Genomic DNA, 56625 nt, shown 5'->3' on the forward strand with positions numbered 1-56625 from the left:
CACCCGAACCCAACCAAGGAGCAGCCATGGTCTTCCGGAACGTGATCGTCTGCCACATGGTCCCCGGCAGCGACAAGATCGTCGGGGACGTCTTCGGCCACTACGACCAGGCCACCCGACCCCAGGACCTCGGGGTCATCGGGCGCATCCTGCTGTCCCACCACGACCTCTACATCCACGTCATCGAGCGCGAGCAGGACCCGCGGATCTCCGGCCAGACCCGGGGGCTGCCCGCGTTCCAGAAGATCGCCGAGGCCATCGGCCCGTACGTGACGCCGTACCCGCGCTACTGGAAGAACCCGTCCGACTCGGTGGCCAAGGAGTTCTACCACTGGGCCCCGGAGGGGGAGCCGCCCGCCGACACCACGCTGACCGTGATCGTCGGGCGGATCAAGCCCGGCGCCGAACCGGACGTGGCCCGGGTCTTCGCCGAGTCCGACGCCGGTTCGCTGCCGACCGAGCTGGGCGTCACCGGGCGCTGGCTCTACTCGATCGACGACGTCTACGTGCACCTGCTCGAACAGGAGACGTCGGCGGCCGAGGCGACCCGGAACAACCACGACGCGAAGCCGGTCTTCGCGAAGGTGATGCAGGACCTGGCGCCCTACGTGAGCCCGTACCGGCCGGAGGAGTGGCACGGTCCGCAGGACTCGGTGGCCACCGTGTTCTACCGCTGGCAGGCCGAGGACTGAGCGGCGCGGCGGGGGCGTTCGAGGGCGCCCCCGCCGCCCGCTATCGTCGGCCTCTCCGGACGGCGTCGGGCCGCGCCGGGTGAGGCGTGAACAGGCGGTGGCCGGTGTCCCGAGCACGCGGATTCGTCCCACCGGCGCTGCTGGTCCTGGTCCTCGGCGCCCTGGTGGCCTCCGGCATCCGGCCGTACGACCGGCTGACCTGGCTGCTGGAGACGGTCTGGGTGCTCGTCGGCGTGCCCCTGGTGCTGGTCACCTGGCGCCGGTTCCCACTGACCACGCTGCTCTGCTGCCTGCTCGCCGCGCACGCGCTGATCCTCGTGGTCGGCGGCCACTACAGCTACGCGCGCACGCCGGTCGGCGACTGGGCGCGGGAGGCGTTCCACCTGTCCCGCAACCCGTACGACCGGCTGGGCCACTTCGCCCAGGGCTTCGTGCCGGCGATCCTGGTGCGCGAGATCCTGGTCCGCCGGTCGCCGCTGCGCGGCAGCCGCTGGCTCGCCCCGCTGGTGGTCTGCGCCTGCCTGGCGTTCAGCGCCCTCTTCGAGATGATCGAGTGGTGGGCGGCGCTGGCCGGCGGGTCGGCGGCCGACGACTTCCTCGCCACCCAGGGCGACGTCTGGGACACCCAGTGGGACATGTTCCTGGCGCTGCTCGGCGCGATCACCTCGCTGGCGCTGCTCAGCCGCCTGCACGACCGCCAGGTGCCGGCCCCCGCGCCGGGCGCCGCCGCCGATGTCCCGGCGACCCGGACCCGCCTGTCCCCGTAACCCTGAGCGAGGGCTCACTCGTCGCCGACGGTCTCCGTCTCGCCGTCGTGCTGGAAGCGGGCGGGCAGGTGCTCGTCGGGCTGCGGGGCCTCCGCCAGGTTGTGGTGGGGGTCCCCGTCCGCGGAGTACAGGACGTCGTCGGTCTTCTTGCTCTTCTCCTGGTCCTCTTCCGGCTGCGTCACGTCCGCTCCTCGCCAGGTGCCGTCGGTGACCGCCCGCCGGCGGCGGGACGGTCCGGTCCGATTCCCACCCTAGGCGCGGCGGCGGGCGGTGGTAGGCGAATGCCGGCGCGGCCCGCCGCCCGGGCGGGCTCGGGTGAAAAGCGCCCGCCGCCAGCGGTGATGCGACAGGGTGGTGCTGCGGACGGCCCGCGCGGGGCCGCCGCGGGGTGCCGTCGGCGGTACGGGGGTGACGGGTGCCGACGAAGCAGATCATCCAGCACATCGGCACGCTCCTGGACCTGGCCGGGGTGCTGGTCATCGCGGTCGGCGTCGCGGTCGCCACGGTCGTCTTCGGGCTGCGCTCGTGGCGTAGCCGGCAGGTCGTCGTGCACTACCGGTCGTACCGGCAGGGGGTGGGGCGGGCCATCCTGCTCGGCCTGGAACTCCTCGTCGCCGGGGACATCATCCGGACCGTGGCGGTGTCGCCCACCTTCACGAGCGTCGGGGTGCTGGCGCTGATCGTGCTGGTCCGGACGTTCCTCAGCGTCTCGCTGCAGGTGGAGCTGGACGGCCGCTGGCCCTGGCAGGGCAAGGGGCCGATCGGCGGCTCCCCGGTGTCGGCCCGACCGGAGCGCTGAGGGGCGAAACGGAGGTCAGATGTTGGCGGAGTCGGCCGGCACCCCGCCGGGCAGCGACGGCGCGCCGCCTCCCGGCTGCTGGCCCCGGCCGCGCAGCCCGAGGGTGTACGCGGTCATCGACAGGGACCCGTACGCGTACCCGTCGACCAGCACCTCGGGGCGGTCCCCGGCGGCGCCGGCCAGCCCGGCCAGGTAGAGCAGCGGGATGAAGTGGTCCGGGGTCGGTACGGCGAGGTCGAAGTCCCGGTGCCCGTCCAGCCGGGCCGCCTCGGTCGGCGCGTCCTGGACCGTCTCCCGGGCGGCGTCGTCGAAGCGGCGCGCCCAGTCGAAGCCCTCATCGGTCAGCCGCGGGTCGACGCCGCCCAGGTTGTGCACCACGTTGCCGCTGGCCACCACCAGCACGCCGCGCTCGCGCAGCGGGGCGAGCCGGGCGCCGAGGTCGAGGTGGTAGTCGAACGGCTTGAACGCGTTGATGCTCAGCTGCACCACCGGGATGTCGGCGTCGGGGAACGCGTGGGTGAGCACCGACCAGGTGCCGTGGTCGATGCCCCACGAGTCCAGGTCGGCGCCGACCCAGGTGGGGTGCACCACGTCGCTGATCTCCTCGGCCAGCTCGGGCAGCCCGGGCGCCGGGTAGCGGACGTCGAAGAGTTGCCGCGGGAAGCCGTAGAAGTCGTGGATGGTGCGTGGCCGGGGCATCGCGGTGACCGCGGTGGCGCCGATGTACCAGTGCGCGGAGACCACCAGGATGGCCCGGGGCCGGGGCACCGAGCGGCCGAACTCCCGCCAGGCGGCGGTGTAGCGGTTGACCTCCAGGGCGTTCATCGGGTTGCCGTGCCCGAAGAACGCCGCCGGCAGCACCGTCTGGGTGTTCTGCTCGCTCATCTCGCTCCCGCGGCTCGGCCGTGCCCCGAGGCTAACCCGCGGGCCCCTCGCGGGTAGGGACACCGGGCCGGCCCGGACCGGGAAGTTGGTAGATACCCCCTAGGGGTATATGGTGGCGGCGGAGGTGGAGTTCGGATGGACCACGAACACGGGCATCACGGCGCGGACCACGACACGCACGGGGGCCACAACACGCACGCCGGGCACGACAAGCACGCCGGGCACGACCCCGAGCAGTTCCGCCGCAAGTTCTGGCTGAGCCTGGCGCTGACCGTGCCGATCGTGCTGACCAGCCACATGGTCATGGACTGGCTCGGCTACTCGATCGACCTCCCGGGCGTCCGCTGGGTCGGCCCGGTGCTGGGCACCGTCGTCTTCTTCTACGGCGGCTGGCCGTTCCTGGTCGGCGGCGTCCGCGAGGTGCGCGACCGGGCGCCGGGCATGATGCTGCTGATCTCGATGGCGATCACGGTCGCGTACCTGGCGTCGGTGGCCACCAGCCTCGGCCTGTTCGACCTGGACTTCTGGTGGGAGCTGGCCGCCCTGGTCACCATCATGCTGCTCGGTCACTGGCAGGAGATGAAGGCGATCGGGCAGGCCCAGGGTGCGCTCGCCGCGCTCGCCGCCCTGCTGCCCGACGACGCCGAACGCCTCGACGACTCCGGCGCCGCGCACCGGGTGCCGGTGGCCGACCTGCGGGTCGGCGACCTGGTGCTGGTGCGCTCCGGCGGCCGGGTCCCCGCCGACGGCCGGATCGTCGACGGGGCCGCCGAGCTGGACGAGTCGATGATCACCGGGGAGTCCCGCCCGGTGCCGCGCGCCGCCGGGGACCGGGTGGTCGCCGGGACCGTGGCCACCGACTCGGCCCTGCGGGTACGCGTCGACGCCGTCGGCGAGGACACCGCGCTCGCCGGCATCGGCCGTCTCGTCGCCCAGGCGCAGTCCTCCGGCGGCCGCGCCCAGGCGCTCGCCGACCGGTTCGCCGCGTTGCTGTTCTACGTCGCGGCCCTCGCCGGCCTGGCCACCTTCGCGGCCTGGCTGCTGCTCGGCGACACCGACCAGGCCGTGGTCCGGACCGTGACGGTGCTGGTGATCGCCTGCCCGCACGCCCTCGGTCTGGCCATCCCGCTGGTCGTGGCGCTCTCCACGGCGCTCTCCGCCCGGGCCGGCATCCTGGTGAAGGACCGGCTGGCCCTGGAACGGATGCGCACCGTCGACGCGGTGCTGTTCGACAAGACCGGCACCCTCACCAAGGGGCGGCACACCCTGACCGGGGTGGCCGCCACCGGCGGGCTGGACCACGACGGCGCGCTGCGCCTCGCCGGCGCGGTCGAGGCGGACAGCGAGCACCCGCTCGCCCGGGCCCTGGTCACCGCCGCACAGGACCGGGGCCTGCGGGCGTCCGCCCGGGACTTCCGCTCGCTGACCGGCCGGGGCGTACGCGCCACGGTGGACGGCGACGACTGGGCGGTGGGCGGGCCGGCCCTGCTCCGCGAGCTGGACACCGGCGCGCCCGCCGAGCTGACCCGGGCGGCGGAGGGCTGGACCCGGCGGGGCGCCGCGGTGCTGCACCTGGTCCGGCTGCCCGAGGCCGGCCGCCCGGAGGTGGTCGGCGCGTTCGCGCTGGAGGACGAGGTGCGCCCCGAGGCGCGCGCGGCCATCGCCGAACTGCGCGAGCAGGGAGTCAAGAAGATCGTGATGATCACCGGGGACGCCCGGCCGGTGGCCGAGGCGGTCGCCGCCGACCTGGGCTTCCGCCCCGGCGTGGACGAGGTCTTCGCCGAGGTCCTCCCGGCCGACAAGGACAAGGCGGTCACCGAACTCCAGTCCCGCGGGCTCACCGTGGCGATGGTCGGCGACGGGGTCAACGACGCCCCGGCCCTGGCCCGCGCCGACGTGGGCGTGGCCATCGGCGCCGGCACCGACGTGGCGATCGAGTCCGCCGGGGTGGTGCTGGCCGGCTCCGACCCGCGCGGGGTCACCGGCGTGATCCGGCTGTCCCGGGCGTCGTACCGGAAGATGCGCCAGAACCTGGCCTGGGCGGCCGGCTACAACGTGGTGGCCATCCCGCTCGCCGCCGGGGTGCTGGCCTGGGCGGGGGTGGCGCTCAGCCCGGCGGTGGCGGCGGTGCTGATGTCCGCGTCCACCATCGTGGTGGCGCTCAACGCCCAGCTGCTCCGCCGGGTCCGGCTCACCCCGACGGACGACTAGGCCCACCGCAGCTACGGCCGGTACGACCCCTCGATCCTGGCGGATGCGGGGGGTTGTGCCGCTTCACACCCGCACCTGCGAACCGTTAGGGTGGCTGCGTGACGGTGTTCCGGATCGGCGAGGCCGCCGAACTGCTCGGGGTCAGCGCGGACACGGTCCGCCGCTGGATCGACGCCGGGCGGCTGCCCGCCATCCGTGACGAGCACGGCCACCGGGTGCTCGACGGCGCCGACCTGGCCGCGTTCGTCCGCGCCCCGGGCCACCCCGAGCTCTCCTCGGCCCGCAACCGGCTGCGCGGCATCGTCACGGCCGTCGTCAAGGACACCGTGATGGCCCAGGTCGACATCCAGGCCGGGCCGTTCCGGATCGTGTCGCTGATGAGCCGCGAGGCGGTCGACGACCTCGACCTCCAGGTCGGCTCGGTGGCCGTCGCCGTGATCAAGTCGACCACCGTCGTGGTGGAGCGCGCGCCCGCGCCGAAGGGGAGAACGAACCCGTGACCACCCGGTGGATCCGCGCCGCCCTGGCCGGGCTGGCCGCGTTGACCCTGTCCGCCACCGGCTGCGGTGGCGGCGCCGACGACGAGGCGCCCGGCGGCACGGTGACCGTCTTCGCCGCCGCCTCGCTCACCGAGCCCTTCACGAAGCTCGGCAGGGACTACGAGGCGGCACACCCCGGCACCCGGGTCGTCTTCAACTTCGCCGGCAGCTCGGCGCTCGCCACGCAGGTCACCCAGGGCGCGCCGGCCGACGTGTTCGCGGCCGCCTCGCCGGCCACCATGACGACCGTCACCGACGCGGGCGACGCCGCCGGGACACCGGCCGTCCTGGCCCGCAACCAGCTCGTCATCGCCGTACCGAAGGGCAATCCGGACCGGGTCGCGGGCCTGGCCGACCTGGCCCGGCCCGGGATGAAGGTGGCGCTCTGCGCCGAGCAGGTGCCGTGCGGCGCGGCGGCGAAGGCCGCTCTCGCCGCGGCCGGCGTGCGGCTCACCCCGGCCACCCTGGAGCAGGACGTCAAGGGTGCCCTCGCGAAGATGAAGCTGGGCGAGGTCGACGCGGCGCTGGTCTACCGCACCGACGTGCGTGGCGCCGCCGAAGCGCTGGACGCCGTCGAGTTCCCCGAGTCCGCCCGGGCCGTCAACGACTACCCGATCGTGGTCCTGAAGCACGCCGGCAACCCGGCCGGGGCCCGCGCCTTCGTCGACCACGTCCGCTCCGACGCCGGCCTGGCGGTGCTCACCGCCGCCGGGTTCCAGGCCCCGCCGAGCCGGTGAGCCGACCTCCACGCCGCCGGCAGCGGGTGCCGCTGGCGCTGCTGCTCCCCGCCGGGCTCGGGTTGCTCTTCCTCGTCCTGCCGCTGGCCGGGCTGCTGGTCCGGGCGCCCTGGACCACGCTGCCCCGGCGGCTGGCCCAGCCCGGCGTGCTCACCGCGCTGCGGCTCTCCCTGGAGACCGCGACCGCCGCCACGCTGCTCTGCGTCGCGCTCGGCGTACCCCTGGCCTGGCTGCTGGCCCGGGTTCGGTTCCCCGGCCGGCGGTTGGTCCGCGCGCTGGTCACCGTGCCCCTGGTGCTGCCGCCGGTGGTCGGCGGGGTGGCGCTGCTGCTGGTCTTCGGCCGACGCGGGCTGCTCGGGTCCTGGCTGGACGCCACCTTCGGCGTCACCCTGCCGTTCACCACCGCCGGCGTGGTGCTGGCGGAGGCGTTCGTGGCCATGCCGTTCCTCGTCATCGCCGTGGAGGGCGCGCTGCGCGGCGCCGACTCCCGCTACGAGGAGGCGGCGGCCACCCTGGGCGCCGGGCGCTGGACCACCTTCACCCGGGTGACCCTGCCGCTGGTCGCGCCCGGGGTCGCGGCCGGAGCGGTGCTCTGCTGGGCCCGCGCGCTCGGCGAGTTCGGCGCCACCATCACCTTCGCCGGCAACTATCCGGGGCGGACCCAGACCATGCCGCTCGCCGTCTACCTGGCGCTGGAGACCGACGTGCAGGCCGCCATCGTGCTGAGCCTCATCCTGCTCACCGTCTCCGTGGCCATCCTGGCCGGGCTGCGGGACCGCTGGGTCGGCACGGCGTGACCGGCACGCCCCTGCTCGACGCGCACCTGGTCGCCGACCGGGGCGCGTTCCACCTCGACGTGCGGTTGTCCATCGGTGCCGGGGAGGTGGTGGCGCTGCTCGGCCCGAACGGGGCCGGCAAGACCACCGCCCTGCGGGCCCTCGCCGGGCTGCACCCCCTCAGCGCCGGGCACCTCACCCTCGGCGGCGCCGACCTCGACCGCCCCGACCGGCGGGTGTGGACCCCGCCCGAGCGACGCCCGGTCGGCGTGGTGTTCCAGGACTACCTGCTCTTCCCGCACCTCAGCGCACTGGACAACGTGGCGTTCGGGCCGCGCCGCCGGGGCGCCGACCGGCGGGCCGCCCGGGCCCGCGCGCAGGGCTGGCTCGACCGGGTCGGCCTGGGCGGGCAGGCCCGGCACCGGCCGCGCCAGCTCTCCGGCGGCCAGGCCCAGCGGGTCGCCCTGGCCCGCGCGCTCGCCGTCGAGCCCACCCTGCTGCTGCTCGACGAGCCGCTCGCCGCGCTCGACGCCCGGACCCGGCTGGACACCCGCGCCGAACTCCAGCACCACCTCGGCGCGCACCCCGGCGCCACCCTGCTGGTCACCCACGACCCGCTGGACGCCCTCGTGCTCGCCGACCGGCTGGTCATCGTCGAGCAGGGACGGGTGGTCCAGGAGGGCGACGCGGCGACCGTCACGGCCCGCCCCCGCACCGACTACGTGGCCCGCCTGGTCGGGCTCAACCTGCACCGCGGGCACGCCGACGGGCACGCCGTGACGGTCGGCGGACTCACGCTCACCACGGCGGACACCGTGCGGGGCGAGGCGTTCGTGGCCTTCCCGCCCGCCGCCGTCGCGCTGCACCCGGCGCGCCCGGACGGCAGCCCGCGCAACGTCTGGCCGGCCACCGTGACCGGTGTGCAGCGGCACGGCGACAACCTGCGCGTCCAGCTCGCCGGGCCGGTCGACGTGGCCGCCGACGTCACCCCCGCCGCGGCCGCCCACCTCGGGCTGCGCCCCGGCCAGCCGCTCTGGGCGGCGGTCAAGGCCGCGGAGACCAGGGCATACCCGGCGTGACGTACGCCGCTGGCCGGTCCACCCGGGCCGGTGGGAGGTTTGACGTCGGCCCGCCCGGTCACTGAAGAGGGGGAGCGATCACGAAGGGGGAACGTGGTGCCTGAGACGACACGGTTCCGGTCCAGTCAGGACGTCATCCTGCCGGACGACGTCACCGACCCGCTGCTGTGGCGGGCCGCGTACGACGTGGCCGCCGCGCACCAGCCCGACCCGACGGGACGCTGCACCAGCCTGCTGTGCGCCGGGCGGAGCGCGCCCTGCGAGCCGCTGGACAACGCCCGCCGGGCGATGCGGCTGGCCCGCGGCCGGGCGCGGCGCGCCGAGTTCCGCGAGACGTCCGGCCGGAGCGTCCGCGACCGGCGCCGGGCGGCCTGAGCCGGCCGGCGGCGCGGCACCACCTCAGTGCTCGGGGGAGAAGGCGGCGAGGAAGCGGTCGCGGAAGCTGTCCATCCGCCACACCGGGGCCTGCGGGCCGGGGCGCAGCCCGTCCTGCCAGCCCCAGTCGGCGACCCGGTCCAGCACGGCCGGGTCCTTCGCCACGATGGTGATCGGCACGTCGCGGCCGGCGCCCTCGCCGGTCACCGAGGCCGCCGGCTGGTGGTCACCGAGAATGACCAGCACCAGGTCGTCCCCGCCGTGGGTCAGCACGTACGACACCAGCGTGCCGATGCTGTACTCGATGGAGTGCGCGTAGTCGGCGCGGATCTGGCCGGCGTCCCGCTGCAGCACGTCCTGGCTGCCGCCGGTCCGGATGGACGCCGTGTGGAAGATGGTGCCGTCGCCGACCGCGGCCCAGGGCACCGGCTTCGGGATGGCCGACCAGGGGGAGTGGCTGGACACCAGCGGGATCTCCGCCATCAGCGGGGCGTGCGGCCGGTCCCGCTCCAGCCGCTGGAAGGTGGCCAGCGTGTACTGGTCGGGCATCGGCGCGTAGCTGAACTTCGGGCCCCGGTAGGCCAGCTTCTCGGCGTCGTAGTACCGGTCGTAGCCGAAGAACTTCCCCTCCGGCCAGGGCTGGGTGGCGGCGGGGAACACGCCGACGGTCTGCCAGCCGGCCCGGTGGAACACGCCGCCCAGGGTGAGCCGGTTCCCGGCCAGCAGGTCCCGGTGCCGCTGGTCGTTGTCGATCCACAGCCCGGAGAGCAGGGTGGCGTGGGCCAGCCAGCTGCCACCGCCGAAGGTGGGCGAGGTGAGGAAGCCGCTGCGGGCGTCGTAGCCGGCCGCCCGCAGCCGGCGGTAGCCGTCGTCGAGCACCGCGTTCACCCCCGGCGCGAGCGCCGGGTCCTCCACGGCGTCCCGGCCGTAGCTCTCCACGAACGTGACCAGCACGTCCTTGCCGCGCAGCCCGGTCAGCAGCCGGTCGCCGGGCACGTCCCGGTACGCGTCGGTCGTCATCTCCCCGGCGAACGCCGCCCGGTCGCGCAGGCCGGCCCGCACCTGGCCGACGTGCGACGCCACCAGGGTGGTGGCCGTCCGGTCGGCGACCGGCACGCCGGCGGTGAGGCGCACCCCGAACAGGGCGCAGCCCAGCCACAGCACGGCCAGCGCGGCGAGTACCCGTACCGCGCCGGTGCGGTGCCGCGCCAGGCGCCGGGCCAGCCGCCGCGCCGCGAGCGCCAGGAGCACCGGCAGGCCGGCCACCAGCAGCACCACCCCGACCGCCGCGGCGACGGCGGCGGCCCGGCCGTTCGAGTCGGCCAGGTAGCCGTAGCCGTCGTCGAACAGCCGCCAGTCGAGCAGCACGTCGAACGGCCGGTCCCGGGCCACGAAGAACCCCGTGTCCAGCAGCTTGACCACGGCCAGCAGGCCCAGCACGAGGCCGAGCGCCACGGCGACCGGCCGGCGGGCCCGGTCCGGCAGGACGAGCAGCAGCGCCACCGCGACCAGCGCCTCCACCGGGATCCGCAGCACCGCGCCCGGCCCCGACCCGGCCAGCCGGTCCGGCGCGACCAGCGCCGCCACCACGAGCAGCGCGGCCAGCCCGGTGAGGATCCCGGCCGCGACCCGACGGGTACGCGAGGCCGGCCGCCCCGGAGCGGCGGGCCGCGCCGCGCCGCCGGGTGGGGTGGCGTCCTCGTCCGGCGCCGGCGGGGACGCCGCGGAGTCCAGGGCGGGGGTGGCCGGTCCGACCGGCCGGCGGAGACGGATACGCAGTGACACGGGGGCGTCCTTCGGCGAGGGGGAGGGGAGGGTCAGGCCGGCTGGTGGGCGACGACGCGGACGGCCACCGGCACCGGACGCGCCGGCGGGTCCGCCGGCCGTGCGCCGACCGGATCACGGGCATGGACGGTCGTGCGCCGGACCGCACCGGCCGGGGCGGGGCCGGCCACCCACGCGGGAAGGTCGGCCGGCCCGGTGCCGGCGGCCCAGGACGGGACGGCGCCCGTGCCGGACCGAGCCGGCCCGATGCCCGGGAGCGCCGTCGCGGCGGGTCGGAGGCCCAGCGTGGGCAGCGCGGTCGCGACGGGTGTGGCGCCGGGCCGGGCCGCCGGGACGACCTCGACGACCGGGGTGGGCCGGGCCGCCGGGGCGAGCGGGCGGCGCCGCCACAGCCAGGTGACGTCGCGGGCGAACGACTCGACCAGCAGGACCAGCGCCCCGGCGACCAGCGCACCGGTGGCCGCCGGCGGCAACAGCCCGCTGGCCGCCACCGCCAGCACCACGCCCTGCGCCGCCGCCACCACCTTGCGCCAGAACCGGGGCGGCAGCGTGCCGCCCATCCAGGGCAGCGGCCAGCTCGCCGCCACGAAGGCGTACCGCATCCCGCCGATGACCAGGACCCACGCCCCGACGGACGGGGCCAGGTGCACGCTGAGCACCAGGAGCAGGAAGGAATCGACCTCCATGTCGAAGCGGGCGCCCAGCGCGCTCACCGTGCCGGTCCGCCGGGCCACCTGGCCGTCCACCGCGTCCAGCGCCAGCGCCACCGCGGTGAGCGGGACCAGCACGGCCACCGGCGCCGGCCCGCCGACGACCAGGGCGAGCACCCCGCCGACCAGCAGCGCGCGGGTCAGCGTCACCCGGTCGGCCGGGCCGAGCCGGTCCGCGCCGGCCGCCCGCAGGCCGCGCCGGAGCAACCCGCAGAGCACCCCGGCGTACGCCAGGCCGGCCAGCCAGCCCGCCACGCCGAGACCCACCGTGCCGGCGAGCCCGGCCAGCAGGACGAACTGCACGATCAGCCCGACCAAGGGGCCATTCCGAACCGTGGACACCCTGCCTCCGTGTCTATGATCGACAACCCATGTCAGTCATCACGGGAAATTCGGCCGTCCGGTTCGGTCCGGATGCGGAAAAGAGGAGAATTCGTGACCGGTGAGGCTCGCGCCTTCTGGCTCCGCGCCCCCGGGCAGGGTGAGCTGCGCCCGGTCGCCCTCGCCCCGCCCGGCCCCGGCGAGGTGCTGGTCCGCGCCCGCTACTCCGGCGTCAGCCGGGGCACCGAGACCCTCGTCTTCACCGGCCGGGTCCCCGCCGACCAGCACGCCGCCATGCGTGCCCCGTTCCAGGAGGGCGACTTTCCGGCCCCGGTGAAGTACGGCTACCTGAGCGTCGGCACCGTCGAGGCGGGCCCGGCGGAGCTGCGCGGGCGTACCGTCTTCTGCCTGCACCCGCACCAGACCGCGTACGTGGTGCCGGCCGACGCCGTGGTGGTCGTACCCGATCAGGTGCCGGCGCCCCGCGCGGTGCTGGCCGGCACCGTGGAAACCGCCGTGAACGCCCTCTGGGACGCCGCGCCGCTGGTCGGCGACCGGGTCACCGTGGTCGGCGGCGGCATGGTCGGCTGCTGCGTGGCCGCCGTGTTGGCCCGCTTCCCCGGGGTCCGCGTCGAGCTGGTCGACGCCGACCCGGCGCGGGCGGCGGTGGCCGCGGCGCTCGGCGTCGACTTCGCGCTGCCCGCCGACGCGGCCGGCGACCGGGACCTCGTGGTGCACGCCAGCGCCACCGCCGACGGGCTGCAACGCGCCCTGGAGCTGCTCCGCCCGGAGCGCACCGTGCTGGAGCTGAGCTGGTACGGCGACCGCCCGGTCACCCTCGCCCTGGGCGGGGCGTTCCACTCGAGGCGGCTCGGCATCCGCAGCAGCCAGGTGGGCACCGTGTCCCCCCGGCGCGCCGACCGCAGCTACGCCGACCGGCTGGCGGTGGCCCTGGACCTGCTCGCCGACCCCGCGTTCGACGCCCTGCTCACCGGCCGGTCCCGCTTCGCCGACCTGCCCGACGTGCTGGACCGGCTCGCCTCGGGCCGGCTCCCCGCGCTCTGCCACCTCATCACCTACGACGAGGAGTGACCATGTTCAGCGTCACCGTCCGGGACCACATGATGGTCGCCCACAGTTTCCGCGGCGAGGTGTTCGGCCCGGCCCAGCGGCTGCACGGCGCGACCTTCGTCGTCGACGCCACCTTCCGCCGGCCGGAGCTGGACGCCGACGGGATCGTGGTCGACATCGGCCTGGCCACCGAGCAGCTCAAGACGGTGCTCGGCGCGCTCACCTACCGCAACCTGGACGACGAGCCGGACTTCGCCGGGGTGAACACCACCACCGAGGTGCTGGCCCGGACGGTGGCCGACCGGCTGGCCGAGGCGGTGCACGCCGGGCTGCTCGGCGAGGGGGCACGCGGCCTCGCCGGGATCACCGTCACCCTGCACGAGTCGCACGTGGCCTGGGCCAGCTACGAGCGGTCACTGTGACCGGATGACGGCCGTGCACGTGGTGCTGCCGGGCGACATCGACGATCCGGCGAGCCCCAGCGGCGGCAACGGATACGACCGCCGCGCCTGCCATGAGCTGGCCGCGCTCGGCTGGACGGTGCGGGAACACCCGGTGCCGGGCGGCTGGCCGCGGCCGACGCCGGCGGATCGGGCCGTGCTGACCGGCGTGCTCGCCGCGCTGCCCGACGGCGCGGCCGTGCTGCTCGACGGGCTGGTCGCGTCGACCGTGCCCGAGGTGCTGGCCCCGCACGCCCGGCGGCTGCGCCTCGTGGTGCTGGTGCACCTGCCGCTGGAGGACGATGTCGAGGGCCGGGCCCTCGCCGCGGCGACGGCAGTGGTCACCACCAGCGAGTGGACCCGCGACCGGCTGCTCGACCGCTACCGGCTCGCCGCCGACCGGGTGTCGGTGGCCCCGCCCGGGGTGGACCCGGCGCCGGTCGCCCCCGGCTCGCCGGAGGGTGCCCGGCTGCTCTGCGTCGCGGCGGTCACCCCGCTCAAGGGGCACGACGTGCTCGCCGGCGCCCTGCACCGGGTCGCCGACCTGCCCTGGACCTGCGACTGGGTCGGCCCGCTCACCCGCGACCCGGACTTCGTGGCGCTGCTGCGCCGGCAGCTCACCGACACCGGCCTGGCCGACCGGGTCCGGCTGGCCGGCCCGCTGACCGGGGCCGACCTGGCCGCCGCGTACGCCGTCGCCGACCTGCTGGTGCTGCCGTCCCGCCGGGAGACCTACGGGATGGTGGTCACCGAGGCGCTCGCCCGGGGCGTACCGGTGCTGGCGAGCGACACCGGCGGCCTGCCCGGGACGCTCGGGCGCACCCCGGAGGGCGACCCGCCCGGCCTGCTGGTGCCCCCGGCGGACGCGGCCGCGCTGGCCGGCGCGCTGCGCCACTGGCTCACCGACCCGGACCTGCGGGACCGGCTGCGCCGCGCCGCCCGGCGGCGGCGGGACACCCTCAGCGGCTGGCCGCTCACCGCGGACCGGCTGGCCGCAGCCCTCAAGGAGGCCACGGCGGCATGACCACCTCGCTACTTCCCCCCGACTTCGCGGACTGGCTGCGGCTGCGCGAACCCGCCGACGCGGCCGCCCGCTCGACCGAACTGCTCGACGTGGTCCGCGGCCGGCTGCCCGCCGACCGGCCGCTGGTCGTGCACGACCTGGGCAGCGGCACCGGCTCGATGGCCCGCTGGCTCGCCCCGCGGCTGCCCGGCCCGCAGCGCTGGGTGCTGCACGAACGCGACGCCGACCTGCTGGCGCTGGCCGCCGCCGGGCACTCCGTCACCGCCGACGGCAGCCCGGTCACCGTGCTGGCCCGCGGCTCCGACATCACCCGGCTGGGCGCCGCCGACCTGGCCGACGCCCACCTGGTCACCGCCTCGGCGCTGCTGGACATGCTCACCGCCGGGGAGGTCGAGCGGATCGTCGCGGCCTGCGCCGGCCACCTCACCCTGTTCGCCATCACCGTGCTGGGCCGGGTGCGCTTCACCCCCGCCGACCCGCTCGACGCCGAGTTCGAGGCCGCGTTCAACGCCCACCAGCGGCGGACCGCCGCCGGCCGTGCCCTGCTCGGCCCGGACGCCGTGGACGTCACGGTGGCGGCCTTCCGCCGCCGGGGCGTACCGGTGCGGGTCCGGTCCAGCCCGTGGCGTCTCGGCCCGGAGCAGGCCGCGTTGACCGCCGAGTGGCTGGTGGGCTGGCTCGACGCGGCCGTCGAGGAGCGGCCGGAGCTGGGCGGCGCGGTCGGGGCGTACCGGGAGCGGCGGCTCGCCCAGGTGGCGGACGGCCGGCTGCGGGTGGTGCTGGACCACGCCGACCTGCTCGCCGGATGAACCGGACCGGCCGGCGGCACGTGACAACAGATGGACCGAGGGAGGACCACACTTGTCACACGCCGCCGTCGCCGGGCCCGTCCCGGCCGCCGCGTCCGTGCCCGCCCGGTCGTTCTGGGTCTGGGCCCGGCCGGTCGCCGGGATCGCCGTGCTCGCCGCGCTGGTCTGGTCGGTGGGCACCGGCCCGTTCCTGGCCGGACTGCGGCTGATCGACGCGCCGGCGCTCGCCGCCGCACTCGGCATCGGCGCGATCACCACGGTCTGCTGCGCCTGGCGCTGGTCGCTGGTCGCCGGCGGGCTGGGCGTACGGCTGCCGCTGCGGGCCGCCGTCGCGCACTGCTACCGGGCCGTCTTCCTCAACTCCACCCTGCCCGGCGGGGTGCTCGGCGACGTGCACCGGGCGGTCCGGCACGGCCGGGACGCCGGGGACGTGGCCCGGGGCGTCCGCGCCGTGGTCTGGGAACGCACCGCCGGCCAGGTGGTCCAGCTGGTCATCGCGGTGGCCGTGCTGGCGGCGCTGCCGTCCCCGGTCCGGCCGTACCTGCCGGCGGTGGCCGTCGGCCTGGCGGCCGTCGCGCTGGCGCTGGCGCTGGCCGCCCGGGCGGTGCCCCGCTCCGGGGCGTCCCGCTGGGCCCGCGCGGCGCGCACCGCCGTCGCCGACGTCCGGGCCGGGCTGCTCGCCCGGCGCACCTGGCTGGGCGTGGTGACGGCCTCGGCCGTGGTGGTCGCCGGCCACCTGGCCACCTTCGTGGTGGCGGCGCGCACCGCCGGCGCCGACGCGCCGCTGTCCCGGCTGGTGCCGCTGACCCTGCTGGCCCTGCTCGCCATGGGGCTGCCGACCAACGTGGGCGGGTTCGGGCCGCGCGAGGGGGTCGCCGCCTGGGCGTTCGCCGCGGCCGGTCTCACCGCCGCGCAGGGCGTGGCGACCGGCACGGTTTACGGGGCGCTGGTCCTGGTGGCCAGCCTGCCGGGCGCCGCGGTGCTGCTGATCCACAGGCGTCCGGCCGCCGAGCCCGGCGACTGTCGGTGATCCCGCCTACGGTGAGGGTGCGAGGTGTGCGTTGCCGGTGCGTCCCGGCAGCCCGGACTGAGGAGAAGCATGGACGAAACTCTGCCCCCCGCGACGGTCCGGACCCAGGTCACGGTCCCCCTGCGGTTCCCGGACGGCTACGTGACCACCGCCCGGGTGCACTCCTTCCACGGGCTGGTCGACGGCCGGGAGCACCTCGCGATCGGGCTCGGTGAGCGGCGGGAGTCGGACGGCGCGCCGCCGCTGGTCCGCCCGCACAGCGAGTGCCTCACCGGGGACGTGTTCGGCAGCCAGCGCTGCGACTGCGGCCCGCAGCTGCGCGAGGCGGTCGAGCGGATCGCCGAGGCCGGCGGCTACCTGCTCTACCTGCGCCAGGAGGGCCGGGGCATCGGCCTCTACGCCAAGCTCGACGCGTACGCCCTGCAGGACGGCGGCCTGGACACCTACGAGGCCAACGTGGCGCTCGGCCGGGGCCCCGACGAGCGCGACTACACGGTGGCCGCGCAGATGCTCGCCGCGCTGGGCGTGACCCGGGTGGCCCTGCTCAGCAACAACCCGGACAAGGCCGCCCAGCTGGAGCGGCTGGGCGTCACGGTGGTCGACCGGGTGCTCACCGGCGTGCACCTGTCCCCGGCGAACGCGGGCTACCTGGCGGCCAAGGTGACCCGCGCCGACCATGCCCTCGACCTGCCGTTCGTGCCGTGACCAGCCGGCCGTACGTGCTGCTCAGCTGCGCGATGTCGATCGACGGCTACATCGACGACGCGACGGCCGAGCGGCTGCTGCTCTCCAACGACGCCGACCTGGACCGGATCGACGCGGTCCGGGCCGGCTGTGACGCGATCATGGTGGGCGCCGCGACGGTCCGCCGCGACGACCCCCGGCTGCTGGTGCGCAGCGAGCGGCGGCGGGCCGAGCGGGTGGCGCGTGGCCTGCCGGCGTGCCCCGTGAAGGTCACCGTCACGGCCAGCGGCGATCTCGACCCGACGGCCCGGTTCTTCACGATGGGCGACGGGCCGAAGCTGGTCTACTGCCCGGGCGGCGTGGCGGAGAAGACCCGGGAGCGGGTGGGCGCGGTGGCCACCGTGGTCGACACGGCCGACCCGGTCACCCCCGGGGCGGTCCTCGCCGACCTGGCCGGGCGCGGCGTCGGCCGGTTGATGGTGGAGGGCGGTGGCACGCTGCACTGCCAGTTCCTCACCGCCGGTGTCGCCGACGAGCTGCACCTGGTGGTCGCGCCGTTCTTCGTGGGTGACCGCCGGGCGCCCCGGTTCGTCGGGGACGGCCGCTTCCCGTGGCATCCGGGCCGCCGGGCCCGGGTCGTCGAGGTCCGCCAGATCGGCGACGTGGTCCTCACCCGCTACGCCCTCTCCGACCGCTGCGAGGTGTAGCGGCGCGCCCGGACCGGTGTGCCGCGACCCCGTCACCTCGGTGACGCCCGGCCGGGTCAGGACGCCGGCGTCGGCAGGCCGAGCGCCTCGTCGACGCGGTTGAGCACCGCCACGTCGTCGGTGCCGAGACCACGCAGCAGGTCGATGGCGGTGGACCGCACCTGCCCGACGATCATGACGACGGGCAGCGCCGGGTCGGACTCCAGCAGCTCCGCGCCGATCCGCACCGCGGCCAGTGCGGCCTCCTCGGCCCGTCCCGCGTGCCGGTCGGCGTCCTGGCCGGTCAGGTCGGTGGCCAGGGCCGCGCCGGCGGCGCGTACCGCCTCGGCGAGCGAGCGGATCGCCGCGCCCAGTTCGGGTGGGGCGGCCGTGTGCAGCCGGGCCAGCGTGACCGCGTTGCGGGCCAGCACCCGGATGTTGCGTACCGCGTAGTCGAGCTGCCGGGCGGTGGCCTCGACCTGGTCGACCTGGCCGAGGTGCCGGCGGCGGCGGACCCGTAGCCGCAGCGTCTCGGCGCAGGCCCGCACCGCGGACCGCAGGCGTTCCACGCCGCCGTCCACCTCCCGGGCCCGGTCCAGCGCCGCCTGGGCGGCCTCGGCGTCACAGCGGTCCAGCGCGGCGTTCAACCGGTCGAGCAGGTCGGCGAGGTCGGCGTACGTCCGGCGGGCCTCGGCGACCAGCGGAGCCAGCGGGTCCCGGGCCACCACGAGCTGGCTGGCGGCGAGGGCGACGGCCCCGCCGATCAGCGCGTCGACGAACCGGAACGGGGTGAACTCGCCCTTCGGCGCGGCGACCACCACCAGGTAGAGCGCGGAGACCGTGGTCTGGATGACTAGGGTGCTGCTCGCCCCGGCCGCCACCGTGACGCCGAGGGTGAGTAGCAGGACGAGGAGCATGGTCGCCGTGCCGGGCCCGAGGGCGTGCACCACCAGGTCGGCGACGAGCACTCCGCCGGCCACCCCGAGCACCAGCTCGATGGTCTGCCGAATCCGCTGGCCCCGCGACTCGCCGAGAACGATCAGCGCCGCGCTCGGCGCGAAGAACGGGTCCGGATGGCCGATCAGCCGCGCGGCGATCAGCCAGGCCACGGTCGCGGCGAGCGCGGCCTCCACCACCGGTACCCACGCCTGTCGCAGCCGCCCCACGGCGGCCCTCCACCAGTTGCGCACCGGCGCCGTCCTCCCCCTCACGGACCGGCGCACCCACGGAATCTCCGTTCCGGCCGTAGGTGCTCCTACCCCTGAAGTTGATCGTCGTAACCGGGCCGTCCACGCCGGTGACGACCGCCGCCCCGACCGGGACGAGGAAGCGGGGCCGGGCCGCCGGGGTCAGAGCACCTGGGACAGGAAGCGACGCAGCCGCGGATGTTCCGGCGCCTCGAAGACGGCGGCCGGCGGGCCGGCCTCCAGCACGACGCCGCGATCCATGAACGCCACCGTGTCGGCCACCTCCCGGGCGAAGCCCATCTCGTGGGTGACCACCACCATGGTCATCCCGGCGGCCGCGAGGTCGGCCATCACCCCGAGCACCCCCTTGACCAGCTCGGGGTCGAGCGCCGAGGTGGCCTCGTCGAACAGCATCACCTGCGGCCGCAGCGCGAGGGCCCGGGCGATGGCCACCCGCTGCTGCTGACCACCGGAGAGCTGCGCCGGCCGGGCCTCGGCCTTGTGGGCCAGGCCGACCAGGTCGAGCTGGGCCCGGGCGACCTGCACGGCCTCGTCCTCGGGGAGCTTCTTGAGCTTCCGCAGCGCGAGGGTGAGATTGCGCAGCACGGTCATGTGCGGGAACAGGTTGAACTGCTGGAACACCATGCCGATCCGCTGGCGCAGCGCGTCCGGGTCGTCGCCCAGCACGCTGCGCCCGTCCAGCAGCACGTCACCGCGGTCCGGCTCGATGAGCCGGTTGATCGTCCGCAGCAGCGTCGACTTGCCGGAGCCGGACGGGCCGATCACACAGGCCGTCCCGCCCCGGGCCACGTCCAGGTCGGCGCCGCGCAGCACCTGGTGCGGCCCGAAGGCCAGGTGCACGTCGCGGACGGCCAGGCTGACCGAGGTGGCGGTGGTGGTGGCGGTGCTCATCGCGGGTCCTTTCCGGTCGGCGCGGGCGCACCGGCGGGGTCGAGCTCGACGTCGAGGTCGGGGGCGGCCACTGATCGGCCCTGCCGCAGCCGCCGGTCGATCCAGTTGACCGCGTGGGTCAGCGGCACGGTCAGCAGCAGGTAGAACAGACCGGCCAGCAGCAGCGCGGACTCGTTGCCGGTGGTGGCCGCGTAGTCCTGCCCGATCCGGAACAGCTCCCGCTGGCTGGCCACCAGGCCGAGGAAGTAGACCAGGCTGGAGTCCTTGATCAGCGCGATGAGCTGGTTCACCCAGGCCGGCAGCACCCGGCGTACGCCCTGCGGGACGATGACCAGGCGCATGGCCTCACCCCAGGAGAAGCCGAGCGCCCGGGCCCCCTCCAGCTGGGCGGCCTCCACGCTCTGGATGCCGGCCCGGAAGATCTCTCCGATGTAGGCGGCGGCGATCAGCGACAGCGCCAGCACGCCCAGCGGGTAAGGGTTCGGACCCCAGACCTGCATGCCCAGCGGCGCCAGGCCGACGCCGATGAGCAGGATGGTCGCCGCCGCCGGCAGGCCGCGGAACACGTCGGTGTAGACCCGGGCCGGCCACCGCAACCAGCGGGTACGCGAGATGCCCGCGACGGCCAGCAGCATGCCCAGCACCGAGCCGAGCAGGGCGGCGGAGACCGCCAGGATCAGCGTGTTGGGCAGCCCGACGGTGAGCATCTCGGGCAGCGCCTCGCGCATGGCGTCCCAGTCGAAGAAGGTCTCCCACAGGGTGCTCAGTGGATCCATGTCTCCGTCCGCCCCGCTCGTCCGTGTCGTTCCGGGTCAGGAAGCCGCCGACGGGGACGGCACGGCGACCGTGCCGCTGCCCGGCGTGAAGTCGGCCGGGATGGGCCGGCCCGGGTAGTACTGCGCCTGGAGCCGGCTCCACGTGCCGTCGGCGATCACCTCGTCGAGGCCCTTGTTCAGCGCCTCGCGCAGCTTGTCGTTGCCCTTGGCCACCGCGTACGCGGTCGGGGCGGGGCTGAGCTGCTTGGCGGCCACCTTGATCTTGCCGTTGCTGTCCTTGGCGGACGTGTCGCCGATCTCGGCCGGGGCGATCCAGGCGTCGGCGGTGCCGGCCTTGAGCTGGTTGATCGCGCCGTTGTAGTCGGGCACCCGGACCGGGTTCAGGTTCTCCCGGGTGGCGTAGTCGTCCTGCACAGTGCCCTGCACGACGACCACCCGCTTGCCGGCGAGCTGGTCGAAGCCGCTGATCGGGGAGCCGGCGGGCACGTCCAGTCCGAAGTAGCCGAAGTCGTAGCCGTTGCCGAAGTCGACGGTCTTCTTCCGGGCCTCGGTGATGGTGATGGAGGAGCTACCCACGTCGAACTTGTGGTTGTTGACCTGGGCGAGCAGGGCGGAGAAGTCGGTGCCGACGAACTCCACCTTCAGGCCGACCTTCCCGGCGACCGCGGTGAGCAGGTCGTTGTCGAAGCCGGTGAACCTGCCCTCCTTGAGGTACACGTTCGGCGGGGCGTCGGTGAGCGTGCCGGCCCGCAGCACGCCGGCCTGCAGCAGGCCGTACGGGTTGGCGGCCTCGCTGGTGGAGCCGTCGTCGCCGCAAGCGGTGAGGGCGGTGGCGGCGAGCACGGCGGCGGCGCCGAGCGCGGCGGCGCGGGTCAGGGCGGAACGGAATCGCACAGGTGTCTCCAGGGTCCGGGGCGGCATGGGCGTACGCCGCCGACGGCGCGCCCGGGGCGGGCGAGCCGGAGGGATGGTGCGGAAGGTGGGGGAGTGGCGCTCAGCGCGCGTCGGGGCGGCGACAGGCGTCGCTGCACACCCGCATCAGGTCGACGTGCCGCCGCTTGACCAGCGCGAAACGCGCCGGGTAGGCGATGCCGTCGGCGGGCGGGGTGCGGAGCTGAGCAGACATGGTTCCCTCGGGTCGGTGATGACCTGGGTACCAGGCCACGCTTGCACCGGCGGCTGCCGGTGCCTGGTCCTCACCCGGGGCACCCCACCGCGGAGGAGGGTTGCCGGCCAGCGAGCCGGGGCTTTGCGCTGGCGCTCATGACCTGCCGAGAAGGCTAGCAGGAGGGCGGCCCGGGCCGTCCAGCCGTTATGACCACCCTCACGCCCGTGCCTTACCGGCGGGCCGGCATGACCGGGGCGTCCCGGCCGGTGCCGTGCCGCGACGGCGTGCGCTGCTCGTGGTAGTCCTGCTCGACGTTGACCGTCCAGACGTCGTGGCCGGCGTCGAGGGCGATGTTCTCGGCGGTCAGCATCGCGGTGAGCATGGAGTGGTCGGCGTTGTTGTAGCGGTGCATACCGTTGCGCCCGACCGGGTGCACGTTCGGCACCTCGCGGGCCAGCCAGTCCCGGATCACGTCCACGTTGTGCTGGTAGCGCTCGTCGTAGACCGGGTACGCCTTCGGCATCCGGACCACGTAGCCGGCCTCCACGCAGCCGGGCCGGACCAGGCCCAGCCGTTCCAGCTCGGCGGTGGCGAAGGCGACCAGGTCCGCGTCCGGGGTCCGCCACATCTCGTCGTCCTCGAACACGAAGTACTCCAGCCCGAGGCAGGTCCGCCCGTCCTGCACCAGGTACGGCGACCAGGAGCCGAAGTTCTGGATCCGGCCCACCCGGGCGGCCGGGTCGTGCACGTAGATCCAGTTGTCCGGGAAGGAGAACTCCTCCGGGACCACCAGCGCGACGGTCAGGAAGTCCCGGTACCGCAGGTCGTCGGCGGCGGCCCGGACCTCCGGCGGGGCCTCCGGGCGCATGGCCCGCACCAGCGCGGAGATGGGCATCGAGGAGATCACGTGTTCGGCCGGCTCGGTGCGCTCGCCGTCGGCGCCGACCACCGTGACGGCAGTGGCGCGCCGTTCCGCCGGGTCCCGGTGCACCTCGGTCACCCAGGTGTTGGTGCGCACCGTGGCGCCGCGCTTCTCCACCTCCTCGGTGCAGCGTTCCCACATCATCCCGGGGCCGTGCTTCGGGTACTGGAACTCCTCGATGAGGCTGGTCACGTCCTTGCGGTTGCGCTTGGGCAGCAGCGCGTTGAGCACCGCGGTGGACAGCGACAGGTTCTTGATCCGCTGGGCGGCCCAGTCGGCCTGCAACTGGTCGGCCGGCATCCCCCAGACCTTCTCGGTGTAGGTCTTGAAGAACTTCGAGTAGAGCCGCCAGCCGAACCGGGCCGACACCCATCCCTCGAAGTGCGACTGGTCCTTCGGCGGGCGCAGCCGGGCCCGCCCGTACGACCCGACGCAGCGCAGCGCCTCCACGAGGCCGAGGTTGCGCAGCGCGTTGCCGGCGTTGAGCGGGTAGTCGTAGAGGGCGCCCCGGTAGTAGATCCGGCTCATCCGGGGCCGGAGCAGGAAGTCCTCGTCGGGCAGGATCTCGTGCCAGAAGTCCTCGACTCGGGAGACCTTGGTGAAGAACCGGTGCCCGCCGATGTCGAACCGCCAGCCGTCCCGCTCCACCGTGCGGCTGATCCCGCCGACGACGTCGTCGGCCTCGTAGACCCGGACCGGCTCGCCGTACCGCAGCAGCTCGTACGCGGCGGTCAGCCCCGCGGGCCCCGCCCCGATGATCACGGTCCCGTTGCCGTCACCCATGCCGTCCGCCCCCGCTGCCAGCCTGCCGATGCGGCAGCGCCCTTACCCGTCCTGCCCGCCGACTCACCTGCGGGCGGCGATCCGCCCTTCCCGGGTCACCCGTTCGGGTCGGGCGGGTGTGAACCGGGGCGCAACGGGGATGCGCGGACGGTTTCCCGGTCCGGGGGTCGGTCGCGGGGCGACCGGTGGGAGCGGGATGGGAGACGAGCGGCGGGCCGGGACGACCGGCCGCCCCGCCTTGGCGCGGTGGTCGGGTGCGCCGGTCCGGCTGGCGTCGGCGGGCGGGCGGCTGGCCGCGCGGATCCCCACGCCCTGGGGTTTCGTGCTCGCCGTCTTCGTCGGCTCGAAGGTCGTGCTCAGCCTGGTCGGCGTGCTGGTGCTGACCGCCTGGGACGGGGTGCCCGGCGCGCCGCCCGCCGACGAGGCGATGACGCGGACCCAGCAGGACGCGATCTCGTCGCACCGCTGGTTCTCGCTCTGGTTCGCCTGGGACTCGTTCCTCTACGACCACCTGGCCTGGGTACCGCTGGACCGGCCGTGGCACGACTTCGGTTTCCCGCTGCTCTACCCGTTCCTGGCCCGGCCCCTCGCGCCGCTGCTCGGCGGGCACACCGCCTGGGCGCTGCTGGTGGTCGCCAACGTGGCGCTGCTGTTGCAGCTCTGGTTCGCGTACCGGCTGGGGGCCCGGCTGCTCGGCGCCGGCGACCCGGAGGCGGCCGGCGCGGACGGCCGGCGGGCGGTGCGGTACCTGCTGCTCCTGCCGACGGCGTTCCTGTTCCAGGCGGCGCTGACCGAGTCGCTCTTCGTCTGCCTCGCCCTGGCCGCCTTCTGGTACGCCGAGCAGCGCCGCTGGCTGGTGGTCGGGATCGTCGGCTACTTCCTGGCGATGAGCCGCTCGGTTGGCTTCGTGGTGGTGATCCCGCTGGCCCTGGTGCTGCTGCGCCAGCACGACTGGCGCCTCGACCCGCGCAGCCTCGCGCGCTATCTGCGGCTGGGCTGGCCGCTGCTGCTGGTGCCGGCCGGCTGGTTGACCTTCATGGCGTTCTGCCGCTGGCAGGGCGGCGACTGGTTCGCCTACCAGCACGCCCAGGAGAAGGGCTGGGGGATCCGGGTGCAGAACCCGCTCGGGGTGGCCGGGTCGGCGCTGGTCGGCGACAACTCGGCCAACGCGTTCCGGGTCTGGATCGCCGTGGCCATGCTGCTCGTGGCGGTCGTCGGGCTGCGGCGGCGGGCCGACTGGCCGTACCTGGTCTACACGGTGATCGTGGTGCTCGTGCCGCTGTCGATGGGCCCGCCGGTGTACAAGAGCCTGCTGCGCTACCTGCTGGCCGCGTTCCCGGTGGCGTTCGTGCTGGCCCGCTGGGCCCGCCGGCCCGGCCTCGACGGCTGGCTCACGGCCGGGCTGGCGTTGCTCCAGGGTGCGCTGTTCGCCGTGTGGCTGACCTACTGGACCCACCTCATCATCTGACCCTTGCTATGCAACTCGTTGCATAGCAAGATGGCCGGCATGTCGCTGGAGCACGCCATCCTCGTCTCGCTCCTGGAGCAACCCGCCTCCGGCTACGAGCTGGCCCGGCGCTTCGACCGCTCGATCGGCCGCTTCTGGACCGCCACCCACCAGCAGATCTACCGGGTCCTCAAGCGCATGGAGCACGACGACTGGCTGACCGCCGAGGAGGTCGGCCAGGAGGGGCTGCCGGACAAGAAGGTCTGGTCGGTCACCCACACCGGGCGATCCGCCCTGGTCACCTGGCTGCGCGCCCCGGTGCAGCCGGAGGCGGTCCGGCACGAGCTGGCCGTCAAGATCCGCGGCGCCGCGTTCGACGACGCGGCCGGCCGCGCCGCCCTGGTCACCGAGGTCGAGCGCTACCGCGCCGACCACGAGGCCACCCTCGCCGGCTACCTGGCCGGCGAGCGCCGCGACTTTCCCGACCCCACCGCACCGGACGCCCGCGCGGCCCTCCAGCACGTCGTGCTGCGCGGCGGTATCGCGTACGAGCGGATGGTGCTGGCCTGGCTCGACGACGTCCTCGACACCCTGCGCCACCTCGACCCCGCCACCCCCAGGAAGGCGATCCCGTGACCGATTCGCTGCTGTTCCACCCGCACCGCTACGACCCCGCCCACCTCGACGAGACCTCCCGGCGGCTGCTGCGCGCCACCGTCGACTGGTTCGAGTCCCGCGGCAAGCGGGCCCTGGTGGACAGCTACAACCACCGCGAGTGGTACGCCGACTTCCTCGACTTCGCCGCCAAGGAGGGGCTCTTCGCCACCTTCCTCACCCCGGCCGCCGACGGTGGCGGCGACCCGGACAAGCGCTGGGACACCGCCCGCAACGCTGCGCTCAGCGAGATCCTCGGCTTCTACGGCCTCGGGTACTGGTACACCTGGCAGGTCACCGTGCTCGGCCTCGGGCCGGTCTGGCAGAGCGGCAACGCCGCCGCCCGGGCCCGCGCCGCCGCGCTGCTCGACGAGGGGCACGTCATGGCGTTCGGGCTCTCCGAGCGGCCGCACGGCGCCGACATCTACTCCACCGACCTGCTGCTCACCCCGGACGCCGACGGCGGCTTCCGGGCCACCGGCGGCAAGTACTACATCGGCAACGGCAACGTCGCCGGGCTGGTCTCCGTCTTCGGCCGGCGCGCCGACGTCGAGGGCCCCGAGGGGTACGTCTTCTTCGCCGCCGACAGCCGGCACCCCGCGTACCGGCTGGTCCGCAACGTGGTCAACGCGCAGATGTACGTCAGCGAGTTCCGCCTGGAGGACTACCCGGTGCGCGCCGAGGACGTGCTGCACACCGGTCCGGCCGCCTTCGACGCCGCGCTCAACACGGTCAACGTCGGCAAGTTCAACCTCTGCACCGCCTCCATCGGCATCTGCGAACACGCCATGTACGAGGCGGTAACCCACGCCCACCAGCGGATCCTCTACGGCCGGCGGGTCACCGACTTCCCGCACGTGCGCCGCGAACTGACCGACGCGTACGCCCGCCTGGTGGCCATGAAGCTGTTCAGCGACCGGGCGGTCGACTACTTCCGCTCGGCCGGCCCGGACGACCGGCGGTACCTGCTGTTCAACCCGATGACCAAGATGAAGGTCACCACCGAGGGCGAGAAGGTCATCGACCTGCTCTGGGACGTGATCGCCGCCAAGGGCTTCGAGGCCGACACCTACTTCGACAAGGCCGCCAAGGACATCCGCGGCCTGCCGAAGCTGGAGGGCACCGTGCACGTCAACCTGGCGCTGATCCTCAAGTTCATGCCGAACTACCTGTTCCGGCCGGCCGAGCACCCGCCCGTGCCGACCCGGCGGGACCCGGCCGACGACGAGTTCCTGTTCCGGCAGGGGCCGGCCCGCGGCCTCGGCGCGATCCGCTTCCACGACTGGCGCACCGCCTACGACGCGCACGCCCACCTGCCCAACGTGGCCCGCTTCCGCGAGCAGGCCGACGGGCTGACCGCCCTGCTCGCCGCGCACGCCCCGGACGAGGCCCAGCAGCGGGACCTGGACTTCCTGCTCACCGTCGGCCAGCTCTTCGCGCTGGTCGTCTACGGCCAGCTGATCCTGGAGCAGGCCGAGCTGACCGGCCTCGACGCCGACCTGCTGGACGAGATCTTCGACCTGCTGGTCCGGGACTTCTCCGGGTACGCCACCGAACTGCACGGCAAGGCGGCCACCACCGAGGCGCAGGCCGCCTGGGCGCTCGCCCACCTGCGCCGCCCGGTCACCGACGCCGACCGCACCGCGAGGGTGTGGCAGCGGGTGGTCGCCCTCGCCGGCGCGTACGAGATGCACCCCTGACGGCCGGGCCGGGCCTCGGGCCCGGCCCCCGCCTCGTCGCCAGCGTCCGGACGAGGAGGAACGTCACGTCCCACCACAGGAGATTGTCGACAGACAACAATTTCCCTCCGCCTCCCGGGCCGGCCGGCGGATCACGCCTAGCGTCTGCGTGCGACGACCCGCGACCGCGGTGCGGAAGGGAAGAGCATGCGCCCGATCGGCCGGCGGCTCTGCGCCGTCACACTGACCGTCCTGCTCACCGCGATCGCCGCGCTCCCGGCATCGCCGGCGTCCGCCGCGGCGGCGTCCATCACCGGCCACGTCCTCGACGCGCAGACCGGCGGGGCGCCCACGAACGGCGCCTGCGTCTACGCGTGGGAGGCCAACGGCGGCGGCATCGTCGCCGGGACGTGCGTCGACCTGCAGACCGGCGCCTTCACCCTCGACGGCCTCGAGTCCGGGGTGGGCTACCGGATCGAGGTCAGCCCGGGCGGTGACGCGTACCCGGCGCAGACGTGGCTTCCCGGTGCCGCGACGATCAGCGACGCGGTGCCGGTGGTCGCGCCCGCGGTGCTCGACGTCGCGCTGCCCCGCGCCGCCACGCTGACCGGCACGCTCACCCGTTCCGACGGCACCCCGGCCGCCGGCCTCAACGTGCTGGTCTGGCTGGCGAACCGGGAGGAGGCGTTCGGGCGGTCCACCACCACGGCCGAGGACGGCAGCTGGACGATCGGCGGGCTCTACCCGACCTCGTACAAAATCTCCTTCGACTGCTGCTGGCCGGCCTGGGCGTACGGCGCGACCGACTGGGCCGGCGCGGCCGTCATCGAGGCCGCCCCGGGCGCGACGAGCCGGGTGGACGACACCTACTGGCTGCCCGCGACGCTGACCGGGCAGATCACCGACGCCGCCACCGGAGGGCCGATCGAGGGCGCCTGCATCGAGCTGCGCAACGTCGATCCGGCCGGCGGCGGCGGGTACAGCGGCGGCTGCACCGACGCCACCGGCACCTACCTGGCCGAGAACGTCGTCCCCGGCCGGTTCCGCGTGATCTTCTACGACCCGCAGGGCCGGTACGCCGTGGCGTACCACGGCGGCGACGACCTGGCCTCGGCGACGGTGGTGACCATCCCGCGGGGCGGCCGGGTCACCGGGGTGGACGGCAGCATGTCGCTCGGCGCCACGATCACCGGTCGGGTCGTCGACTCGCGTACCCGGCAGCCGGTGCAGTGGGTCTGCCCGCTCGCGTTCGCCGGCCGGGACGGTGACTACGTCCCGTACGAGCAGCAGGAGTGCTCCGACGCCGACGGCCGGTGGCGGCTGTCCGCCCTGCCCGCCCGGCCCACCACCGTCCGCCTCGACGGCGGCGACCGGTACGGCGTGGTGTGGCTCTACAACGCCGGGACCCAGACGCGGGCGACGGTGTTCGAGCCGCAGCCCGGCAGCACCGTCACCACCCGGGACGTCCGGCTCACCGGCCGCTGACCGCCGGCCGCAAACCCGGTGCGGTGCCGGTGGCGATCGCACTAGGTTGCGGGGATGTTCGCTCTCTCCCTGACCGACGACGCCGAGCTGCGGCCGCTCATGCCGTGGCACGCCGACGAGTTCCTCGCCAACCTCGACCGCTGCCGGGAGCACATCACCCCCTGGGTGGGCGCGTCCTTCGTGGCCACCGACGCCGAGTCCGCCCGCCGGGTCCTGCAGAACTACGCCGACCGGTGGGCCCGCGACGACGGCGGGATCTGGGGCATCTGGCAACGAGGCACCCTGGTCGGCGGGGTGATGTTCGTGTCCCTCAGCACCACCACGGGCGTCGCCGAGGCCGGCTGCTGGCTGGAGCCCGGCGCCGAGGGGCAGGGCCTGGTCACTCGTGCCGCCCGGGTGATCATCGGCTGGGCGATCCGGGACCGCGGCATCCACCGGGTGGAGTGGGTCACCAAGGCCGACAACGCGCGCAGCATCGCCGTTGCCGGGCGGCTGGGGATGAGCCGTGACGGCGTGCTCCGGGAAGCCGCACCGGGGCCGGCCGGCCGGGCCGACCTGGAGGTCTGGTCCGTGCTGGCCCCGGAATGGAAGCCGGAGGGATAGCCGGGCGGGCCCTGGCGCCGGAGGGACCCCGGCGATCGGCACACCGCGGAGTTCTGTCGTACCCGGACGTCAACATGTGTCCATGGCTGTCCCCGCACCGGCCGACCGGTCCCCCCAGCCGCGCGCCCTGCCGCTGCGCGAGGTCCGCACCCGGCTCACCCAGCTCGTCTCCCTCGCCGAGCTGACCGACACCGTCACCGTCGTCACCCGCGACGGCGATCCGCGCCCGGTCGCCGCGATCGTGCCCGCCGCGGCGGCGCGCACGGCGGCGCAGGCCCGCGCCGACGCCGACCGGATCGCCGCGATCAGCGCCGGCTGGTCCCGGCGGCTGGAGGAGCTGCACCGGCAGAGCAGCCGGCGGCACGCCGCCGAGCTGCGCACGCTCACCGACGCCCTCGCCGAGGTCTGGGCCGAGCTGGACCGGCGCGCCCCGGCCGGTGACCCGGCGCTCGCCCGGCTCCGCGCCGCCCACGCCGACCTGCTGCGCGGCTGACCGCGCGGCCTCCGGCCACCTCGGGCCGGAGGCCGCCGGTGTGCGTCAGTCCCGGCCGCGCTGGGCGCGGTAGCGCCGGATCAGCGCGGCGGTGGACGAGTCCACGTCGCCGAGGTCCGCCCCGGCCCCGGTGAGCTTCGGGGCGAGCTGGTTGGCCATCACCTTGCCCAGCTCCACGCCCCACTGGTCGAAGGCGTTGATGTCCCAGACCGCGGCCTCGGTGAAGACGATGTGCTCGTAGAGGGCGATGAGCTGGCCCAGCGTCGCCGGGGTCAGCTTCGGCGCGATGATCGACGTGGTCGGGTGGTTGCCCGGCATCACCCGGTGCGGCACCACCTCAGGCGCGGTGCCCTCGGCCTCGACCTGCTCCTTCGTGCGGCCGAAGGCCAGCGCGGCGGTCTGCGCGAAGAAGTTCGACATGAACAGGTCGTGCATGTCGCCCAGGTCGTGGTTGGGCTGGCTGAACGCGATGAAGTCGGCCGGGATCAGCCGGGTGCCCTGGTGGATGAGCTGATAGAAGGCGTGCTGACCGTTGGTGCCCGGCTCGCCCCAGAAGATCTCCCCGGTCGGGCAGGTGACCGGCCGGCCGTCCCGGGTCACCGACTTGCCGTTGCTCTCCATGGTGAGCTGCTGGAGGTAGGCCGGGAACCGGTGCAGGTACTGGGCGTACGGCAGCACCGCGTGGGTCTCCGCGCCGAGGAAGTCGGTGTACCAGACGTTGAGCAGGCCGAGCAGCGCCGGCACGTTCCGCGCCACCGGCGTGGTCCGGAAGTGCTCGTCCACGGCGTGGTAGCCGGCCAGCATCTCCCGGAACCGCTGCGGCCCGACCGACAGCATCACCGACAGCCCGACCGCGGAGGGCAGGGAGTAGCGCCCGCCCACCCAGTCCCAGAAGCCGAACATGTTCTCCGGGTCGATGCCGAAGTCGCGGACCCGCTGCTCGTTGGTGCTGACCGCGACGAAGTGCCGGGCCACCGCGCTGTCGTCGGCGTCCAGCCCGGCGAGCAGCCAGCGCCGGGCCTGGTCGGCGTTGGCCAGGGTCTCCTGCGTGGAGAAGGTCTTCGAGACCACCACGAACAGCGTGCTGGCCGGGTCCAGGTCGGTGGTCTTGTCGTGGATGTCGGTCGGGTCGATGTTGGACACGAACCGGCAGCTGATCCCCGCGTCCCGGTACGCCTTCAGCGCCTCGTACGCCATCACCGGCCCGAGGTCCGAGCCGCCGATGCCGATGTTGACCACGGTGCTGATCCGCTCGCCGGTGTGGCCCCGCCAGGCGCCGGAGCGGACCCGCTCGGCGAACGCCGACATCCGGTCCAGCACGGCGTGCACGTCGGCGACGACGTCCTGACCGTCCACGATGAGCGACGCGTCGCGGGGCAGGCGCAGGGCGGTGTGCAGCACGGCCCGGTCCTCCGTGGAGTTGATGTGCTCCCCGGCGAACATGGCGGCGATCCGATCGGCCAGCCCGACCCGCTCGGCGAGCGCGGTCAGCAGGCCCAGCGTCTCGTCGGTGATCAGGTTCTTGCTGTAGTCGACGTGGAGGTCGGCGACCTCGCCGGTGAGCCGCTCACCCCGTTGTCCGTCCGCGTCGAACAGCTCCCGCAGGTGCGTGCCGCGCATCGCCTCGGCGTGCTTGCGCAGGGCCTGCCATTCGTCCGTGGTGGTGACGTCCACAGCCATCGGGTCGATCTTCTCCTTCACGACGGGTCTGCCGGCCGGGCCGGCGTCGCCCCGCTGCCGGCGACCCCACCAGCCTGCCACCCGGAGCGGGCACGCGCGACGCGACCCGACATCGCCCACCCGGTGGGCCCCCCGTGGCACCACCACGGTGAGACACCATTGAGACGCCTGTTCGACACGCCGGACACGGGGAGACACCGACTCGTCGCGGATCGTAGGCTCCGGAAGCTGACCGTACCGGAGGAGGCCCCATGGCGACGGTGATCGGCCCCCGACCCCCGTCCGACGAGGAGGAGGCGGCGGAAGAGTCGCCGCTGCCCGAGCTGGCGGACGGCCACTGGATGAACCGGGCCACCGAGTTCGCGCACACCAGCTTCTGGGCAGTGGCCCGCCGGCTGCCCGCGCTGGTCCGCGAGGCTGTCGGCCTGGCCTGGGCGACCAGCCGCCGGGACACCATCGCCTCGATCGGGCTCAACATCGCCGCCGGGGTGCTCACCACGCTCGGCCTGCTGGCCACCACCGGGGTGCTCCGACAGCTCTTCGCCGCCGGCCCCACGCCCGACCGGATCCGCGCGGCGCTGCCCGCCCTGCTGCTCGCCGCCGCGGCGGTGACCATGCGCGGGGCGCTGACCATTGCCGCCGGCTGGGCGCAGGCCCGGCTCATCCCGCAGATCAACTACCAGGTGGAGCTGCGGCTCTTCGAGACCACCACCGCGGTCGAACTGGCCGCCTTCGACGATGCCGGCTTCGCCGAGGAGATGGACCGGGCCCGGGACCGTGGCATGGCCGAGGCGGCGTCGATCGTGGACCACACCGTCAACCTGGTCACCGGACTGGTGGGGGTGCTGGCCACCGCCGCCGCGGTGACGGTGATCCAGCCCGTGCTGCTGCCCTGCCTGCTGCTCGCGGCCGTGCCGGAGGCGGCCACCGCGGTGAAGATGGCCCGCCGGCAGTACCTCGCCCTGCTGGCCTGGATCACCCGGCGCCGCCGGATGTACCTGCTGGCCCGGCTGATGGCCGACCGGCACACCGCCGCCGAGATCCGGACCTACCAGATGCGTGACTTCCTGCTCGCCGAGTACCACCGGATGATGACCGTGGAGACCCGGGCCCAGCTGCGGCTGGCCCGCTCGCAGACCGTCACCCGCGCGGTCGGCCTGTCGGTGACCGGGATCGCGGCGTTCGGCGTCTACGCCGTCCTGGGTGGCCTGCTGCTCGGCGGTGTGGTGGCGCTGGCCGCCGCGGCCACCGCGCTGCTCGCCCTCCAGTCCGCCCGGTCCAGCCTCCGCATGGCGGTGTTCGCCACCAACTCGCTCTACGAGGACGCGCTCTACTACCAGGACTACCGCGACTTCCTGGACCGCGCCCGGCACCGGGTGCCCGCCGGTGGCACGCGGCCGGTGGACGGCTTCGACCGGATCGACCTCGATCGGGTCAGCCTCCGCTACCCGGACACCGAGACGGCCGCCGTCGACGAGGTCAGCCTGACCGTCCGGCGCGGTGAGGTGATCGCGCTGGTGGGGGAGAACGGCTCCGGCAAGACCACCCTGGCCAAGCTCATCGCCGGCCTCTACCGGCCCACCGCCGGGGTGATCCGCTGGGACGGGGTGGACACCGCCGAGCTGGACCCGCGGCAGACCGCCGCGCAGGTCGCGGTGATGAGCCAGGACTGGTGGAGGTTCCCGTTCACCGCTCGGCAGAACATCCGGATCGGCCGGCACGACCGGCCCGGCGACCGGCCCGGCCCGGACGTCGAGGCCGCGGCCCGGGACGCCGCCGCGCACGACATGATCACCGAGTTGCCGTTCGGGTACGACACGCTGCTGGACCGGCAGTTCAAGGACGGCCAGGACCTCTCCGGCGGGCAGTGGCAGCGGCTCGTGGCCGCCCGCGGTCTCTACCGCGACGCCCGCCTGCTGATCTGCGACGAGCCCTCGGCGGCCCTCGACGCGCGGGCCGAGCACGCCCTCTTCCAGCACCTGCGGCGGCACCCCGACCGGGCCGTCGTGCTCATCACCCACCGGTTGGCCAACGTCCGGCACGCCGACCGGATCTTCGTGATGGACCACGGCCGGCTCATCCAGGAGGGGGACCACGACGAGCTGATGGCCCAGGAGGGCCTCTACCGGGAGCTGTTCGAGCTGCAGGCGGCCGGCTACCTGGCGCAGGCCGGGGAGGCCGGCGGCTGAGGGTTTGACCTCGAGCGCGCTCGAACTCCTACGGTGACCGCACCGGCCGCCGCCCGGTCAGCGCGGCGTCACTCCCAGGGAGCCCTCCATGCGTCACCGCGTCCTCGGCGGCACCGGCATCCAGGTCAGCGTCCACTGCCTCGGCACCATGATGTTCGGCACCGTCGGCAACCCCGACCACGACGACTGCGCCCGGATCGTCCACACCGCCCTCGACCGGGGGATCAACTTCGTGGACACCGCCGACATGTACTCGGCGGGCGAGTCGGAGGTGATCGTCGGCAAGGCGCTGCGGGGCCGGCGTGACGACGTGGTCCTGGCCACCAAGGTGCACTTCCCGATGGGGGAGGGGCCCAACCGGGGCGGGAACTCGCGGCGCTGGATCGTCCGCGCGGTCGAGGACAGCCTGCGCCGCCTCGGCACTGACTGGATCGACCTCTACCAGGTGCACCGGCCCGACCACACCACGGACGTCGAGGAGACCCTCGGGGCGCTCACCGACCTGGTCCGGGCCGGCAAGATCCGGGCGTTCGGGTGCTCGACCTTCCCGGCCGAGGAGATCGTCGAGGCGCAGCACGTGGCGGAGCGGCGGGCGCTCGGCCGGTTCCGCACCGAGCAGCCGCCGTACTCGATCCTGGCCCGCGGGATCGAGACCGCGGTCCTGCCGGTCTGCCGGCGGTACGGCATGGGCGTGCTGGTGTGGAGCCCGCTGGCCTCCGGCTTCCTCACCGGGCGGTACCGGCAGGGGGCGGCCGTGGACCTCACCGCCGGCCGGCCGGCGCGCACCCCGGCCCGGTTCGACCCGGCGCTGCCCGGCAACGCCGCCAAGTACGCCGCCGTCGAGGAACTGGTCGCGCTCGCCGAGGAGGTCGGCTGCTCGCTGCCCGAGCTGGCCGTCGCGTTCACCGCGGCCCACCCGGCCGTCACCTCGACGATCATCGGGCCGCGCACCCTGGAGCAGCTGGAGGGCCTGCTCAAGGGGGCGGCGCTCACGCTGGACGACGCGGTGCTGGACCGGATCGACGAGATCGTCCCGCCCGGCACGAACCTCTACCAGCCGGACGGCGTCTGGTCCCCGCCCGCGCTCACCGACCCGGCACTGCGGCGGCGTCCCGCGGCCGAGCGCGCCGCCGCCTGACCCCGCCCGGGACGGGTGCCGTCCTCCGGTCCAGCGCGCCGCCGCCTGACCCCGCCCGGGACGGGTGCCGTCTCGCGGCCGGGCGCGCCGCCGCCTGACCGGACCGGGACCGCCGGACCCCCGGGCGCGCCGGCCGTGGCGTGGGCCGGTGCGGCGTTGCCGACGCCGCCGTCCTCGGGCAGGATGCGCGGAATGGCCCGCCCGTCCGTCCGCCACGCCATCGCCGTCGCGGCCGTGCTCGCCCTGCTCGCCGCCGGCTGCGCCGAACCGGCAGACCCGCCGGCCGCCGCGCCGACGCCCAGCGGCGGGGGCGCCGCGACGCCGGCCCCGCCGGCCGTCCCGTCACCCGTCCCGGCCGCCCGCGCCGGGCTCGGCGGCCGGCCGAGCCCGAGCGCCCGGCCGTGCGGGGTCTTCCCGGCGGACAACGTCTGGCACGCCGACGTCTCCCGGCTGCCGGTGCACCCGCGCTCGGCCGCGATGGTCGCCGCGATCGGCGGCGGCGCCACGGTGCACGCCGACTTCGGCTCCGGCCGCTGGGAGGGCGCGCCGATCGGCATCCCGGTCACCGTCGTCCCCGCCGGCCAGCGGCGGGTCCCGGTCAGCTTCGCGTACGCCGGCGAGAGCGACCCGGGGCCGTACCCGGTCCCGCCGGACGCGGCGGTCGAGGGTGGACCGAACGGCACCGGCGACCGGCACGTGATTGTCTGGGACCGGGCGGCCTGCCGGGCGTACGAGCTGTTCGACGCGCACCGGTCCGGCGCCGGCTGGCGGGCCGGCTCGGGCGCCGTCTTCGACCTGCGCTCGAACAGGCTGCGCCGGGCCGGCTGGACCTCCGCCGACGCGGCCGGACTGTCCATCCTGGCCGGGCTGGTGCGCTACGACGAGGTGGCCGCCGGCCGGATCGACCACGCGCTGCGGGTGACCGTGCCGCGCACCCGCACCGGCTGGACCTGGCCGGCCACCCACTCGGCCTCGTCGGCGACCGACCCGGCGCTGCCGCAGCTCGGCCAGCGGTTGCGCCTCAAGCGTTCGGTGGACCTGTCCGGGCTGCCCCGGCAGGCCCGGATCGTCGCCGAGGCGATGCAGCGTCACGGGCTGATCGTCGCCGACCACGGCTCGGCCTGGTTCGTCTCGGGCGCCCCCGACCCGCGCTGGGACAACGACGCCCTGCACGCCCTCGGCGGCCTGCGCGGCAGCGACTTCGAGGTGGTGGACGCCGCGGGGCTGATGGTGAGCGGAGGGTCGGGCGCCACCCGCTGATATCCCTCGCCGGTCCCGGCCGGTCGGGTCACACTGTCCGGGTGGATCATCGTGACCTGGTGCGGGTCAGCAAGCGGATGTCCCTGGCGCTGCGCCACCGCCCCGACCTGTTCCAGCTGACGCTCGACGGGGCCGGCTGGGTGCCGGTCGCCGACCTGCTCGCCGCGCTGCGGATCACCCGGGCCGACCTGGACGCCGTGGTGGCCGGCAACGACAAGCAGCGCTTCGCCGTCGTACGCGGCTCCGACGGGGTCGACCGGATCCGGGCCAGTCAGGGCCACTCCGTCCCGGTCGACCTAGGCCTGGCGCCGGCGACCCCGCCGGACCGGCTGTTCCACGGCACCAGCGCGGCCGTCCTGCCCGCGATCCGCGCCGAGGGGCTGCGCCGGGCCCGCCGCCACCACGTGCACCTGTCTCCCGACGAGGAGACCGCCCGCCGGGTCGGTGCCCGCCGCAGCGACGCCGTGGTGATCCTGACGATCGACGCCGCCGCCATGTCCGCCAACGGCTACCCCTTCTACCGCAGCGCCAACGGCGTCTGGCTCACGGACACCGTCCCACCCGCCTACCTCACGGCCCCGGCCGGTTGATCATGAAGTTATGACCACCGACAGCGGCGTGTCGGGGCGACAACCTCATGATCAACGAGCTGGGGGCGGGGTGGGTCAGTGCGCCGTGACCGGGTGGTGGACGACGGCGTCGAAGAGGTAGGCGAGGGTGTTCGGGGCGGCCCGGTCGGGTTGGGTCGCGCCCGTGGTGTCGGTGGCGCGGGCGCGAAGGGTGAACCGGCCCGGCGCCGGGGGACGCCAGCGGGCCGTCCAGCGCTGCCAGGCCCCGCCCCGGTCGGCCGCCACCAGGTCGGCCGGGCGCCAGCCGTCGCCGGTGTCCACCTCGACCCGCTCGATCGGGCCGTTGCCGGACCAGGACCGGCCGTGCAGCAGCACCTCGGCGCCGGCCGGCACGCGGGCGTCCCACGCCAGCTCGAACGCGCTCTTCACCGGCTGCGCGCCCAGCACCGTGCCCCCGACCGGGTGCCCCGGGCCGAACATCCGGTAGAACCGGGTGTTCCACGGGGAGAACAGGGGAGTGGTGGACACCTCGACGGGGCCCACCCACTTGATCGAGGCGATGCCGATCCAGCCGGGCACCACGAGGCGGACCGGGAAACCGTGGTCGGGCGGGAGCGGCTCGCCGTTCATCTCGTACGCCAGCAGCACGTCGTCGAGGGCCTTGGCGATCGGCAGCGGGCGGCGTACGCGGCCCAGGTTGATCCCGCCGGTCACGTAGTCCGGGTCCAGCCCCTCGGGCATCACGTCGACCGCGTCGTCCCGCAGCCCGGCCAGGCGCAGCACGGTGCCCAGCCGGACGCCGCGCCAGCGGGCCACGCCGACCCCGCCCAGCCCCCAGGCCACCCCCGGTGCCGGCTCGCCCTGCTGCTCGGCGAAGTAGCGCCGCCCGTTGCCGGCGCACTCGAGGAGCGCGTCGCTGTCCTCGGCAGGCAGCCGGCGCAGCTCGTCGAGGCTGAACTCGACCGGGGCGTCCCGGGTGGGCGCGTCCCGCAGCCCGGTGCCGAACAGGCGCAGCCGCCAGGTGTCGGCGTCCAGCCGGGGCGTCTCGGTGTGGTTGCGGACGAAGAACCGGTCGTTCGGGACCACGTACCCCTGCCCGGCGAGCGCCGTCCAGCGCATCTCGGCGTTGGTGTCCAGCGGGCGCAGCAGCTCCGGCGGCAGCGGCTTGGCGATCGGCGTACCGGGATCGACGCCGACCGGCGCGGACGCCATGGCGACCGGCTCGCGCTCGGCCGCCGCGGCGGTCAGGGCGGCCATGGCCACCCCCAGCTCCAGCAGCCGGTCGCGGTCGACGCCCGCGCCGCGGGCCTCCCCGGCGAGCCACTGCCGGCTCCGGCGGGTGTCGTGGTCGGCTTCGGCGTGGGACACGGGTGACCTCCGGAGGCTCGGCGACGCTGCCATTCCTATTCAATCAGTGGGACTTTTCGTCGATGCCTCGCAGGTCGGGGTCCGGTGGCGGGCACGTCGAGGCGGCCGAGCCGCCGCCGCAGGGCGCCGAGGGTGGGTTCGTCGGTGCGGCATCCGGCGGGCGCGCCGGCCGCCGACGTGCCGGCGAGCGTGCCGTTCACGCCGCAACCCGTGCCGGCCGCCGCCCAGGACTGAGGGGGGCCGCCTCAGCCGGCGTGCTGGCCGGGGTCAGCCGGCGTGCTGGCCGGCGAGGAAATCGGCAAGCACCCGGGTGTGCGTGGAGAACGCCAGCTCGACCGGCTCGGTGAGGACCAGCCACTCGGTGGCCTCCTCGGTCGGCGCCGACGGGGGCAGGTCACCGACCGGCCGCTCGGGCAGCACGCCGAAGACCATCATGGTGCCGCCGGCCGGCGCCCCGTGCACCGCGAACAGCCGCGCCTCGTCGGCCTCGGCGAGCAGGCCGGTCTCCTCCCGCAGCTCGCGGACCAGAGCCTCGGACCACTCCTCGCCGTACTCGATGAATCCGCCCGGCAGGGCGAGCTGCCCGCGGGCCGGCTCGATGTCCCGGCGGACCACCACCACGCCGAGGCCGTCCGGGGTGCGGACCGGCAGCACGGCGACCGCGACGGGCAGCGGGTTGCGCCACACCGTCTCCCCGCAGGCCGGGCAGACGCGCGGCCACCCGGCCTCCGCCGGGTAGGCCACGCCGCAGAACGAGCAGTGCGAGTACGCGGCGGAGGTCACGCCGCTGCACGTTACCCGCCCGGCCGCCCCGGTGCGCCCGTCACCCGTCCGCGCGGGGTGTCTCCGGGTGCCGCAGCCGGTCCGCGATGCGGCGGACGTCCGCCATCGTCATCCCGGTCCGCTGCGCCACCGCGAGCGGGTGGTCGGTCGGCTCCACCTCCACCAGCGGCCTCCGGCCGACCGGCTGGGTGTGCACGTGGGTCTTGAGCTCCAGGGTGCTCCGGCCGTAGCCGGGGAGCTCGGTGGACAGCCAGCCGAAGTAGGGCGGCTCCGACTCGCGGCCGGGGCTCTCCCACAGCTCGACGGTGCGGCCGAAGCTCGCCGCGCTGAGCGACACCCAGACGCCCCAGGAGAAGGACCCCTCGGCGTCACGCAGCGGGATGTCGATGGTGCCCTGGACGAAGAAGTGCTCGCCGTTGATGACGCAGAGGTCCGGCGTCAGCTCGCTGCCGTCCGCCGCCGCGACCGCGTCGGACCAGTACGCGGGTGCGGGGGTGCGGTAGGACCGGGGTGCGTCCTCGTGGCGCAGGCCGCAGGTGCCGCAGGTGTAGCCGGGGGAGTCGTGCACGCGCGTGACCCTAGCCGAGCACGCCTTCGGCGGGCGCGCGGAGGGCGGCGCGGGCCTCCATGAGGGCGAAGCCGAGCAGGTTGTCGCCCCGCCACCGCGCCGGGTCCTCGGCGCGCGGGTCGTCGGCCGCCAGCCCGATGCCCCAGATGTGGTCCACCGGGCTCGCCTCGACCAGCACCCGCTCGCCGGTGCCGAGCAGGAACCGGCCCAGCTGCTCGTGCTGGCCGAACTTGGCCACGCTGCCGGCCACCACGATGTCGTAGCGGCGGGCCGCCCAGATCGCCTCGTCGAACCCGCGGACCTGCCGGCCGAGCGCCTTGGCCCGCTGCGGGTGCGCGGCGGTCAGCACCCGCTCGGCCATCCCGTCGTCACCGAACAGGGTGGCCTTGTGCCACATCATCCAGTGCTCGGCGGTGGCGTACGTGCGGCCGTCGACTGTGAACGGCGCGGGCCACCACTGGCTCAGGCAGCCGGCGCCGACGCTGCCGTCGCGCTGCGGGCGGTGCCCCCAGAAGTGCAGGTATCTCACCCGGGCTCCGGAGTGGACGGCGGCGGTCAGCTCGGCGACGGATCGGATCGGCACGACCGCCAGTCTGCCCGAGGGCACCGACAGGTCGCCGCCGCATTTCCCCGGGGCGGAATCCCTTCGCGCCGCGCCGTCGCCGCCGATAACCTGCCTGGACCTGACGTGGAAGGAGGAGACGGTGGAGACCATCACGCTGTGGCGACCGACCGGGCCGGAGGAGCTGGCCCTGGTCGAGGCGTCCGGCTGGCGCGCGTGGCCGCCCCGCCTCCCGGACCAGCCCATCTTCTACCCGGTGCTCACCGAGGAGTACGCCGTGCTGATCGCCCGGGACTGGAACGTCCCGGCCTCCGGCGTCGGGTACGTGACCCGGTTCGCGGTACGGCGCGACTTCGCCGACCGCTACCCGGTCCGCCAGGTCGGTGGCCGGGAGATCCGGGAACTCTGGATCCCCGCCGAGGACGTGCCTTTGCTCAACGCCCACCTCGTCGGCCGCATCGAGGTCGTGCACGAGTTCCACCCTGCCTGACCTCGCGATCGTGCCCGTGTCCGGACCGTGGGCACGGGCACGATCGGCGGAGGTCAGGCGGTGGGGATGCCCGTGTAGAAGGCGGTGACCCGGTCGCCGGCGGCGCGGGCCTCGTCGGCCGGGGTGCCGGCGGCGATGCTCGCCTCGGTCCAGCGGGCGCTGGCCTCCGTCATGAAGCGCCGGCCCTCGTCGGAGCCCACCCAGGCGGCGGCCTGGTCCGGGCTGATCCCGCTGCCGTCGGCAGCGAGGTGGGAGGCCAGCCCGAGCAGCGCCCCGTCCCAGCCGACGCCGACGGCGCCCGGCCCGTACTCGGCCCACCGCTCGTCGTCGACGTGCGCCACGTGCTCCAGCTCGAACCGGGTACGCCCGGCGCCGGCCTCGGTGAGCCGCACCTCGATCCAGCTCACCTCCCCGCCGAACTCCCAGGTCGCGGCGAAGCTGTGCGGCGGGTCGCAGCGCTCGACCGTGCCCCCGGCGTTGCCCTCCAGCTGGTAGCGCCCGCCGAGCTTCAGCTCGCCGGAGACCGGCAGGAACCAGCGGGGGATCCGCTCGGCGCTGGTGCAGGCGTCCCAGACGTCCTCCACCGGCGCGTCGTACGTCTGGCTGACGGTCAGCACCCGGGCCTCGCCGGCGGAGAGCGTGCGGCTGCCCAGCCGGCGCTCCACGTCGCTGATCTGCCCGATTACGTCGATCATGATGTGGTCCTCTCGTCGGAGTCGCTTCCGCGCAGCCGCCGTTCGCGCCGGCCCCGGGCCAGTTCGGTGGCGAGCGCCGCCAGCGGCGGCGTCCAGAACCGGCGGAAGCCCGCCAGCCACTCGTCCATCTCGCGCAGCGGGCGCGGGTCCACCGCGTAGAGGCGGCGGGTGCCCTGGGCGCGCACGGTCGCGAAGCCGTGCTCCCGTAGCACCTTGAGGTGCTGCGACACGGCCGGCTGGCTGATGCCGAACTCCCGCTGGACGGTGGCGCCGAGCGCGCCGGCCGGCTGCTCGCCCTCGGCGAGCAGCTCCAGGATCCGGCGTCGGACCGGATCCCCGAGGACGTCGAAGGCGTGCACGATCTCTTTCTATCAGATCCGACTTATATAAGCGAGGACTGTACGAGTGGCGCCCTCGCGCACGGGGGAGGGGCGGGACGCGTCCCGCCCCTCCGGTCAGGCGCCGAGGCGGGCGGCGACGGTGCTGCGCAGCTCCGGGAGCCGGTCGTGCAGCAGGCCGGGGCACTGGGTGCTGTTGAAGTCCTTGTGCCCGTAGATCTCGGTCGGCGGGATGCCGTACTGCTGGCAGGTGAAGGCGCAGAACCACACCAGGCTGTTCCAGAGCGCCTGCGGGGGCTGCACGTCGAGATAGATGCCGTCGTTCTCGATGCCGATGGCCTGGCTGTTCTGGCCGACGCAGTGCGCGCCCTGCACCATGGTCTGTCCGTGCAGCAGCCCGTACAGGCTGCCGTGCCGGCCCTCGGTGAGGTAGCCGCCGCGACTGTTGGTGAAGTGCTGACCGGAGTCGAGCCAGCCGTTGCTGTCCATGTGCAGGTTCTGGATGTCGCGGGAGTTCCGGTAGGCCTGCGCGAGGCTGTAGTCGGTGCTGTTCGGGAACGCCGTGTGGTGGATGATGATCTTGTTGGGCCGGCTCTGCACCACGCTCACCGCGGAGGACGGCGGGCGGGCGCCCCAGGTCGCACAGTTGGCGATGGTCGGCTGGTCGATCCGGGCGGCGACGGCCCGGGCGCCGTGGTCGGCGCCGAACTGGGTCAGCGCGGTGGCGCCGGCGGCGGCGCCGAGCAGGACCGCGCCGCGCAGCACGGCCCGCCGGGGAACGGGAACGGACATCGGGGCCTCCTCGTCGGGTACGGACGCCGGGTGGCGGGCGGTTCCGGGTGCCGGCGCGCGGACGCCGGCCGGGCGGGACCGCCCGCCACCGGGGCGGATCAGCAGGGTCCGTTGCAGGCCAGCACCTTGAGCCGGTCCAGGGTGCCGTTCCAGACGTTCTGGTCACCGGGGAAGACGCCCGAGGAGGACCACTGCCAGAAGGAGTACGTCCCCCAGCCGGCCGGCAGCGTGCCGACGCTGCTGGAGTAGCGGGCGATCCACAGCGGGTTGTTCGCGGCGAACTGCGAGGTGTTGCCGGTGCAGGTGCTCCACCAGTCGGTGGTGGTGTAGATGGTGGCCCACCGGCCGGTGCGCGCGTAGTACTGGTTGACGAACGAGGCGATCCAGCTGCGCATCGAGGCCTGGCTCAGCCCGTAGCAGGTGGCGCCGTACGGGTTGTACTCGATGTCGAGCGCGCCGGGCAGCGTCCTGCCGTCCTTGGACCAGCCGCCGCCGTGGTCGACGAAGTAGTTGGCCTGGGTGGCGCCGCTCGAGTTACCGGGCAGCGCGAAGTGGTACGAGCCGCGGATCATCCCGACGTTGTAGGAGCCGTTGTACTGCTGGGCGAAGTACGGGTTGATGTAGCTGGTGCCCTCGGTCGCCTTCACGTACGCGAACCGGGCGCCGTTGTTCCAGGCGCCGGACCAGTTCACGTTGCCCTGGTGGCTGGAGACGTCCATGCCGGGCAGGCCGGCCGGCGCGGCGCTGGCGGGTGTCGCGCCGACGACGGCCGAGGCGGCCAGGGTGACGGTGGCGAGCAGGGCCGTGGCGGCCGTACGCAGCGCCGATCGGAGGGGACGGTTCATCTTTCCTCCCTGGGGGTTGGGGGAGTGTGACGAAAGGAACTGTCAACATTAGGTCACAGGGTGGAGAAACTTTTCAATAGAGACATGGAAGTTTTTCTCTGTCCCGCGAGGGGTCAGCGGAGGTCGGCCAGCACCTCGGCGGCGGCCCGCTCGCCGGCCGCCACCGCACCCTCCAGGTAGCCGCTCCACCGGGTTGCGGTCTCGGTGCCGGCCCAGTGCACCCGGCCCACCGGCCGGCGCAGCTCCGGGCCGTAGTCCCGCCACGAGCCGGGCGGCAGCATGCCGCAGAAGCAACCCCGCGTCCACGGGTCGGCCGACCAGTCGTACTCGACCAGGTCGTCGGGGCGGGCGGCGGCCGGGCCGACCAGCGCGACGAGGGAGTCCAGCAGGGCGGTCCGCCGCGCGTCCGGCGCCATCCGGCGCAGCTCACGGGCCTCCGCGCCGTAGCTGAACGCGGTGAGCACCCCGCGCGGCGAGCCGGGCAGCGAGTTGTCCACCGTCTCGGTGACCGGCCCGTCGTCGGCGGTCGCCACCCCGGAGTGGCCGTCGGCCCGCCAGAACGGCTCCGGGTAGAGGGCGTGCACCTTGATCGCCGCGCCCATCGGCATCCGCTGGGTGAGCCCGTCACGCAGCGCCGGCAGCGGCGGGTCGTACCGGATCCGCCCGGCCAGCGCCGGTGCCACCGCGACCACCACGGCGTCGGCGCGGTGCGCCTCGCCGCCCGCGTGGACCCGCACCCCGCCGTCGTCCCGGGCGATCCCCACGACCGGGGCACCGAGCCGCAGGCAGTCCGCCGGCAGGGCGGCGGCCAGCCGCTCGGCCAGCGCCGCCGGGCCGCCCACGATCCGGTCCTGCTGGGCGCCGCCGGCCATCCCGAGCAGGATCCCCGTGCCGCCGCCGCTGCGCAGGTAGAACAGCATCTGCAACAGCGACACCTCGTCCGGCGAGGCGGCGAGCAGCCCACCGGCCAGCAACCGCCCGGCGTAGCGGGCGCTGACCGGGTCGGGCACGGTGGCGGCCAGCCAGCCACCGAGGGTCGTCCGGTCCCACTCCGCCGCCTCGACCGCCGCCCAGGGCGCGGCCGGGTCGAGCCGCGCGGCGAGCCCGTCCAGCGTGTCGAGGACCGCCGCCACCGACCCGGGCGCCTCAGCCACCCGCCGCCCGGCCCAGCGCAGAATCGGCGCGCCCTGTGCCGGTGACGGGAAGGTGGCCAGGCCGTGGGCGGCCACCAGCGCGTACATCCGGTCCTGGGTCGGGCCGATCCACTGCGCGCCGAGGTCGAGCCAGCCGCCGCCGGGCAGCGGCCGGGAGAGCGTCCGGCCGCCGACCCGGTCCCGGGCCTCCAGCAGGCGTACGGCGCAGCCGGCCCCGGCGAGCGCGAGCGCGGCGGCCAGGCCGGAGAACCCCGCCCCGACCACGACCACCCGGTTGCCGCGCACGGCGCGGGATACCCGGATCCCGGTGGAATCTTCTCCGACCGGTGTGTCGATACCGGCGTCCGCCGTTCGTGTGGAGGGTGAAGGGGCGGCACCGGGCCGCTGCCGCGGGTGAGGAGACGCGCGTGAAGCAGTACCTGATCAGCATGTACCAGCCGGCCGGCGCCGGCCGACCGGACCCGGAGTTCCTGGCCGGGGTGATGCGCGAGGTCGACGCCATCGGCCGCGAGCTCAGGGAGGCCGGCTGCTGGGTGTTCGGCAACGGCCTGCACGCCCCGGAGACGGCCACCGTGCTGCGCCCGCGGGGCGACGAGGTGCTCGTCACCGACGGCCCGTACGTCGAGGGCAAGGAATACCTGGGCGGGTTCACCATCATCACCGCCCCCGACCTCGACACCGCGCTCGACTGGGGCCGCCGGTACGCCCTGGCCACCACCCTGCCGATCGAGGTGCGCCCGTTCCAGGGCGAGGGATGACCGGCCCCACCGACGTCGAACGGGTCTTCCGCGCGGAGTACGGCCGCGCGGTCGCCGTCCTGGTCCGCCTCCTCGGCGACATCGACCTCGCCGAGGAGGCGGTCCAGGAGGCGTTCGCCGCCGCGGTCGACCGGTGGGCCGTCGACGGTCCACCGCCGAGCCCGGCCGGCTGGATCATCACCAGCCGGCCGGCACCGGGCGATCGACCGGCGGCGCCGCGAGACGTCCCGCGCCGACCGGCACGCCCAGGCGGCCCTCCTGTACGCCCCCGAGCCGCCCGCCGAGGAGGGTCCCGTGCGCGACGACCGGCTCCGACTGATCTTCACCTGCTGCCACCCGGCGCTCGGCCCGGCGGCCCGGGTGGCGCTGACCCTGCGCCTGCTCGGCGGGCTCGGCACCGCCGAGATCGCGAGGGCGTTCCTCGTGCCGGAGCCCACCATGGCGCAGCGCCTGGTCCGGGCCAAGGCGAAGATCCGGGACGCCGGCATCCCGTACCGGGTGCCCCGGGACGCCGACCTGCCCGACCGGCTGCGGGCCGTGCTGGCCGTGGTCTACCTGATCTTCACCGAGGGGCACACCGCCAGCGCGGGGGAGCGGCTGGTCCGCGACGAGCTGTGCGACGAGGCGATCCGGCTCGGGCGGCTGCTCGCCAACCTCATGCCGGACGAGCCGGAGGTGCTCGGCCTGCTCGCGCTCATGCTGCTCACCGACGCCCGGCGGGGCGCGCGGACCGGGCCGGACGGCACGCTCGTGCCGCTGGGCGCGCAGGACCGGGGCCGGTGGGACCGGGCGCTGATCGCCGACGGGCAGGCCCTCGTGCGGCGCTGCCTGCGGCGGGACCGCCCCGGCCCGTACCAGATCCAGGCCGCGATCAACGCGGTGCACAGCGACGCGCCGACCGCCGCGGACACTGACTGGCGGCAGGTCCTCGCCCTCTACGACCAGCTCCGGGCGCACGCCCCCGGGCCGGTGGTGGCGCTGCACCGGGCCGTCGCGCTGGCCGAGGTGGCCGGCCCGGCCACCGCGCTGGCCGAGGTCGACCGGCTGGACCTGGCCGGCTACCACGTGCTGCACGCCGTCCGCGCCGACCTGCTGCGCCGCCTCGACCGGCACGCCGAGGCGGCGGCCGCGTACGACGCGGCGATCGCGCGCACCGACAACGCCGCCGAGCGGGAGTTCCTCCGCCGCTCCCGTGACCTGCTGAGGAGCCACCCGTGAGCGCACCGGAGATCCTGGTCGACGGGCTCGCCTTCGGCGAGTCGCCCCGCTGGCACGACGGGCGGCTCTGGTTGGCCGACTGGGGCGCCGGGGAGGTGCTCACCGTCGACGCGGCGGGCCGGACCGAGGTGGTCGCCCGGGTCGACGGGCTGCCGATCTGTTTCGACTGGCTGCCGGACGGCCGGCTGCTGGTGGTCGCCGGCGGCGCCGGGCGGCTGCTGCGCCGGGAACCCGACGGTGCGCTGCGGACCCACGCCGACCTGGCCGCGCTCGTCCCGCACCCGTGGAACGAGGTGGTCACCGACGCCCGGGGCAACGCCTACGTGAACACCATCGGCTTCGACTTCCCGGCCGGGGACTACCGGCCCGGCGCGGTGGCCCTGGTCGCGCCGGACGGCGGCACCCGGCTGGTCGCCGGCGACCTGGCCTTCCCCAACGGGATGGTGCTCACCCCGGACGGGCGCACCCTGATCGTCGCCGAGTCGTACGCCGGCCGGCTCACCGCGTACGACGTGGCGGCCGACGGGACGCTCGGTGGACGGCGGGTCTGGGCGGCGGTGCCGGACTCCGCGCCGGACGGCATCTGCCTCGACGCCGCCGGCGCCGTCTGGTACGGCGACGTGCCGAACCGGTGTGCCGTGCGGGTCGCCGAGGGCGGTCGGGTGCTCGACCGGATCGACCTGGACCGGGGCTGCTTCGCCTGCGCGCTCGGCGGCCCGGACGGGCGCACCCTCCATCTCGTCACCACACAGTGGAGCCCCGCGGCGCTCTCCGGCGGCCCGCGCACCGGCCAGGTCCGGACCCTGCGGGCGCCCGCCCCGGCCGCCGGCTGACCACGGCGCACCCCGCTCGGCGGTGCACCTCCGGCGTGCACCGGAATCGTGATCGCGTCGATATCGCCGTGGCCCTCGGGAGGCATTGACGAACCCTCGCCGAAAAGTACACTCCCGGTGTAATAAGTTTCCCGCTTCGCCCGAGCCGCACCGCGCACCCCCGACGCCGCGTCCTCTCCCGAGGTGAAGATGCCCCCACCCCCCACTCCCGCGGACGGAATCGACCTGGCGCTGCACGGTGTCGGCGTCCGGTTCGGCGGCCTCGTCGCCCTCGACGACGTCTCGCTGCGGGTCCCGCCCGGCCGGATCGTCGGCGTGATCGGCCCCAACGGCGCCGGGAAGACCACCCTGTTCAACGTGGTCTGCGGCTTCGTCCCGCCGACCAGCGGATCGCTCACCCTGGACGGTCGCCCGTTCCGGCCCCGCCCGCACCGGCTGACCCGGCTCGGCATCGCCCGCACGCTCCAGGGCGTCGGCCTGTTCCCCGGGCTCACCGTGCTGGAGAACGTGGTGGCCGGCGCCAGCCACGCGGCCCGCGCCGGCTTCGCCACCGCCCTGTTCGGCCTGCCCCGCAGCGACCGCGACGAGCGGCGGCTGCGCCAGGAGGCCCTCGACCTGCTCGCCGAGCTGGGCGTCGCCGCGCACGCCGGCGCGGCCCCGGCCACCCTGCCGTACGCGGTGCGCAAGCGGGTCGCCCTGGCCCGCGCCCTGATCGCCCGGCCCCGCCTGCTCCTGCTCGACGAGCCGGCGGGCGGCCTGGGCGCCGACGACGTCGACGAGCTGGCCGAGCTGATCCGCACCCTGCCCGAACGGGCCGGCGGCGCCTGCTCCGTGATGCTCGTCGAGCACCACATGGACCTGGTCATGGCCGTCTGCCAGGAGCTGGTGGTGCTCGACTTCGGCCGGGTCATCGCCGCCGGCACCCCCGACGAGGTCCGCGACGACCCGCTGGTCACCGAGGCCTACCTCGGCGCCGACGTGCCCGCCGAGGCCGCGGGGGCCGGGTCGTGACCGCGGTGCTGGAGGTCGAGGCGGTCAGCGCCGGCTACGGGCCGGTGCCGGTCCTGCGGGACGTGACCTTCGAGGTGCCCGCCGGGACCATCGCCGCCGTGCTCGGTGCCAACGGGGCCGGCAAGACGACCCTGCTGCGTACCCTGTCGGGTCTGCTCCGCCCCACCGGCGGCCGGGTCCGCTTCGACGGCGCCGACCTGCGCGGCGTCCGCGTCGAACGGCTGGTCCGGCGCGGCCTGGCGCACGTCCCCGAGGGGCGGGGCGTGGTGGCCGAGCTGACCGTGGAGGAGAACCTGCGCCTCGGCGGCCTCTGGCGCAGCGACCGGGCCGACGCCCGCCGGGCCCAGGACGAGGTGTACGAGCTGTTCCCGGCCCTGGCCCGCCGGCGCCGGCACGCCGGGCACCAGCTCTCCGGCGGGGAACGGCAGATGCTCGCCCTCGGCCGGGCGCTGATCGCCCGCCCCCGGCTGCTGCTGCTCGACGAGCCGTCGCTCGGCCTGGCCCCCAAGGTGACCGCGCAGATCATGGCGCTGCTGCGCCGGCTCTGCGACGAGCGGGCGCTGACCGTCCTGCTGGTCGAGCAGAACGTGCGCAGCGCCCTCTCGGTCGCCGACCAGGGCGTGGTGATGTCGCTCGGCCGGGTGGTGACCGCCGCGCCGGCGGGCCGGCTGCGCGACGACGACCAGCTCCGGCACGCGTACCTCGGGTTCTGACGGCCCGGCGAGCAGGAAGGATCCGCATTGGACCGGTTCTTGTTCCTCACCTTCGGGGGGCTCTCCACCGGCGCGGTCTACGCCGCGTTCGCCCTGGCCCTGGTGCTCATCTGGCGGGCCGCCCGGCTGGTCAACTTCGCCCAGGGCGCGATGGCCGTGGCCACCGCGTACGTCGGCTACGCGGTGGCGTCCGCGACCGGCTCCTACTGGCTGGGCCTGGGCGCGGCCGTGGTCGCCGGACTGTTGCTGGGCGCACTGGTCGAGCGGGTGCTCATGCGCTTCGTCGGGCATGCCAACCCGCTCAACGAGGTGATCGTCGCGCTCGGCCTGGTGCTGGTCATCCAGGCGGTGCTCGGCATGGTCTTCGGCAACGGCTACCGGCCGGCCCCCGCCCCGTTCGACACCGACGCGCTCACCGTCGGCGGGGTCGCGGCGCTGTCCCCGTACGACCTGTGGGTGCTCGGCGCCGTGCTGGTGGTCGTGGTGCTGCTCGCGCTGCTGTTCACCCGCACGCCGATCGGCCTGCGGATGCGGGCCGCCGCGTTCGCCCCCGAGGTGTCCCGGCTGCTCGGCGTCGACGTCGCCCGGATGCTCACCCTCGGCTGGGCCCTCGCCGCCGCGGTCGGCGCGCTCGCCGGCATGCTGGTCGTTCCCACCGGGCTGGGGCTGCACCCGCACGCCATGGACCTGGTCTTCGTCGTCGCGTTCACCGCCGCCGTGGTTGGCGGCCTGGACAGCCCGGCCGGTGCGGTGGTCGGCGGCCTGCTGGTCGGCCTGATCCTCTCGTACGTCACCGGCTACCTGGGCCCGGACACCACCCCGCTGGCCGTCCTCGTCCTGCTGCTGGCCGTCCTCCTGGTCCGCCCCGGCGGGCTCTTCTCCAGCGCGAAGGCGAGGCACGTGTGACCGCCACCCGCCCCTCCGCCCGGTCCGACGTGGACCGGCCCGCCCGGCCGTCCCCGCTGCGCCGGCTGCTGCCCGGCGCACCCGCCACCACCGGCCCGCGCGGGTCCACCCTGCTGCGCCACCTGGCCGGGGCGGTGCTCGCCGGCGCCCTGGTCGTGCTGCTCACCAACCAGCTCCCGCCGTACCAGAACCTCCAGGTGGCCCGGGTCTGCGCGTTCCTCTGCGTCACCGCCGGCTACACGGTGCTGGTCGGGCTCAACGGCCAGCTCTCCCTCGGGCACGGGGCGCTCATGGCCACCGGCGCCTACACGGTGGCGCTCGTGCAGCGGGGGTTCGACGAGCGGGGTGTGCAGGGGCGGTGGATCCTGCCGCTGTCGCTGCTGGCCGCCGTGGCGGCCACCGCGCTGGCCGGCCTGGTCATCGGGCTGGCGGCCGCCCGGCTGCGCGGGCCGTACCTGGCCGGCGTCACCCTCGCCGTGGCGACGCTCGTGCCGGCCGTCAGCACGATCTTCACCGGGGTGTTCAACGGCGAGCAGGGCCTGCGCTTCCCTGCGGAGACCCCGCCGGCGTCCCTGGGCGCCTACTTCCAGCCGGAACGGTGGCTGGCCTGGATCGCGCTGCTCGCCGCGCTGCTCACCGTGCTGCTCCTGGCCAACCTGGTGCGCAGCCGGTTCGGCCGGTCCCTGCGCGCCGTGTGGGACGACGAGGTGGCCGCCCGGCTCGCCGGCATCCACGTCGCCCGCACCCAGGTGCTCGCCTTCGTGGTCAGCGCCGGCTGTGCCGGCCTCGGCGGCGGCGTGTACGCGGTGCTCACCGCCACCGTCGCGCCGGGCAAGTTCCCCCTGGAACTGTCGCTGTTCCTGCTCATGGCCATCGTGATCGGCGGCCTGGGCAGCCTCACCGGCGCGGTCTGGGGCGCGGTGCTGCTGGTCGCGCTCCAGGACCTGCCGAGCCTGCTCACCGAGACGTTCAGCCTGTCGGGCGGCCTGGCCCAGCGGCTGGAGGGCAACCTCGCGCTGGCCGTGTTCGGCCTGATCCTCATCGTCGTCATGCTCGCCGCGCCGGGCGGCCTGCACGGCGCCGTCCGCACCGTCGCCGCCCGGCTGCGTGCCCGCCGCGCGCCGGACCGCTGAGCCACCCCGGTTCCACCCACCCGTTCGCACCGCCGCACCGGAATGGAGAACCATGCGTCCCACCACCCGCCGCATACTCGCGGCCGCCACCGGCTTCGCCCTGCTGGCCGCCGTGCCGGCCTGCGCCGACGACGAGAAGCAGGCCGCCGAGAACGTCCCCGGCGTCACCGACACCGAGGTCGTCATCGGCACCCACCAGCCGCTCACCGGCCCGGCCGCGCCCGGCTACTCGAAGATCTCCGCCGCCACGAAGGCGTACTTCGAGCACGTCAACAGCAAGGGCGGGGTGAACGGCCGGAAGATCGTCTACAAGGTCATGGACGACGGCTACAACCCCGCCAACACCGAGAACGTGGTCCGCAAGCTGGTGCTCGACGACAAGGTCTTCGCGCTCCTCGGCGGGCTGGGCACCCCGACCCACACCAACGTGCTGGAGTTCGTCAAGACCCAGAAGGTGCCCGACCTGTTCGTCTCCTCCGGCAGCCGGAACTGGAACCAGCCCGACAAGTACCCGACCACCTTCGGCTGGCAGCCCGACTACACGGTCGAGGGCAAGGTCCTCGCCACCTGGGTGAAGCAGCAGTTCCCCGGCGCCAAGGTCTGCCACTTCGGGCAGAACGACGACTTCGGGCGGGACTCGCTGGCCGGGGTCGAGAAGGTACTCGGCCCGGTGGCGGCCAAGCAGACCTACACCACGACCAACCAGCAGGTCGGCCCGGCCATCGGGGCACTCAAGGCGGCCGGCTGCCAGGTCGTGATCTCGGCGAGCATCCCGGGCTTCACGGCGCTGGCCATGGGGCAGGCCGCCGGGCAGGGCTTCCGCGCGCAGTGGGTGGTGTCCAACGTGGGCGCCGACTACACCACGCTGTCGAACCAGCTCGGCGACAAGAAGGTGATCCTGGAGGGCATGGTCGCCGACAACTACCTGCCGATGGTGGGTGACACGGCGAACCCGTGGATCCAGGAGTTCACCAAGATCCACCAGAAGTACAACGCGGCCAACCCGATCGACGGCAACGCGATCTACGGCTACTCGATGGCGTACACCTTCGTGCAGGCGCTGCTCGCCGCCGGCAAGGACCCGACCCGGGAGAAGCTGGTCGAGGCCGTGCAGAAGGGCGGCTTCCGGGGGCCCGGTCTCACCCCGTTCCGGTACAGCGACAGCGTGCACGCCGGGTACAGCGGGGTGCGGCTGAGCAAGGTCCAGAACGGCGCGCAGACGTACTTCGGCCCGACGTACACCACCGACGACGGCGACGCCGCGGTCACCGAGTTCACCGAGCCGCCGACCACCCCGCCGGCGGACGCCATCCCGACGACCTGACCACCACCGCGGGCCGGGCGGCCGTTACCGCGGTGGCGGCCGCCCGGCGACGCGCACGTAGAGTGCAACATTCCGGCGTGACGCCACCGGGGCGGCGGATGACGCCGGCCAGGAGCTACGCACAGGGGGCGCACGCATGATCGAGGTGGACGCCGACGCGCCGGCGCGGGTGGACGGCCGGTCGGCGCGGGCCGAGCGGACCCGGGCCGCCATCGTCGAGGCGCACCTGGCGCTCATCGACGAGGGCGACCTGCGGCCCACCGGGGAGCGGATCGCCGAGCGCGCCGGGGTGTCCCTGCGCACCCTGTGGACCAACTTCAAGGACATGGAGACCCTGTTCGCCGCGACCGGGCTGCGGGTCGGCGAGCGGCTGGACGCGCTCTGGCGGCCGATCCCGCCCGAGCTGCCGCTCACCCGGCGGATCGCCGAGTTCTGCGACCAGCGAGCCGAGATGCTGGAGGTGCTGGCGCCCTCGGCGCGCGCCTCGGCGCTCCGGGAGCCGTTCTCCCCGCAGCTGCGGCGCAACCGCGAGGCGGCCATCGCCCGGGTCCGCCACGAGATCGAGCTGGTCTTCGACCCGGAACTGGCGCACGCGGGGGAGGGGCGCGAGCAGTTGCTGGACGCGCTGACCGTGGCCTGCACCTGGGCGGCCTGGGCCATGATGCGCGACGCCATGGGCCTCGACGTGGCGTCGGCCCGGGCCACGCTGGCCCGCACCATCGGCGCGCTGCTGGTCGACGCCATCGCCGGCGGCCTGCGCTGACCTGACGCGCCGGCCGCCGGCCGGACCTTCCGGGCCGGCTGCCGGCCCACCCCGTGGACCCGTCGCCCCCTGCTCAGTCGTTGCGCAGGCGGCGCAGGATCCGGGTCAGCTCGTCCCGGTCGGCCGGGTCGAGGGCGCCGAAGAAGCGTTCCGCCTCGGCTGCCCGGGCCACCCGGATGGCCTCGCCGACCCGGTCGCCCTCGGCGGTGAGCGCGACCAGGGTGGCCCGCCGGTCGACCGGGTCGGGCCGGCGCTCGACCAGCCCCCGCTCCGCCAGGCCGTCGACCACCTCGGTGGCGGAGCGGGGTGCGATGTGCAGGTGCTCGGCGAGCGTGCTGAGCCGGACCGCGCCGTGCCGCATGAGCACGGCGAGCGCCCGGGCGTGCCCCGGGTTGATCTCCCAGGGTTCGAGGGTGCGCTTGGACTGGTGGCGCAGCCGCCGGGCCACGGCCCAGAACGTCTCGGCCAGGCTCTCCTCGTCGCTGCCGGTCACCGGAATACGGTAGCAGCACATACTGTTGTTCCCTCATGATGAGGTAACCTCAGCAATGTCTCCCGACGAAAGAGAGCACCCCCTTGGATGGATTCCGAGACGGCCGCGGCGGCGGCCGGCCAACCGTGACAGCCGCCGAGAAGACGCAGGCCCGCCAGGTGTCGCTGCGCCGGATCGGCGGCCTCTTCACCGCCCACCGCGGCCCCCTCGCCGCCGTGGTGGCGATCATCGTGGCGTCCTCCGTGATCGCGATGGCGTCGCCCTTCCTGCTGCGTACCGTGATCGACCGCGCCCTCCCGGAGCGCGACCTCACCCTGCTGGCCTGGCTGGTGGCGGGCATGGTCGGGGTCGCCGCGGTGACCGCCGTGCTCGGCGTGGCGCAGACCTGGATCTCCACCCGCGTGGGGCAGGAGGTCATGCACCGGCTGCGCACCGACGTCTTCACCCACCTCCAGCGCCAGTCCATCGGCTTCTTCGTCCGCACCCGCACCGGCGAGGTGCAGTCGCGGATCACCAACGACATCGGCGGCATGCAGGCCGTGGTCACCTCCACGGCCACCTCGATCGCCGCCAACCTCACCACGGTCATCGCCACCGTGATCGCCATGGTCGCGCTGAGCTGGCGGCTCACCCTTGTCTCGGTCGTCGTGCTGCCGCCCGCCATCTGGCTGACCCGGCGGGTCGCCCGGCTGCGCCGGGAGATCACCGCCCACCGCCAGCGCGAACTGGCCGACCTCAACGTCACCATCGAGGAGGGGCTGTCGATCAGCGGCGTGCAGCTGGCCAAGACCCTCGGGGCCGGCGCGACCCTGGTCGACCGGTTCACCGCCTCCTCCGCCCGCCTCGTCGACCTGGAACTCCGCTCGGAGCTGGCCGGCCGCTGGCGGATGGCCACCATGACGGTGATCTTCGCGGCCATCCCGGCCGTCATCTACCTCGGCGCCGGGCTGCCCGGCACCGCCGGCACGCTCACCATCGGCACCCTGGTCGCCTTCACCGCCCTCCAGGGCAACCTGTTCCGGCCGCTCATGGGCCTGCTCAACGTCGGCGTCTCACTGACCGCCTCGATGGCGCTGTTCGCCCGGATCTTCGAATACCTGGACCTGCCCGTCGAGGTGGCCGACCCGGTGCGGCCAGTGGCCCTCGACCCGGCCCGGGTACGCGGGCACCTGCGCTTCTCCGACGTCACCTTCAGCTACCCGGGCAGCGACACCGCCGCCGTGGCCGGCGTGAGCCTCGACGTTCCGGCCGGCACCAGCCTGGCCCTCGTGGGCGAGACCGGCTCCGGCAAGAGCACCCTCGCCGCGCTGATCAGCCGGTTGCACGACCCCGACGCCGGGCGGATCACCGTCGACGGCGTCGACCTCCGCGACCTGCGCCTGGCCGATCTGGCCGCCGTCGTGGGCGTGGTCAGCCAGGAGACCTACCTGCTGCACGCCACCGTGCGGGAGAACCTCCGGTACGCCCGCCCGGACGCCACCGACGCCGACATCGAGGCCGCCGCCCGCGCCGCGCAGATCCACGACCTGATCGCCGCCCTGCCCGACGGGTACGACACGGTGGTCGGCTCCCGCGGCCACCGGTTCTCCGGCGGCGAGAAGCAGCGCCTGGCCATCGCCCGCACCCTGCTGCGCGACCCGCGGATCCTCGTGCTGGACGAGGCGACCAGCGCGCTGGACACCGAGACCGAGCGCGCCGTGCAGCGGGCCTTCGACGAGCTGGCCCGCGGGCGCACCGTGATCACCATCGCCCACCGCCTCTCCACCGTCCGCGACGCCGACCAGATCGCCGTGCTCGACCACGGGCGGATCGTCGAGTCCGGCACCCACGACACCCTGCTCGACCGCGCCGGCCGGTACGCGGCGCTCGCCGCCTGAGCGCCGTGCCGGTGGGCCGTCACCGCCTGCTGAGGCGGGACGCCAGGTCCAGGGCGGCCCGGATCGGGTCGTCCGCCCAGCGGCTGGCGAACACGTCGTGCAGCCGCCAACCGGCCCGGGTCAGCGTGCGCTGCCGCTCCAGGTGCGCCGCGACCCCCTCCGGGTGCACCGCGCAGACCACGCCGACCGCGTCCGCGTCCGTGCCCACGCAGAGGTCGACCCGCCAGCGGCCCACCGGATACCCGGGCCGCACCGGCAGCCCGAGCCGGCGCAGCTCCTCCGCCAGGTCGGCGGTCCAGCCCGTCACCGGTTCCGCGTCGGGCGCGACCGGCGGGCGGGCCGCGTAGGCCAGGTAGTCACCCACCAGGCCCTCGGGCGACCGCAGGGAGGTGACCACGGTCAGCCGCGCGCGGGCCCGGGTGACCAGCACGTTGAACAGGTTGGGCTCCGCCACGAACCGGTGCCGCGACGGCGGGTCGCCGTCGACCAGTCCCAGCGAGGCGAGCACCACGTCCGCCTCGCTGCCCTGGAACGCGTGCACGGTGCCCGACCGCAGGCCGAGGCGCTCGATCTCGTCGACGTCGAACGCGGCCAGCAGCGCCGCCTCCAGCGCGTCCGCCTGCGCGCGGAACGGGCTGACCACCGCGATCCCGCCCGCCGGTGGGTCGCCGGCGAGCCGCCGCACGAGGTCGAGGGCGGCGGTGACCTCGGCCTGGTTGACGCCGTCGACCACGGTCGCCCCGGCGACGGTCAGCACGTCGATGACATCGGCACGCTCGTTGCGCGGATGCCGGGTGACCAGCTCCAGCCGGTCACCGTAGAACCGGCGCGCGGAGAACTGGATCAGGTGCGGGACGGACCGGTGGTGCTCGCCCAGCCAGGTGACCGGGGCGGCGCCGGCCGCCACGTCGAAGGCGCTCGACCGGCGCACGTCGAGCCGGTCGCCGAACCGGTCCAGACCGTGCCGGCGCAGGGTCGCGGCCACGTCCACGTCGGCCACGAACGACACGAACCGGAGCTGCCGGGGATCGCCGGCGACCAGCGCGCGCCGTGCCCGGGCCAGCGCCGGAGCGGCCCGCAGCTGGTCGATGTGCGCGGCCTCGTCGAGCACCACCAGGTCGAACATCCCGGCCACCGGCGGCAGCAGGTCCTCGACGTCGGTGACCGTACCCACCCACAGCGGCAGGGCCCGCACCAGCGCCTGCGCGTCCAGCCCGGCGAGCAGCTCGCGGCGGCGGTTCCGGCCGGCCCGCAGCGCGGCGCCGAGACCGCTGGTGGCGCGCCGCGCCGCGCCGGTCCACCGTCGGGCGCTGGCCGCCCGGTGGCGCATCGCCGTGCCGACGGCGTCGGCCAGCGCGGCGTCCGCCTCCGTGAGGCTGCGCCACGCGGCCGCCAGGTCGGTGCCACCGGTGGCGGCCAGCCGCGCCGCCGCCCGTACCGCGCTCGCCGCCTCCACGGCGGCCCGCACCCGCTCCACCGACACGTCGCCGCCCGCGAGCCGGCGCAGCCGCTGCCCGGCACGGGCCCGCCGCCAGCGCCGCCACCAGCCGCCGCCGGCCGACGTGGCGTCGGCCAGCGCCGACCGGACCGCGACCAGGTCGGTGTCCGGCTCGAACAGGCCCGGAGCGTCCCGGCTCAGGGCCGGCAGCAGCGGCTGCCAGCCCGGCAGCGTGGCGGCCCGGCGTTCCTCGTCGAG

57 protein-coding genes, 2 pseudogenes and 1 riboswitch (1 of these 60 only partly in view) are annotated in these 56625 nt (G+C 74.9%); of the genes and pseudogenes, 37 read left to right on the forward strand and 22 right to left on the reverse strand.

Annotated features, from left to right (window positions below; genetic code table 11):
* Positions 1-26: 26 nt before the first annotated feature.
* Both NFX44_RS22475 and NFX44_RS22480 read left to right on the forward strand, forming a co-directional pair.
* The gene (locus NFX44_RS22475; protein ID WP_262285560.1) at positions 27-692 is read left to right on the forward strand and encodes a TcmI family type II polyketide cyclase; all 666 of its coding nucleotides are present in this window, start codon (positions 27-29) and stop codon (positions 690-692) included.
* A gap of 104 nt (positions 693-796) precedes the next feature.
* The gene (locus tag NFX44_RS22480) at positions 797-1459 is read left to right on the forward strand and encodes a DUF2238 domain-containing protein (RefSeq protein ID WP_262285561.1); all 663 of its coding nucleotides are present in this window, start codon (positions 797-799) and stop codon (positions 1457-1459) included.
* Between the two features lie 14 nt (positions 1460-1473).
* Here NFX44_RS22480 and NFX44_RS22485 read toward each other — a convergent pair whose 3' ends face one another.
* A complete protein-coding gene (locus NFX44_RS22485) occupies positions 1474-1641 on the reverse strand; it encodes a hypothetical protein (RefSeq protein ID WP_262285562.1) in 168 nt (55 codons plus the stop codon).
* Positions 1642-1874: 233 nt separating this feature from the next.
* Between NFX44_RS22485 and NFX44_RS22490 the strand changes: the two genes are divergently transcribed.
* The gene (locus tag NFX44_RS22490; protein WP_262285563.1) at positions 1875-2258 is read left to right on the forward strand and encodes a DUF1622 domain-containing protein; all 384 of its coding nucleotides are present in this window, start codon (positions 1875-1877) and stop codon (positions 2256-2258) included.
* A 15-nt stretch (positions 2259-2273) separates the two neighbouring features.
* Here the strand turns inward: NFX44_RS22490 and ygiD are convergent, their stop codons facing one another.
* Entirely contained in the window at positions 2274-3143 is an 870-nt protein-coding gene (gene ygiD / locus NFX44_RS22495) for a 4,5-DOPA dioxygenase extradiol (RefSeq protein WP_262285564.1), read from the reverse strand.
* Positions 3144-3278: 135 nt separating this feature from the next.
* On the opposite strand from ygiD, the gene NFX44_RS22500 reads away from it, so the two are divergent.
* The 6 genes from NFX44_RS22500 (at position 3279) to NFX44_RS22525 (ending at position 8860) form a co-directional block, all read left to right on the forward strand.
* Positions 3279-5354 (forward strand): heavy metal translocating P-type ATPase, encoded by a 2076-nt coding sequence (locus tag NFX44_RS22500; RefSeq protein WP_262285565.1) that lies wholly within the window; start codon positions 3279-3281, stop codon positions 5352-5354.
* A 98-nt stretch (positions 5355-5452) separates the two neighbouring features.
* Complete coding sequence (locus NFX44_RS22505; RefSeq protein ID WP_262285566.1) at positions 5453-5854, forward strand: molybdopterin-binding protein; 402 nt, start codon at positions 5453-5455, stop codon at positions 5852-5854.
* Positions 5851-6630 (forward strand): molybdate ABC transporter substrate-binding protein, encoded by a 780-nt coding sequence (gene modA, locus NFX44_RS22510; protein ID WP_262285567.1) that lies wholly within the window; start codon positions 5851-5853, stop codon positions 6628-6630. Before NFX44_RS22505 ends, modA begins: the two co-directional genes overlap by 4 nt.
* Positions 6627-7427: an ABC transporter permease gene (locus tag NFX44_RS22515; protein ID WP_262285568.1), complete on the forward strand. Its 801-nt coding sequence runs from the start codon at positions 6627-6629 to the stop codon at positions 7425-7427. Before modA ends, NFX44_RS22515 begins: the two co-directional genes overlap by 4 nt.
* Positions 7409-8485, forward strand: a complete 1077-nt coding sequence (locus tag NFX44_RS22520) for an ABC transporter ATP-binding protein (protein ID WP_262285724.1) — start codon at positions 7409-7411, stop codon at positions 8483-8485. The genes NFX44_RS22515 and NFX44_RS22520 overlap by 19 nt, the downstream gene beginning before the upstream one ends.
* Positions 8486-8581: 96 nt before the next feature.
* Positions 8582-8860, forward strand: a complete 279-nt coding sequence (locus tag NFX44_RS22525; RefSeq protein WP_262285569.1) for a hypothetical protein — start codon at positions 8582-8584, stop codon at positions 8858-8860.
* 24 nt (positions 8861-8884) lie between these two features.
* Here the strand turns inward: NFX44_RS22525 and NFX44_RS22530 are convergent, their stop codons facing one another.
* Together NFX44_RS22530 and NFX44_RS22535 are read right to left on the reverse strand one after the other, a co-directional pair.
* Positions 8885-10645, reverse strand: coding sequence for a sulfatase-like hydrolase/transferase (locus NFX44_RS22530; RefSeq protein WP_262285570.1), 1761 nt, complete (start codon positions 10643-10645; stop codon positions 8885-8887).
* Between the two features lie 251 nt (positions 10646-10896).
* Positions 10897-11697: pseudogene (locus NFX44_RS22535) on the reverse strand (CDP-alcohol phosphatidyltransferase family protein); the annotation flags it as partial.
* 93 nt (positions 11698-11790) lie between these two features.
* On the opposite strand from NFX44_RS22535, the gene NFX44_RS22540 reads away from it, so the two are divergent.
* From NFX44_RS22540 to NFX44_RS22570, 7 genes are all read left to right on the forward strand, one after another.
* Positions 11791-12768 carry a zinc-binding alcohol dehydrogenase gene (locus NFX44_RS22540; RefSeq protein WP_262285571.1) on the forward strand — a complete coding sequence of 326 codons (978 nt, stop codon included), beginning with the start codon at positions 11791-11793 and terminating at the stop codon, positions 12766-12768.
* Positions 12769-12770: 2 nt separating this feature from the next.
* Positions 12771-13169 (forward strand): 6-carboxytetrahydropterin synthase, encoded by a 399-nt coding sequence (locus NFX44_RS22545; RefSeq protein ID WP_262285572.1) that lies wholly within the window; start codon positions 12771-12773, stop codon positions 13167-13169.
* Positions 13170-13173: 4 nt separating this feature from the next.
* Entirely contained in the window at positions 13174-14211 is a 1038-nt protein-coding gene (locus tag NFX44_RS22550) for a glycosyltransferase family 4 protein (RefSeq protein WP_262285573.1), read from the forward strand.
* The gene (locus NFX44_RS22555) at positions 14208-15020 is read left to right on the forward strand and encodes an SAM-dependent methyltransferase (protein ID WP_262285574.1); all 813 of its coding nucleotides are present in this window, start codon (positions 14208-14210) and stop codon (positions 15018-15020) included. The genes NFX44_RS22550 and NFX44_RS22555 overlap by 4 nt, the downstream gene beginning before the upstream one ends.
* A 97-nt stretch (positions 15021-15117) precedes the next feature.
* A complete protein-coding gene (locus NFX44_RS22560; RefSeq protein ID WP_262285725.1) occupies positions 15118-16050 on the forward strand; it encodes a flippase-like domain-containing protein in 933 nt (310 codons plus the stop codon).
* 69 nt (positions 16051-16119) lie between these two features.
* Positions 16120-16755, forward strand: coding sequence for a GTP cyclohydrolase II (gene ribA, locus NFX44_RS22565; protein ID WP_262285575.1), 636 nt, complete (start codon positions 16120-16122; stop codon positions 16753-16755).
* Positions 16752-17441 (forward strand): dihydrofolate reductase family protein, encoded by a 690-nt coding sequence (locus tag NFX44_RS22570; RefSeq protein ID WP_262285576.1) that lies wholly within the window; start codon positions 16752-16754, stop codon positions 17439-17441. Before ribA ends, NFX44_RS22570 begins: the two co-directional genes overlap by 4 nt.
* 56 nt (positions 17442-17497) lie before the next feature.
* Here NFX44_RS22570 and NFX44_RS22575 read toward each other — a convergent pair whose 3' ends face one another.
* The 6 genes from NFX44_RS22575 to NFX44_RS22600 all read right to left on the reverse strand — a co-directional run bounded on the left by NFX44_RS22575 (position 17498) and on the right by NFX44_RS22600 (position 23108).
* Positions 17498-18610: an aromatic acid exporter family protein gene (locus tag NFX44_RS22575; RefSeq protein ID WP_262285577.1), complete on the reverse strand. Its 1113-nt coding sequence runs from the start codon at positions 18608-18610 to the stop codon at positions 17498-17500.
* A gap of 159 nt (positions 18611-18769) precedes the next feature.
* On the reverse strand, positions 18770-19519 hold the full coding sequence (locus tag NFX44_RS22580) for an amino acid ABC transporter ATP-binding protein (RefSeq protein ID WP_262285578.1): 750 nt from the start codon (positions 19517-19519) through the stop codon (positions 18770-18772).
* Positions 19516-20295 carry an amino acid ABC transporter permease gene (locus NFX44_RS22585; protein WP_262285579.1) on the reverse strand — a complete coding sequence of 260 codons (780 nt, stop codon included), beginning with the start codon at positions 20293-20295 and terminating at the stop codon, positions 19516-19518. The genes NFX44_RS22580 and NFX44_RS22585 overlap by 4 nt, the downstream gene beginning before the upstream one ends.
* 36 nt (positions 20296-20331) lie before the next feature.
* A complete protein-coding gene (locus tag NFX44_RS22590; protein ID WP_262285580.1) occupies positions 20332-21189 on the reverse strand; it encodes an ABC transporter substrate-binding protein in 858 nt (285 codons plus the stop codon).
* A gap of 100 nt (positions 21190-21289) precedes the next feature.
* Complete coding sequence (locus NFX44_RS22595) at positions 21290-21421, reverse strand: hypothetical protein (protein WP_255474577.1); 132 nt, start codon at positions 21419-21421, stop codon at positions 21290-21292.
* Between the two features lie 32 nt (positions 21422-21453).
* A riboswitch (SAM riboswitch) is annotated at positions 21454-21564 on the reverse strand.
* A gap of 68 nt (positions 21565-21632) precedes the next feature.
* Positions 21633-23108, reverse strand: coding sequence for an NAD(P)/FAD-dependent oxidoreductase (locus NFX44_RS22600; protein WP_262285581.1), 1476 nt, complete (start codon positions 23106-23108; stop codon positions 21633-21635).
* Between the two features lie 196 nt (positions 23109-23304).
* Between NFX44_RS22600 and NFX44_RS22605 the strand changes: the two genes are divergently transcribed.
* The 6 genes from NFX44_RS22605 (at position 23305) to NFX44_RS22630 (ending at position 29469) form a co-directional block, all read left to right on the forward strand.
* Positions 23305-24576: a hypothetical protein gene (locus NFX44_RS22605; protein ID WP_262285582.1), complete on the forward strand. Its 1272-nt coding sequence runs from the start codon at positions 23305-23307 to the stop codon at positions 24574-24576.
* A 39-nt stretch (positions 24577-24615) separates the two neighbouring features.
* Positions 24616-25191 (forward strand): PadR family transcriptional regulator, encoded by a 576-nt coding sequence (locus NFX44_RS22610; protein WP_262285583.1) that lies wholly within the window; start codon positions 24616-24618, stop codon positions 25189-25191.
* The gene (locus NFX44_RS22615; RefSeq protein WP_262285584.1) at positions 25188-26909 is read left to right on the forward strand and encodes an acyl-CoA dehydrogenase family protein; all 1722 of its coding nucleotides are present in this window, start codon (positions 25188-25190) and stop codon (positions 26907-26909) included. Before NFX44_RS22610 ends, NFX44_RS22615 begins: the two co-directional genes overlap by 4 nt.
* Positions 26910-27095: 186 nt before the next feature.
* Entirely contained in the window at positions 27096-28373 is a 1278-nt protein-coding gene (locus NFX44_RS22620; RefSeq protein WP_262285585.1) for a collagen binding domain-containing protein, read from the forward strand.
* A gap of 54 nt (positions 28374-28427) precedes the next feature.
* Positions 28428-28976 (forward strand): GNAT family N-acetyltransferase, encoded by a 549-nt coding sequence (locus tag NFX44_RS22625; protein ID WP_262285586.1) that lies wholly within the window; start codon positions 28428-28430, stop codon positions 28974-28976.
* 82 nt (positions 28977-29058) lie between these two features.
* Positions 29059-29469, forward strand: coding sequence for a type II toxin-antitoxin system Phd/YefM family antitoxin (locus tag NFX44_RS22630; protein WP_262285587.1), 411 nt, complete (start codon positions 29059-29061; stop codon positions 29467-29469).
* A gap of 45 nt (positions 29470-29514) precedes the next feature.
* Here NFX44_RS22630 and pgi read toward each other — a convergent pair whose 3' ends face one another.
* The gene (pgi, locus tag NFX44_RS22635; protein WP_262285726.1) at positions 29515-31149 is read right to left on the reverse strand and encodes a glucose-6-phosphate isomerase; all 1635 of its coding nucleotides are present in this window, start codon (positions 31147-31149) and stop codon (positions 29515-29517) included.
* Between the two features lie 251 nt (positions 31150-31400).
* Between pgi and NFX44_RS22640 the strand changes: the two genes are divergently transcribed.
* From NFX44_RS22640 to NFX44_RS22655, 4 genes are all read left to right on the forward strand, one after another.
* Positions 31401-33338: an ABC transporter ATP-binding protein gene (locus tag NFX44_RS22640; protein ID WP_262285588.1), complete on the forward strand. Its 1938-nt coding sequence runs from the start codon at positions 31401-31403 to the stop codon at positions 33336-33338.
* A gap of 88 nt (positions 33339-33426) precedes the next feature.
* Positions 33427-34476, forward strand: a complete 1050-nt coding sequence (locus NFX44_RS22645; RefSeq protein ID WP_262285589.1) for an aldo/keto reductase — start codon at positions 33427-33429, stop codon at positions 34474-34476.
* Between the two features lie 192 nt (positions 34477-34668).
* Positions 34669-35736 (forward strand): hypothetical protein, encoded by a 1068-nt coding sequence (locus NFX44_RS22650; RefSeq protein WP_262285590.1) that lies wholly within the window; start codon positions 34669-34671, stop codon positions 35734-35736.
* Between the two features lie 41 nt (positions 35737-35777).
* Complete coding sequence (locus tag NFX44_RS22655) at positions 35778-36326, forward strand: RNA 2'-phosphotransferase (protein ID WP_262285591.1); 549 nt, start codon at positions 35778-35780, stop codon at positions 36324-36326.
* A 75-nt stretch (positions 36327-36401) separates the two neighbouring features.
* Here the strand turns inward: NFX44_RS22655 and NFX44_RS22660 are convergent, their stop codons facing one another.
* The 4 genes from NFX44_RS22660 to NFX44_RS22675 form a co-directional block, all read right to left on the reverse strand.
* Complete coding sequence (locus NFX44_RS22660; RefSeq protein WP_262285592.1) at positions 36402-37673, reverse strand: sulfite oxidase; 1272 nt, start codon at positions 37671-37673, stop codon at positions 36402-36404.
* 267 nt (positions 37674-37940) lie between these two features.
* On the reverse strand, positions 37941-38456 hold the full coding sequence (locus tag NFX44_RS22665) for an NUDIX domain-containing protein (protein ID WP_262285593.1): 516 nt from the start codon (positions 38454-38456) through the stop codon (positions 37941-37943).
* Between the two features lie 40 nt (positions 38457-38496).
* Positions 38497-39024, reverse strand: a complete 528-nt coding sequence (locus NFX44_RS22670; protein ID WP_262285594.1) for a DUF2199 domain-containing protein — start codon at positions 39022-39024, stop codon at positions 38497-38499.
* 10 nt (positions 39025-39034) lie between these two features.
* A complete protein-coding gene (locus tag NFX44_RS22675) occupies positions 39035-39616 on the reverse strand; it encodes an NADAR family protein (RefSeq protein ID WP_262285727.1) in 582 nt (193 codons plus the stop codon).
* A gap of 112 nt (positions 39617-39728) precedes the next feature.
* Between NFX44_RS22675 and NFX44_RS22680 the strand changes: the two genes are divergently transcribed.
* Positions 39729-40076, forward strand: coding sequence for an ADP-ribosylation/crystallin J1 (locus tag NFX44_RS22680; RefSeq protein ID WP_254338941.1), 348 nt, complete (start codon positions 39729-39731; stop codon positions 40074-40076).
* A 53-nt stretch (positions 40077-40129) separates the two neighbouring features.
* On the opposite strand, the gene NFX44_RS22685 is transcribed toward NFX44_RS22680, so the two are convergent.
* The 5 genes from NFX44_RS22685 to NFX44_RS22705 form a co-directional block, all read right to left on the reverse strand.
* Entirely contained in the window at positions 40130-40771 is a 642-nt protein-coding gene (locus tag NFX44_RS22685) for an SRPBCC family protein (protein ID WP_262285595.1), read from the reverse strand.
* Complete coding sequence (locus NFX44_RS22690; RefSeq protein ID WP_262285596.1) at positions 40768-41130, reverse strand: helix-turn-helix transcriptional regulator; 363 nt, start codon at positions 41128-41130, stop codon at positions 40768-40770. Before NFX44_RS22690 ends, NFX44_RS22685 begins: the two co-directional genes overlap by 4 nt.
* Before the next feature lie 96 nt (positions 41131-41226).
* Positions 41227-41901, reverse strand: a complete 675-nt coding sequence (locus NFX44_RS22695) for a peptidoglycan recognition family protein (RefSeq protein WP_262285597.1) — start codon at positions 41899-41901, stop codon at positions 41227-41229.
* A gap of 98 nt (positions 41902-41999) precedes the next feature.
* Positions 42000-42746 (reverse strand): lysozyme, encoded by a 747-nt coding sequence (locus tag NFX44_RS22700; protein WP_262285598.1) that lies wholly within the window; start codon positions 42744-42746, stop codon positions 42000-42002.
* A gap of 113 nt (positions 42747-42859) precedes the next feature.
* The gene (locus tag NFX44_RS22705; RefSeq protein ID WP_262285599.1) at positions 42860-44185 is read right to left on the reverse strand and encodes an FAD-dependent oxidoreductase; all 1326 of its coding nucleotides are present in this window, start codon (positions 44183-44185) and stop codon (positions 42860-42862) included.
* Positions 44186-44307: 122 nt separating this feature from the next.
* On the opposite strand from NFX44_RS22705, the gene NFX44_RS22710 reads away from it, so the two are divergent.
* From NFX44_RS22710 to NFX44_RS22750, 9 genes and pseudogenes are all read left to right on the forward strand, one after another.
* On the forward strand, positions 44308-44658 hold the full coding sequence (locus NFX44_RS22710) for a YciI family protein (protein ID WP_262285600.1): 351 nt from the start codon (positions 44308-44310) through the stop codon (positions 44656-44658).
* Positions 44655-45876: pseudogene (locus NFX44_RS22715) on the forward strand (RNA polymerase sigma factor). Before NFX44_RS22710 ends, NFX44_RS22715 begins: the two are co-directional and overlap by 4 nt.
* A complete protein-coding gene (locus tag NFX44_RS22720) occupies positions 45873-46709 on the forward strand; it encodes an SMP-30/gluconolactonase/LRE family protein (RefSeq protein ID WP_262285601.1) in 837 nt (278 codons plus the stop codon). Before NFX44_RS22715 ends, NFX44_RS22720 begins: the two are co-directional and overlap by 4 nt.
* Before the next feature lie 189 nt (positions 46710-46898).
* Positions 46899-47720 carry an ABC transporter ATP-binding protein gene (locus tag NFX44_RS22725; RefSeq protein WP_262285602.1) on the forward strand — a complete coding sequence of 274 codons (822 nt, stop codon included), beginning with the start codon at positions 46899-46901 and terminating at the stop codon, positions 47718-47720.
* Complete coding sequence (locus NFX44_RS22730; protein WP_262285603.1) at positions 47717-48433, forward strand: ABC transporter ATP-binding protein; 717 nt, start codon at positions 47717-47719, stop codon at positions 48431-48433. The genes NFX44_RS22725 and NFX44_RS22730 overlap by 4 nt, the downstream gene beginning before the upstream one ends.
* A gap of 27 nt (positions 48434-48460) precedes the next feature.
* A complete protein-coding gene (locus tag NFX44_RS22735) occupies positions 48461-49339 on the forward strand; it encodes a branched-chain amino acid ABC transporter permease (RefSeq protein WP_262285604.1) in 879 nt (292 codons plus the stop codon).
* Positions 49336-50472, forward strand: coding sequence for a branched-chain amino acid ABC transporter permease (locus NFX44_RS22740; protein ID WP_262285605.1), 1137 nt, complete (start codon positions 49336-49338; stop codon positions 50470-50472). Before NFX44_RS22735 ends, NFX44_RS22740 begins: the two co-directional genes overlap by 4 nt.
* Before the next feature lie 52 nt (positions 50473-50524).
* On the forward strand, positions 50525-51796 hold the full coding sequence (locus tag NFX44_RS22745) for an ABC transporter substrate-binding protein (protein ID WP_262285606.1): 1272 nt from the start codon (positions 50525-50527) through the stop codon (positions 51794-51796).
* Between the two features lie 136 nt (positions 51797-51932).
* Complete coding sequence (locus tag NFX44_RS22750) at positions 51933-52559, forward strand: TetR/AcrR family transcriptional regulator (RefSeq protein ID WP_262285607.1); 627 nt, start codon at positions 51933-51935, stop codon at positions 52557-52559.
* A 73-nt stretch (positions 52560-52632) separates the two neighbouring features.
* Here the strand turns inward: NFX44_RS22750 and NFX44_RS22755 are convergent, their stop codons facing one another.
* On the reverse strand, positions 52633-53052 hold the full coding sequence (locus NFX44_RS22755) for a MarR family winged helix-turn-helix transcriptional regulator (protein ID WP_262285608.1): 420 nt from the start codon (positions 53050-53052) through the stop codon (positions 52633-52635).
* 125 nt (positions 53053-53177) lie between these two features.
* On the opposite strand from NFX44_RS22755, the gene NFX44_RS22760 reads away from it, so the two are divergent.
* Positions 53178-54929 (forward strand): ABC transporter ATP-binding protein, encoded by a 1752-nt coding sequence (locus NFX44_RS22760; protein ID WP_262285609.1) that lies wholly within the window; start codon positions 53178-53180, stop codon positions 54927-54929.
* Positions 54930-54948: 19 nt separating this feature from the next.
* Here NFX44_RS22760 and NFX44_RS22765 read toward each other — a convergent pair whose 3' ends face one another.
* Positions 54949-56625, reverse strand: the 3' portion of a protein-coding gene (locus tag NFX44_RS22765; protein ID WP_262285610.1) for an AAA domain-containing protein. 1065 nt of this gene lie beyond the right edge of the window; the window shows 1677 of its 2742 coding nt (coding positions 1066-2742); its start codon lies beyond the right edge, outside the window; the stop codon is at positions 54949-54951.

The organism is Micromonospora sp. MA102 (assembly GCF_025460765.1).
GTDB lineage: Bacteria > Actinomycetota > Actinomycetes > Mycobacteriales > Micromonosporaceae > Micromonospora > Micromonospora halotolerans.

Coding starts and splice junctions, on each gene's coding strand:
- NFX44_RS22555 (WP_262285574.1), top strand. CDS start 14,208: ATGACCACCTCGCTACTTCCCCCCGACTTCGCGGACTGGCTGCGGCTG.
- NFX44_RS22550 (WP_262285573.1), top strand. CDS start 13,174: ATGACGGCCGTGCACGTGGTGCTGCCGGGCGACATCGACGATCCGGCG.
- pgi (WP_262285726.1), bottom strand. CDS start 31,149: ATGGCTGTGGACGTCACCACCACGGACGAATGGCAGGCCCTGCGCAAG.
- NFX44_RS22625 (WP_262285586.1), top strand. CDS start 28,428: ATGTTCGCTCTCTCCCTGACCGACGACGCCGAGCTGCGGCCGCTCATG.
- NFX44_RS22600 (WP_262285581.1), bottom strand. CDS start 23,108: ATGGGTGACGGCAACGGGACCGTGATCATCGGGGCGGGGCCCGCGGGG.
- NFX44_RS22645 (WP_262285589.1), top strand. CDS start 33,427: ATGCGTCACCGCGTCCTCGGCGGCACCGGCATCCAGGTCAGCGTCCAC.
- NFX44_RS22580 (WP_262285578.1), bottom strand. CDS start 19,519: ATGAGCACCGCCACCACCACCGCCACCTCGGTCAGCCTGGCCGTCCGC.
- NFX44_RS22725 (WP_262285602.1), top strand. CDS start 46,899: ATGCCCCCACCCCCCACTCCCGCGGACGGAATCGACCTGGCGCTGCAC.
- NFX44_RS22585 (WP_262285579.1), bottom strand. CDS start 20,295: ATGGATCCACTGAGCACCCTGTGGGAGACCTTCTTCGACTGGGACGCC.
- NFX44_RS22620 (WP_262285585.1), top strand. CDS start 27,096: ATGCGCCCGATCGGCCGGCGGCTCTGCGCCGTCACACTGACCGTCCTG.
- NFX44_RS22695 (WP_262285597.1), bottom strand. CDS start 41,901: ATGTCCGTTCCCGTTCCCCGGCGGGCCGTGCTGCGCGGCGCGGTCCTG.
- NFX44_RS22640 (WP_262285588.1), top strand. CDS start 31,401: ATGGCGACGGTGATCGGCCCCCGACCCCCGTCCGACGAGGAGGAGGCG.
- NFX44_RS22610 (WP_262285583.1), top strand. CDS start 24,616: ATGTCGCTGGAGCACGCCATCCTCGTCTCGCTCCTGGAGCAACCCGCC.
- NFX44_RS22745 (WP_262285606.1), top strand. CDS start 50,525: ATGCGTCCCACCACCCGCCGCATACTCGCGGCCGCCACCGGCTTCGCC.
- ygiD (WP_262285564.1), bottom strand. CDS start 3,143: ATGAGCGAGCAGAACACCCAGACGGTGCTGCCGGCGGCGTTCTTCGGG.
- NFX44_RS22605 (WP_262285582.1), top strand. CDS start 23,305: ATGGGAGACGAGCGGCGGGCCGGGACGACCGGCCGCCCCGCCTTGGCG.
- NFX44_RS22650 (WP_262285590.1), top strand. CDS start 34,669: ATGGCCCGCCCGTCCGTCCGCCACGCCATCGCCGTCGCGGCCGTGCTC.
- NFX44_RS22595 (WP_255474577.1), bottom strand. CDS start 21,421: ATGTCTGCTCAGCTCCGCACCCCGCCCGCCGACGGCATCGCCTACCCG.
- NFX44_RS22545 (WP_262285572.1), top strand. CDS start 12,771: ATGTTCAGCGTCACCGTCCGGGACCACATGATGGTCGCCCACAGTTTC.
- NFX44_RS22700 (WP_262285598.1), bottom strand. CDS start 42,746: ATGAACCGTCCCCTCCGATCGGCGCTGCGTACGGCCGCCACGGCCCTG.
- ribA (WP_262285575.1), top strand. CDS start 16,120: ATGGACGAAACTCTGCCCCCCGCGACGGTCCGGACCCAGGTCACGGTC.
- NFX44_RS22750 (WP_262285607.1), top strand. CDS start 51,933: ATGATCGAGGTGGACGCCGACGCGCCGGCGCGGGTGGACGGCCGGTCG.
- NFX44_RS22475 (WP_262285560.1), top strand. CDS start 27: ATGGTCTTCCGGAACGTGATCGTCTGCCACATGGTCCCCGGCAGCGAC.
- NFX44_RS22630 (WP_262285587.1), top strand. CDS start 29,059: ATGGCTGTCCCCGCACCGGCCGACCGGTCCCCCCAGCCGCGCGCCCTG.
- NFX44_RS22500 (WP_262285565.1), top strand. CDS start 3,279: ATGGACCACGAACACGGGCATCACGGCGCGGACCACGACACGCACGGG.
- NFX44_RS22685 (WP_262285595.1), bottom strand. CDS start 40,771: ATGATCGACGTAATCGGGCAGATCAGCGACGTGGAGCGCCGGCTGGGC.